General features: G+C 42.0%; 42 protein-coding genes, 1 tRNA gene and 3 pseudogenes (2 of these 46 cut by a window edge). 21 read left to right on the forward strand and 25 right to left on the reverse strand.

Annotated elements, in window-relative coordinates; genetic code table 11:
- The 5 genes from MKI79_RS07020 to MKI79_RS07040 form a co-directional block, all read left to right on the forward strand.
- On the forward strand, window positions 1–479 hold the 3' end of the coding sequence (locus MKI79_RS07020) for a preprotein translocase subunit SecA (RefSeq protein WP_241571378.1). It extends 580 nt beyond the left edge of the window; only the last 479 of its 1,059 coding nucleotides appear in the window; its start codon lies off the left edge, out of view; the stop codon is at window positions 477–479.
- A 186-nt stretch (window positions 480–665) separates the two neighbouring features.
- A complete protein-coding gene (minC, locus tag MKI79_RS07025) occupies window positions 666–1,400 on the forward strand; it encodes a septum site-determining protein MinC (protein WP_241571379.1) in 735 nt (244 codons plus the stop codon).
- 66 nt (window positions 1,401–1,466) lie between these two features.
- Complete coding sequence (minD, locus tag MKI79_RS07030; protein WP_241571380.1) at window positions 1,467–2,279, forward strand: septum site-determining protein MinD; 813 nt, start codon at window positions 1,467–1,469, stop codon at window positions 2,277–2,279.
- A gap of 2 nt (window positions 2,280–2,281) precedes the next feature.
- Window positions 2,282–2,554: a cell division topological specificity factor MinE gene (gene minE / locus MKI79_RS07035; RefSeq protein ID WP_241571382.1), complete on the forward strand. Its 273-nt coding sequence runs from the start codon at window positions 2,282–2,284 to the stop codon at window positions 2,552–2,554.
- A 113-nt stretch (window positions 2,555–2,667) separates the two neighbouring features.
- Window positions 2,668–2,955 carry a PA4642 family protein gene (locus tag MKI79_RS07040; protein ID WP_241571385.1) on the forward strand — a complete coding sequence of 96 codons (288 nt, stop codon included), beginning with the start codon at window positions 2,668–2,670 and terminating at the stop codon, window positions 2,953–2,955.
- A gap of 73 nt (window positions 2,956–3,028) precedes the next feature.
- Here MKI79_RS07040 and ypfJ read toward each other — a convergent pair whose 3' ends face one another.
- From ypfJ to MKI79_RS07055, 3 genes are all read right to left on the reverse strand, one after another.
- Complete coding sequence (gene ypfJ, locus MKI79_RS07045) at window positions 3,029–3,931, reverse strand: KPN_02809 family neutral zinc metallopeptidase (protein ID WP_241571387.1); 903 nt, start codon at window positions 3,929–3,931, stop codon at window positions 3,029–3,031.
- Between the two features lie 99 nt (window positions 3,932–4,030).
- Window positions 4,031–4,966, reverse strand: a complete 936-nt coding sequence (locus MKI79_RS07050; protein WP_241571388.1) for a DUF808 domain-containing protein — start codon at window positions 4,964–4,966, stop codon at window positions 4,031–4,033.
- Between the two features lie 168 nt (window positions 4,967–5,134).
- A complete protein-coding gene (locus MKI79_RS07055) occupies window positions 5,135–5,770 on the reverse strand; it encodes a hypothetical protein (RefSeq protein ID WP_241571390.1) in 636 nt (211 codons plus the stop codon).
- 262 nt (window positions 5,771–6,032) lie between these two features.
- On the opposite strand from MKI79_RS07055, the gene trpS reads away from it, so the two are divergent.
- The 6 genes and pseudogenes from trpS to nth all read left to right on the forward strand — a co-directional run bounded on the left by trpS (window position 6,033) and on the right by nth (window position 11,431).
- The gene (gene trpS, locus MKI79_RS07060) at window positions 6,033–7,046 is read left to right on the forward strand and encodes a tryptophan--tRNA ligase (RefSeq protein ID WP_241571392.1); all 1,014 of its coding nucleotides are present in this window, start codon (window positions 6,033–6,035) and stop codon (window positions 7,044–7,046) included.
- Between the two features lie 369 nt (window positions 7,047–7,415).
- Window positions 7,416–8,396, forward strand: a complete 981-nt coding sequence (tal, locus tag MKI79_RS07065) for a transaldolase (RefSeq protein WP_241571394.1) — start codon at window positions 7,416–7,418, stop codon at window positions 8,394–8,396.
- Between the two features lie 172 nt (window positions 8,397–8,568).
- Window positions 8,569–9,555, forward strand: coding sequence for a biotin synthase BioB (gene bioB, locus MKI79_RS07070; protein WP_241571396.1), 987 nt, complete (start codon window positions 8,569–8,571; stop codon window positions 9,553–9,555).
- A 281-nt stretch (window positions 9,556–9,836) separates the two neighbouring features.
- A pseudogene (locus MKI79_RS07075) lies at window positions 9,837–10,374 on the forward strand (RnfABCDGE type electron transport complex subunit B); the annotation flags it as partial.
- A 134-nt stretch (window positions 10,375–10,508) separates the two neighbouring features.
- A pseudogene (locus tag MKI79_RS11750) lies at window positions 10,509–10,652 on the forward strand (RnfABCDGE type electron transport complex subunit B); the annotation flags it as partial.
- Window positions 10,653–10,768: 116 nt separating this feature from the next.
- Window positions 10,769–11,431 (forward strand): endonuclease III, encoded by a 663-nt coding sequence (gene nth / locus MKI79_RS07080; protein WP_241571478.1) that lies wholly within the window; start codon window positions 10,769–10,771, stop codon window positions 11,429–11,431.
- Between the two features lie 34 nt (window positions 11,432–11,465).
- Here the strand turns inward: nth and greB are convergent, their stop codons facing one another.
- Complete coding sequence (gene greB / locus MKI79_RS07085; RefSeq protein WP_241571399.1) at window positions 11,466–11,951, reverse strand: transcription elongation factor GreB; 486 nt, start codon at window positions 11,949–11,951, stop codon at window positions 11,466–11,468.
- Between the two features lie 476 nt (window positions 11,952–12,427).
- On the opposite strand from greB, the gene MKI79_RS07090 reads away from it, so the two are divergent.
- A complete protein-coding gene (locus MKI79_RS07090; protein WP_322111814.1) occupies window positions 12,428–13,540 on the forward strand; it encodes a transglycosylase SLT domain-containing protein in 1,113 nt (370 codons plus the stop codon).
- 76 nt (window positions 13,541–13,616) lie between these two features.
- Here MKI79_RS07090 and MKI79_RS07095 read toward each other — a convergent pair whose 3' ends face one another.
- The 3 genes from MKI79_RS07095 to sdsA form a co-directional block, all read right to left on the reverse strand.
- A complete protein-coding gene (locus MKI79_RS07095; protein ID WP_241571402.1) occupies window positions 13,617–14,918 on the reverse strand; it encodes a serine hydrolase domain-containing protein in 1,302 nt (433 codons plus the stop codon).
- A gap of 198 nt (window positions 14,919–15,116) precedes the next feature.
- Window positions 15,117–17,159 (reverse strand): site-specific recombinase, encoded by a 2,043-nt coding sequence (locus MKI79_RS07100; RefSeq protein WP_241571404.1) that lies wholly within the window; start codon window positions 17,157–17,159, stop codon window positions 15,117–15,119.
- Window positions 17,160–17,193: 34 nt separating this feature from the next.
- Window positions 17,194–18,177 carry an All-trans-nonaprenyl-diphosphate synthase gene (sdsA, locus tag MKI79_RS07105; protein WP_241571406.1) on the reverse strand — a complete coding sequence of 328 codons (984 nt, stop codon included), beginning with the start codon at window positions 18,175–18,177 and terminating at the stop codon, window positions 17,194–17,196.
- A gap of 850 nt (window positions 18,178–19,027) precedes the next feature.
- Between sdsA and rplU the strand changes: the two genes are divergently transcribed.
- Both rplU and rpmA read left to right on the forward strand, forming a co-directional pair.
- Window positions 19,028–19,339 (forward strand): 50S ribosomal protein L21, encoded by a 312-nt coding sequence (rplU, locus tag MKI79_RS07110; protein WP_241571408.1) that lies wholly within the window; start codon window positions 19,028–19,030, stop codon window positions 19,337–19,339.
- An 18-nt stretch (window positions 19,340–19,357) separates the two neighbouring features.
- Entirely contained in the window at window positions 19,358–19,615 is a 258-nt protein-coding gene (gene rpmA / locus MKI79_RS07115) for a 50S ribosomal protein L27 (RefSeq protein ID WP_092615635.1), read from the forward strand.
- A gap of 77 nt (window positions 19,616–19,692) precedes the next feature.
- Here rpmA and MKI79_RS07120 read toward each other — a convergent pair whose 3' ends face one another.
- A complete protein-coding gene (locus MKI79_RS07120; RefSeq protein WP_241571411.1) occupies window positions 19,693–20,601 on the reverse strand; it encodes a pirin family protein in 909 nt (302 codons plus the stop codon).
- A gap of 315 nt (window positions 20,602–20,916) precedes the next feature.
- Between MKI79_RS07120 and lolA the strand changes: the two genes are divergently transcribed.
- Complete coding sequence (gene lolA / locus MKI79_RS07125; RefSeq protein WP_241571412.1) at window positions 20,917–21,609, forward strand: outer membrane lipoprotein chaperone LolA; 693 nt, start codon at window positions 20,917–20,919, stop codon at window positions 21,607–21,609.
- 107 nt (window positions 21,610–21,716) lie between these two features.
- Here the strand turns inward: lolA and MKI79_RS07130 are convergent, their stop codons facing one another.
- On the reverse strand, window positions 21,717–22,601 hold the full coding sequence (locus MKI79_RS07130; RefSeq protein WP_241571414.1) for an ATP-binding protein: 885 nt from the start codon (window positions 22,599–22,601) through the stop codon (window positions 21,717–21,719).
- Window positions 22,602–22,753: 152 nt separating this feature from the next.
- On the opposite strand from MKI79_RS07130, the gene MKI79_RS07135 reads away from it, so the two are divergent.
- Window positions 22,754–22,843 (forward strand) — tRNA-Ser (locus MKI79_RS07135).
- A gap of 152 nt (window positions 22,844–22,995) precedes the next feature.
- On the forward strand, window positions 22,996–23,820 hold the full coding sequence (thiM, locus tag MKI79_RS07140; protein WP_241571416.1) for a hydroxyethylthiazole kinase: 825 nt from the start codon (window positions 22,996–22,998) through the stop codon (window positions 23,818–23,820).
- Between the two features lie 83 nt (window positions 23,821–23,903).
- Here the strand turns inward: thiM and pstB are convergent.
- From pstB to sohB, 8 genes and pseudogenes are all read right to left on the reverse strand, one after another.
- Window positions 23,904–24,659, reverse strand: a pseudogene (gene pstB / locus MKI79_RS07145) (phosphate ABC transporter ATP-binding protein PstB); the annotation flags it as partial.
- 172 nt (window positions 24,660–24,831) lie between these two features.
- Complete coding sequence (gene pstA, locus MKI79_RS07150) at window positions 24,832–26,229, reverse strand: phosphate ABC transporter permease PstA (protein ID WP_241571418.1); 1,398 nt, start codon at window positions 26,227–26,229, stop codon at window positions 24,832–24,834.
- The gene (gene pstC / locus MKI79_RS07155) at window positions 26,226–27,605 is read right to left on the reverse strand and encodes a phosphate ABC transporter permease subunit PstC (protein WP_241571419.1); all 1,380 of its coding nucleotides are present in this window, start codon (window positions 27,603–27,605) and stop codon (window positions 26,226–26,228) included. Before pstC ends, pstA begins: the two co-directional genes overlap by 4 nt.
- A 124-nt stretch (window positions 27,606–27,729) precedes the next feature.
- Window positions 27,730–28,752, reverse strand: coding sequence for a substrate-binding domain-containing protein (locus tag MKI79_RS07160; RefSeq protein WP_241571421.1), 1,023 nt, complete (start codon window positions 28,750–28,752; stop codon window positions 27,730–27,732).
- 283 nt (window positions 28,753–29,035) lie between these two features.
- A complete protein-coding gene (locus tag MKI79_RS07165; RefSeq protein ID WP_241571423.1) occupies window positions 29,036–35,563 on the reverse strand; it encodes an SdrD B-like domain-containing protein in 6,528 nt (2,175 codons plus the stop codon).
- Window positions 35,564–35,663: 100 nt separating this feature from the next.
- Window positions 35,664–38,270 (reverse strand): hypothetical protein, encoded by a 2,607-nt coding sequence (locus MKI79_RS07170; protein WP_241571424.1) that lies wholly within the window; start codon window positions 38,268–38,270, stop codon window positions 35,664–35,666.
- A 100-nt stretch (window positions 38,271–38,370) separates the two neighbouring features.
- The gene (locus MKI79_RS07175) at window positions 38,371–41,043 is read right to left on the reverse strand and encodes a DUF11 domain-containing protein (protein WP_241571425.1); all 2,673 of its coding nucleotides are present in this window, start codon (window positions 41,041–41,043) and stop codon (window positions 38,371–38,373) included.
- A gap of 267 nt (window positions 41,044–41,310) precedes the next feature.
- Window positions 41,311–42,273 (reverse strand): protease SohB, encoded by a 963-nt coding sequence (gene sohB / locus MKI79_RS07180; protein ID WP_241571426.1) that lies wholly within the window; start codon window positions 42,271–42,273, stop codon window positions 41,311–41,313.
- A 213-nt stretch (window positions 42,274–42,486) separates the two neighbouring features.
- Here sohB and MKI79_RS07185 point away from each other — a divergent pair, with 213 nt between their 5' ends.
- The 3 genes from MKI79_RS07185 (at window position 42,487) to MKI79_RS07195 (ending at window position 45,623) form a co-directional block, all read left to right on the forward strand.
- A complete protein-coding gene (locus tag MKI79_RS07185; protein ID WP_407651590.1) occupies window positions 42,487–43,035 on the forward strand; it encodes a DUF2946 domain-containing protein in 549 nt (182 codons plus the stop codon).
- 117 nt (window positions 43,036–43,152) lie between these two features.
- Window positions 43,153–45,279, forward strand: coding sequence for a TonB-dependent copper receptor (locus tag MKI79_RS07190; RefSeq protein ID WP_241571427.1), 2,127 nt, complete (start codon window positions 43,153–43,155; stop codon window positions 45,277–45,279).
- A 41-nt stretch (window positions 45,280–45,320) separates the two neighbouring features.
- Complete coding sequence (locus tag MKI79_RS07195) at window positions 45,321–45,623, forward strand: hypothetical protein (protein ID WP_241571429.1); 303 nt, start codon at window positions 45,321–45,323, stop codon at window positions 45,621–45,623.
- A gap of 160 nt (window positions 45,624–45,783) precedes the next feature.
- On the opposite strand, the gene MKI79_RS07200 is transcribed toward MKI79_RS07195, so the two are convergent.
- From MKI79_RS07200 to MKI79_RS07215, 4 genes are all read right to left on the reverse strand, one after another.
- On the reverse strand, window positions 45,784–47,100 hold the full coding sequence (locus MKI79_RS07200) for an adenylosuccinate synthase (RefSeq protein WP_241571431.1): 1,317 nt from the start codon (window positions 47,098–47,100) through the stop codon (window positions 45,784–45,786).
- Window positions 47,101–47,253: 153 nt separating this feature from the next.
- Window positions 47,254–48,420, reverse strand: coding sequence for an ATP phosphoribosyltransferase regulatory subunit (locus MKI79_RS07205; RefSeq protein ID WP_241571433.1), 1,167 nt, complete (start codon window positions 48,418–48,420; stop codon window positions 47,254–47,256).
- Window positions 48,421–48,596: 176 nt separating this feature from the next.
- Window positions 48,597–48,977: a GFA family protein gene (locus MKI79_RS07210; protein ID WP_241571435.1), complete on the reverse strand. Its 381-nt coding sequence runs from the start codon at window positions 48,975–48,977 to the stop codon at window positions 48,597–48,599.
- Between the two features lie 54 nt (window positions 48,978–49,031).
- Entirely contained in the window at window positions 49,032–50,717 is a 1,686-nt protein-coding gene (locus MKI79_RS07215; RefSeq protein WP_241571437.1) for a M48 family metalloprotease, read from the reverse strand.
- Window positions 50,718–51,007: 290 nt separating this feature from the next.
- On the opposite strand from MKI79_RS07215, the gene MKI79_RS07220 reads away from it, so the two are divergent.
- Window positions 51,008–52,195 (forward strand): S1C family serine protease, encoded by a 1,188-nt coding sequence (locus MKI79_RS07220; RefSeq protein ID WP_241571438.1) that lies wholly within the window; start codon window positions 51,008–51,010, stop codon window positions 52,193–52,195.
- A gap of 114 nt (window positions 52,196–52,309) precedes the next feature.
- Here the strand turns inward: MKI79_RS07220 and MKI79_RS07225 are convergent, their stop codons facing one another.
- The 4 genes from MKI79_RS07225 to MKI79_RS07240 form a co-directional block, all read right to left on the reverse strand.
- Window positions 52,310–54,028 (reverse strand): bifunctional protein-serine/threonine kinase/phosphatase, encoded by a 1,719-nt coding sequence (locus MKI79_RS07225; protein WP_241571440.1) that lies wholly within the window; start codon window positions 54,026–54,028, stop codon window positions 52,310–52,312.
- Between the two features lie 160 nt (window positions 54,029–54,188).
- On the reverse strand, window positions 54,189–54,998 hold the full coding sequence (locus tag MKI79_RS07230) for a formate/nitrite transporter family protein (protein ID WP_241571441.1): 810 nt from the start codon (window positions 54,996–54,998) through the stop codon (window positions 54,189–54,191).
- A 248-nt stretch (window positions 54,999–55,246) separates the two neighbouring features.
- Window positions 55,247–56,953: an AAA family ATPase gene (locus tag MKI79_RS07235; protein WP_241571442.1), complete on the reverse strand. Its 1,707-nt coding sequence runs from the start codon at window positions 56,951–56,953 to the stop codon at window positions 55,247–55,249.
- Between the two features lie 394 nt (window positions 56,954–57,347).
- Window positions 57,348–57,671 carry the 3' end of a helix-turn-helix domain-containing protein gene (locus MKI79_RS07240; protein ID WP_241571443.1) on the reverse strand. Its footprint extends 852 nt past the window's final position, so 324 of the gene's 1,176 nt are visible here — the last part of the coding sequence; its start codon lies off the right edge, out of view — the gene reads right to left on this strand; the stop codon is at window positions 57,348–57,350.

Genomic DNA, 57,671 nt, shown 5'->3' on the forward strand with positions numbered 1-57,671 from the left:
ATCATAATCATCGCATTCATCAGTTGATTGATCGCCATCGAGATCAATTCGCCAATGTGCTCGCCATGATCTTACAAAAATCACTTGCGACGGCATTGAGCCAACACCAGCAAAACATCAGTCAAAATATTGGTCAAATCGTGCACCAAGCCATTGATGATACACCCGAATTAGTTCAGCTTTTAAAATTAATGCCGATCGTCGGCTCACGTATCGAAAGCCTGATTCAAACCATTGGGCAACGACTGGGCGAAAATATTACCCAAGGCATCATTGCCGAATTGTCTGCTGTTCAGTCGCCAAATCAACGCGCCAACCCGCTATTGACCGAAGTTGCCCATGAGATCAGCCAAGTACAATTGAATTATCAACAAGTCGATGATCTTGTGGATTCGGTTGTAAAAGGCAGTTTGGAATTGATTCGTGAACAAGTCAAAGTGAAACAGTGGCAGCAGATCATTGATGAAACTCAGCAGTAAACTTGGCATTTTCGGTATTTTGCCAAATCAGCTGATGGAAAAAATATTCAACGAATCATTAAATCGTTAAATATTACGCAAATGCGACTAGATCAATTCACTATTTTGCTCTAGCATGTTGCCTCATATGTAATGAAATCTGTATTAGCGAATGAATGCTAATATGACAATAGCAAAGGACAACACATGACAGACATACGCATCACTGGGCGCATGGTCAATTTTTCTCGTCTTACCTTTAGTAATAATGATTTAGATCAAATTCGTCAGCAACTCAAAGCACTGACTGAAGAGCAAAATTATAATGGCACATTAATCATTATTGACAGCACAGTGAAACAAGAGCTGATTGAACTGATTCAACTACTGATTGAGTTTGGGCTGCAGCCGATGGCTGTGGTTGATGGTTTACTTGGTGACGATGCACGCTCCATTCAGTTCCCTGTCCTTCCAAAAGATCAGCCAGTACAGCGCATCACTGCAAGCTCACAAACCAATACTTCACCAGAGGCAGAAGTAAGCACACCTGTTGCCAATGAGCCTGTTGTTGAATCTGCACCAGTAGTACCAACACCTCAAGCAAGTCCCGCAACGGTATATCACGACGAAATCTTGCGCACAGGTCAAAGCCTTGTTGAAGATCATGGCAATATCGTCCTGACAGCAAGTATGAATAATGGCTCGGAGCTAATAGCTGCCGGCAATATATTCATCTATGGTACTGGGCGTGGGCGCATCATTGCAGGTGCGAGTGGTGATCCAAACGCACGTATTTTCTGTCAGAGCTTAGAAGCACAGCTGATCTCAATCGCAGGGACATTCTGCGTCTATGATGACATCCCTGCGCATTACTTGAATAAATCGGTACAAATTTACCTAAATAACAATCAAGAACTTGAATTTGAACTGCTATCCATTTAAGGTTAGTGAGGAAAATTTGAAAGCCCTCTAAACATAGAGGATATAAGACAAACAGGAGTATTTTCGGTGGCCAAAATTGTTGTCGTAACATCCGGAAAAGGCGGCGTCGGTAAAACAACCACGAGCGCATCATTTGCAACCGGTCTGGCAAAACGTGGTTATAAAACTGTCGTCATCGATTTTGATGTAGGTTTACGTAATTTAGATTTGATTATGGGCTGTGAACGTCGTGTCGTTTATGACTTCGTGAATGTCATCAATAATGAAGCACGCTTACAACAAGCTTTGATTCGTGATAAAGAATTAGAAAATTTATATATCCTACCTGCATCACAAACACGTGATAAAGATGCCCTCACAGACGAAGGCGTAGAACGTGTTATGGATGAATTGGCTGAAGAATTTGACTACATCATCTGCGACTCTCCTGCGGGGATTGAGCGTGGTGCTATGCTTGCAATGTATTATGCAGATGAAGCCATCATTGTGACGAACCCTGAAATTTCATCAGTTCGTGACTCAGATCGTATTATTGGTATGCTCGACAGCAAAACCAAAAAAGTAGAACAAAAAGAAGGACGTATTCGCAAGCATTTGTGCATTACTCGTTTCAATCCAGAACGTGCTGCACGTGAAGAAATGCTGAGCATTGAAGATATTTCTCAAGATATTCTACGTGTTCCAACTCTGGGGGTAATTCCTGAATGTCCAACGGTACTTCAAGCATCGAACGAAGGTAAGCCTGTGATTCTGTATGAAGACACCAAAGCTGGTCACGCTTACGATGACTTGGTGGCACGCTTCCTCGGCGAAGAGCGTCCTTTCCGATACATCACCGCTCAACCTAAAGGCTGGTTGGCTCGACTATTTGGAGGTTGATCATGGCAGGATTTTGGAATAAATTATTCGGTAATGATGAAAAGCCGACCAGTGCACAAACAGCAAAGGATCGCTTAAAAGTCATCGTAGCATCTGAGCAAGGTCTAGGTCGTCGCTTAAGCCAAGACAAGATCAATCAAATGAAAAAAGAAATCTTGCAAGTGGTAAGTCGTTACGTACGTGGTGTGGATGAAGAGCACATTCAAATGAATGTACGTTCTGAAGCCAATATCGAAATGTTAGAAATGAATATCAATTTACCTGATGACCATTAAAGTCAGAATTGACTAGTCAAGTCAGGTAAATCAAGGCAAAATAACGCCAGTTATTTTGCTTTTTTAATGCCTATTTATATACAGGCATTTTTTGATATTTTAAGGAATTTAGCATGGCGTTATCCCAACCAGCGACGTTTAATGAAGAATGGTCTGACGAACGTGTATTTGCTTATCTGAACCAATTACCTCCGCAAGATGTGAGTGCGGATTACCATGTGCTGTATCATGCGTTCAAACATATGCGCCCTTTTGACTATGAACGTCTTTTGACTCAATTTGTCGCTGATGGCCGTGATGTCAATGCAACGAATCCTGAAGGTGAGCGTATTCACGACGTCATTGCAAAATATCCACGTCAAAAAGATGAGTTCCTTGCCGTACTTGCAAAATTCGCTTAAGTGATTTGAATGATTTAATAAAAATGGCATCCAATTGGATGCCATTTTTATGGATATACTAAAAAACTGAAAGTTACAAACTATTAGTATTGAAGGTATCACACTGATTAATATCACCACTGGTGAAACCACGATCAAACCAACGCTGACGTTGTTCACTGGTACCATGTGTAAAGCTATCTGGTACAACACTACCACGAGATTTGCGTTGTAAATAATCATCACCAATCTTCTCAGCCGCATCCATTGCTTCAGCAATATCGCCTTGATCTAAGAATTGATGGCGTTGATTGGTCTGCTTCGCCCAAAGCCCTGCCAAGCAGTCTGCTTGCAATTCTTGACGTACAGAGAGTTGATTACCTTCCGCTTGACCAACTTGTTGGCGTGCCTTATTCACTTGCTGAGAAATGCCCAATAAGGTCTGCACATGATGTCCGACCTCATGCGCAATCACATAAGCTTGCGCAAAATCACCTGCTTGATCCTGACGACTAAGCTCAGACTGATTCTGCTCACCTGAGATGTCCATCTGTGTACGCATTTCTTTGAAGAATGTGGTATCAATGTAGACCGTCTGATCAGCAGGACAATAAAAAGGCCCCATCGCAGATTGCCCTGTACCACAAGCCGTCGAGGTGGCACCGCTATACATCACCAAAGTTGGCTCTTGGTAGTCACGACCGATCTGCTGAAAAATCGGTACCCACGTATCTTCTGTATCCGCCAAAACGGTCGAAACAAAAAGCCTTGCTTCTTGCTGTTCTGCAGTTTCATTCTCAGGTGCAGATTGTTGTGCACTACTCGATTGGGTCACTTGACTGGACATCTGATAGGCTTGCATCGGATTGACTCCGAAAAACTTCCAAGCGACAAAAGCAATAATCACTCCAATAATACTAATTCCACCAGTCTTTACCGCACCGCCACCACGGCGGTCTTGCACATTACTACTTGTACGACGACCTTTCCAGCGCATGGTCTTACTCCTCGATGATTCCAAAAATCCTTTTTGCAACTATGCCATTTTCATACTAGGTTTTTCGAACTTAGCTCTTTTAAACTTAGCGCTTTTAAATTAGGCTTTTTTCGAAAATAGCTTTTTCCCTAATGTCACGACTAAAACGACGATAATCCCTGCAATTGCACCAATGACAAAATTAATCAAAGTCGGTGTCAACGCACCAAAAATGCTACCAAACGCAGGAAGATGATTCGTTACTTCGGTCGCATCTTCGGTAAAGTGATGCAGGAATGGTAATGCGTGATTGATAATCCCACCACCAACTAAGAACATTGCAGCCGTACCAACGATAGATAATATTTTCATTAAAATCGGTGAAAAACTAAGTAAACCTTGTCCAAAACTTGCCGCCATACCGTCTTTATTTTCAACCAAGTATAGCCCCATATCATCAAGCTTGACGATCAATGCCACCAAGCCATACACACCAACTGTCATGGCAATTGCGATAAACGATAAAACACTCACTTTGGTAATAAATGGCGTAGCCAATGAAATCGTCCCTAATGTAATGACGACAATTTCAGCAGATAAAATAAAATCGGTACGAATCGCACCTTTCACCTTGTCATCTTCAAAGGCTTTCATATCCGAAACATCTTTTTCTAATTGTGCTTTGGCGGCATTAACATCATCCTCTGCATGCGGATTTCTTTTATGTTGAATGGTATGCCAGACTTTTTCCACACCTTCATAACATAAAAATAAACCACCAATCACCAATAATGGATTGATCAACGCAGGTGCAAGCCAACTGATCAATAACGCCAATGGCACAAGGATCAATTTATTAACAAATGAACCCTTTGCAACACGCCATACGATTGGCAATTCACGTTCGGTACGCACACCGCTGACTTGCTGTGCATTCAATGCCAAATCATCGCCCAATACACCCGCAGTTTTTTTGGCTGCCACCTTACTCATTACCGCAACATCGTCCATTATTGTCGCAATATCATCTAAAAGGAGTAATAAACTACTGGCCATGCGTTCTTTCCTAAATTTTGTTTGACTCTAAATTTTATAAAATAACTTTATAAAAACATTAATTCAGTCACAATAATTAAACTCTTGCGCTTGTGCAACATAATTCATGCTAAAAACTGTAGCACCAAACATTTTCTCTTACTTTGCTTTTCACGCTTCTTACTTTTTTTAATTGCCTTGATATTTGCCTTGTTGTATCACTTTGCCATAAGTCCGTTTGTTTTTATCTGAGTTGCCATAAGGATAGCCATAGTTCGGTGTATGGTTATGCGGATAAGTGTATTGTGGATAGACTGGATACTGCCCTGTTGATTCTGTGGTTTTTCGATAAGTGCCACCATAAGGCAGATAAACTTCTTCGGTACTTTGGTAATGGGTCTGTGTTTCAGGTTGCACCTGTATCTGAACATGCGGTGTGCCGATATAGACCTGTGTGCCATGATTTGCATGATCATTTGGAAAGTCATGTGGATAGCCATTTGGGTAATGAGGATAATGGTTTGGGTAATAGTCTGGATAATTCGGATAACGGTTATAAGGATTATTTCGAGGCTGTGCGTATGGATCAGGACGAGTTTGACCCAGTACACGATCTCGGATTTGAGCCTGTTTATTTTGATAGGTGCTATTCCCACGTGTAAAGCTTTCACCAGTGTAGACTGATTTATACACGCTCTTTGTTGCAGAATACGTCGCACTACTCAATACAAAGATCGTACTCGCAAACAATGCCTTCACGGCAACAGCATGAATACTCAATTTTTTTTGCTGATTTAAAACCGCTTGACCGTTTGACCTTCTCATTAAAACCATCAAAGGCTCCTTATCTTTATATCTTTCAATTTGCTTAATGAATATATTTTAACCGATTTTAAATCATATCTTTTTTATATTTGTATCCATACTTTCTGACTCAATGTCTGTTCTGTACAAATTTAGACGCTTAAAAACCAAGCACTTAAAAGCAACCATTTAAAGCTAGGAAATTAGGGCGAGCTTCTTTACAATACAGCCTTTCAAGATCACTTCAATATATCGTCACTAAAAGACCGACATGGGAAAAATTATGACTGAATCAGCAGAGCGTCCAATTATTCTGACAGGCGACCGCCCTACTGGACAATTACACTTAGGACACTTTGCAGGCTCATTGCGTACTCGTGTTGGCTTACAAGATTCGCATCAGCAGTACCTTTTACTCGCTGATACCCAAGCACTAACAGACAATGCCGATAATGTTGAAAAAGTTCAGCGTAATATCATCGAAGTGGCGTTAGATTATTTAGCGGTAGGTATTGATCCAACCAAGACGACGATTTGTATTCAATCTTGCTTACCTGCGTTATTTGAGCTGACTAGCTATTACATGAATTTCGTCACCGTCGCTCGTTTGGAGCGCAACCCAACGATCAAAACAGAAATCCAAATGCGTGGTTTTGAGCGTGATATTCCTGCAGGATTCTTATGCTATCCAGTGTCACAGGCTGCGGATATTACCGCATTTAAAGCGACCCTCGTTCCAGTCGGTGAAGATCAAATCCCAATGATCGAACAAACCAACGAAGTCGTTCGCCGTGTCAACCGTCAGATTGGCAATGACATACTTCCTGAATGTAAAGCATTGCTTTCCAATGTCGGACGTTTACCCGGATTTGATGGTAAGGCGAAAATGTCAAAATCTTTGGGCAATACCATCGTACTTGACGCATCGGACAAAGACATTAAAAAAGCCGTCAATGCCATGTACACCGATCCAAATCATTTGCGTATTGAAGACCCAGGTCAGGTCGAAGGCAATGTTGTATTCACTTACCTCGATGCTTTTGATCCGAACAAAGCAGAAGTTGAAGAACTCAAAGCACACTATCGTCGTGGTGGACTCGGCGATGGTACTGTGAAAAAACGCCTTGAAGGTGTGCTGAAAGAGTTGATTGGTCCAATCCGTGAACGTCGTCAAGAGCTCGCTAAAGATCCAACCTATGTCATGGACATTCTACGTGATGGTACAGATAAATGCCGCTTAATCACGCAAGATACATTGGACGAAGTCAAAGCAGGTTTAGGTTTATTCCGCTTTTAAGTTTTGAGAATGTAAGCACTTTCAAGTAATTAGTGACACTATTTACGCACGCTTACATTCTTTAACGGCTTTGCTAAAGTCATTACTTTGCCGATTAGAGATAATAGGTGCATAAGTGATGAGGCGATGAACCTTTATCGCAGTGATTGAAGTATTCAGCGCAATGATTCCCCCAGATCATTGCGTTTTTTTTGAGTTATTCTTTATCAATACTTTTTATAGAGTCTATTGACCTTAACAGCAGACTTTTTTGAAATAATTTCTTGATAATTTTTTTATCACATCATGCCGAATTTATAAGCAACAGTGCTTTGATGCCCTTTCAAAGCATGCTAAGTTAAATGATCACTTTTAAAAAATGCCCTAATCATGACTGCACTCGAACAATTAAAGCAATTCACCACCATCGTTGTGGACAGTAGCGACTTAGAAGCCGTTGAAAAATTTCGCCCAATTGATGCCACCACCAATCCCTCACTGATTACGGCTGCTGCAAGTATTCCTGAAAATCGTGCTTTGATCGAAGATGCCATCGCCATGGCAAAATCAGAAAACTATGAAGACGATGAACTGGTTGAACGAGCCATTGATATTTTAACGGTCAAGTTTGGCGTTGAAATTTTAAAATATATTGATGGTCGTGTATCGACTGAAGTGGATGCAAGCTTGTCATATGACACCGAAGCGACCATTCAAAAAGCCTATGATCTGATTAACCTGTATAAGCACTTTGGCATTGATACCAATCGTGTGTTGATCAAAATCGCATCGACATGGCAAGGCATCCAAGCAGCAAAGCATTTGGAGCAAAATGGCATTCATTGCAACCTGACTTTATTATTTGGTTTGCACCAAGCGCAAGCATGTGCTGATGCTAAGGTCACGCTGATCTCGCCTTTTGTCGGTCGTATTTTGGATTGGTACAAAAAAGCGGAAAATAAAGACAGCTACCCGATTGAGCAAGATCCAGGTGTCAATTCGGTGAAGACGATTTACACCTACTACAAACAAAATGGCATACAAACGCAAGTGATGGGCGCGAGCTTCCGTAGCACTACTCAAGTCTTGGCATTGGCTGGTTCTGACCTACTCACCATTGCACCGAATTTACTCGATCAACTCAGTCAAGATGAGCAAAACGTCACCGCCCAATTAACTGTTGAGCAAGCACAGCAGGCTGACAAAATCGACCGTGGCAACTTAGATCAAGCCACGTTCCAAAATGAATTAGAGCATGATTTGATGGCGTTCCAACTACTGCAAGGTGGTATTGACGGCTTTATCAAAGCACGTGATCAATTGCATCAAGTGCTTCGTGAGAGTTATGGTTTGGCAAATATTCACGCTTAAAACTCGTTAGCTAATGTAATTACTAAGAAAACGATCTCTGTGCGCATGGATCGTTTTTTTTTATCAACCCTCAATTTTATAAAAAAAATGAAATATTCAGCCCATAACAGCTTAGCCTTTTTAAGTTATAGTATGTCCAAGCATTGATGAATACATTGGAAGAAACGAGCATATGTTGCGCAACGACTGGACACGAGAAGAAATTCACACTCTCTATCAATTGCCATTGATGGATTTATTGTTTCAGGCGCAAAGCATTCATCGCCAGCATTTTGAAAAAAATACCATTCAAGTCAGCACTTTACTCTCGATCAAAACAGGAAAATGTCCTGAAGATTGTAAATATTGCTCGCAATCTGCGCATTATGATGCTGACCTCGAAGCGGAGAAACGCATTGCTGTAGATAAAGTCATCCGTGAAGCGCAAGCTGCCAAAGCATCAGGTTCTTCTCGATTTTGTATGGGTGCAGCATGGCGTAATCCGCATGAGCGTGATATGCCCTATGTTTTGGAAATGGTCAAAGAAGTCAAAGCGCTTGGGCTAGAAACCTGCATGACATTGGGTATGCTCAATAGCTCACAAGCAACTCGATTAAAAGATGCAGGACTGGATTATTACAATCACAATCTCGATACCTCACGTGAATATTATGCCAATATCATCAGTACCCGCACTTTTGATGATCGTCTAAATACGTTGGATCATGTGCGTGATGCAGGGCTAAAAGTCTGTAGTGGTGGGATTGTTGGACTCGGTGAGTCTGAACAAGATCGCATCGGTTTATTGCATGAATTATCAACGTTGCTAATCCACCCTGAATCTGTACCAATCAATATGTTGGTGCCCATCGCAGGCACACCGCTTGCTGATGTGGAGAAGTTAGATGTGATTGAGTGGATTCGCACCATTGCGACTGCTCGGATTCTCATGCCGAAAAGTTATATTCGCCTATCTGCAGGTCGTGAATCCTTAAGTGATAGCGATCAAGCTTTGGCATTTATGGCTGGGGCAAATTCGATCTTCTCGGGTGAAAAACTACTGACTACACCAAATGCAGGACAAGGACGTGATCAGCAATTGTTCGCCAAACTGGGCTTAGTTGCGGAAAAACCTCAAGTGAGTGTCCGTGAAAGTGCTGTCGATGCGATGGAGTTTTAGTCAGTTAATTTCTTAGACTCAAACAATTCGTAATTGAGTCCACCTTTTGAAATAGTAGCTAGATGGCTAGGGGAACTTTGAAAAAACCTAACGAGTAGCCTAAATTTCAAGGCGCACCTCGCACAGCAACCGCAGTGTACAAGTCGTACATGAGGATTGCGAGCAAGGAGCAACGCAGAAATTTGCCTACGCAGATGGTTTTTCAAAGTTTCCTCAAGAGATTTTAGGCACATGCTTTGCTATACTTGCACACTCTATTCTTATTCCCTTTTGCATAGCTTATGTCCTCGCCACTGCAAACGCCCAAACATCAGATTTTAGTACAGCAAATTGACCAACTCCTACCACAAACCCAATGTGGACTGTGTGGTCATGTTGCTGGCTGTTTGCCCTACGCACAGTCGATTTTCGAAGGTGAGGACGCCAATAAATGTATCCCTGGTGGACAACCTGTCGCCGACGCAATTGCCAATCTATTAGACCGACCAAAACTCGACGCCGAACCAAGCGTTTGGGCAGTCCAAGCCGATGGACGACCGCAACGCATCAAAGCCGTGATTCGTGAAGATGAATGTATCGGCTGTACCAAATGTATTGCCGCCTGCCCTGTGGATGCGATCATCGGCAGTGGCAAAGTCATGCACAGCATCATGCCCGACCTGTGTACTGGCTGTGAGCTTTGTCTTGCACCATGTCCAGTAGATTGCATTGATTTGGTCGAAGATCTGTCGCCATTGCCAACACCGAGTGAGCGCATTCAAGAACAGAATGATTTACGCAATCGTTATAAAGCACATCTACTACGTGAGCAAACTCGTCAAGCGCAAAAACAATCTGCTCGTCCTGTGACCAAAGCCTCTGCTTCAAAATCACAGCTCGAAGCCATTCTTGGGCAATCCTTGCCTGAGCAAGCCGTATCAACACAAAATGATACTCAACCACTTAAAGTACAAGATGCACAAACTACCATTGAATTGGCAAAGCTGCGCACGCAAATTAAGAAATTACAGAAACAACTCAGTGTACGCCCTGATGCAGGTAAAACTGAACAAATGCATGCACTTGAGCAACAACTTGCCCAGTTGATGGAGTCTTGATTATGGAAAAAACTATAAAAACCAGAACAGTAACAACGAAAAAGGTCAAAGCTAAAACTGGAAAAAAATCAACTGAGAAAAAAGGCGTCGAGAAAAAGCCTTCTAACAGCAAAGCCATGACTAAGGCGCAAATTCAAACTTTTTTCGAGCGCCTACGTGAACAACGCCCAAATCCTGAAACCGAACTGAACTATGGCTCACCTTTTCAATTGTTAATCGCTGTTTTGCTCTCTGCGCAAGCCACCGATGTCAGCGTGAATAAAGCTACTGATCAACTTTTCCAAGATGCGCCAGATGCACACAGCATGTATGCGCTTGGCGTGGAAAAGCTCAAAAGTTATATCAAAACCATTGGCTTATTTAATTCCAAAGCTGAGAATGTCATTAAAACCTGTCATATTCTGATTGAACAATATGGCGGTGAAATCCCACAGCAACGTGAACAGCTCGAAGCCCTGCCTGGTGTTGGTCGTAAAACTGCTAATGTCGTATTAAATACCGCCTTTGGTCAGCCGACGATGGCGGTGGATACCCATATTTTTCGGCTAGGCAACCGCACTGGTTTGGCTAAAGGCAAAGATGTATTAGAGATTGAACAACAACTGCTCAAACGTATTCCGTCCGAGTTCATCATTGATGCGCATCATTGGTTGATTTTGCATGGTCGTTATTGCTGTATCGCCCGTAAACCGAAATGTGGCGAATGTATTGTGTCTGATGTGTGCAACTGGAAAGAACGCTTTGACTACGGTGCCGAGATTCCAGAGTTAAAGTCCTAAGTTAAAACTATAAATGAGTACAAATAATTATCGGCTAATTTTCAGCATCTTGAATATATTTGATTTTGAGCACGTACCACGTCTTTTTGCCATTGGGTGTATGCACGACCACCTCATCATCCACCGCTTTGCCTAGACAGGCTTTTGCCACCGGTGCTTGCAATGAAATGTAATCCTGATTGCCATAGATTTCTTCATCACCAACGATGCGAAACTTCACCTGTTGCCCTTCATCATTTTCAAGCTCAACCCATGCGCCAAAATAGACTTTCCCTGCTTGGTCTGGGTGATATTCAACTTTTTGAGCGACTTCAAATAACTTGGTGAGGAATCTAATCCGTCGATCAATTTCACGTAGGCGACGTTTGTTATAGGTGTAATCTGCATTTTCCGACCGATCGCCAAGACTAGCCGCCCAAGATACGATTTTGGTTATCTCTGGACGTTCTGTGCGAAGCAGATGATTTAATTCATTGTGTAAGCGTGTATAGCCTTCAGCGGTAAGCAGTTTTTTTTGCATAAAAAGTCAGTATTTCTTGAATAATTTGAAAGTTTGCCATGCAAATTTTATTTTATCCACCGATGATTGGTCAGTTTTCATACACTCTATTTTCGTCGAAACGCTCCTATTGTTGAATTTTTATTCTTCACAATTTCAACACATTAGTTATCATTGTGTGATTGAAATCTCAGTTATTTGACTACGATCGTTTATTTGGATAAAATGCGCCACCACGTTAGGTTTTTGCAATATATCTGTACGATATTTATTCTTTTTTGTTATTTCGCTGCACAAACCTATTTTTATATGCAATGCCAAGCTTTTCATTTAATGCTTCGGCTCGTTTAGCTAGATCATTCAGCTAACCAATTTAGTTAATTACCAAACGTTCAAATACGTTTGTCGCAAACAGCCTTTTATAATCTCATTTGATTGCCCATTCTATTATGAATCTAGGTGTTTGCCACAGTGAATAGCATTACTGCGGAGATATCATGAAGCAAAATCGTCAGCTTTCTCGATCGAGGCTCTGCCTCAAATATCTTAACTCTCGACCATATCTTAAAGCGACTATCTTGTTCGCTGCCATCGCACCTTTAAGCCTAAATGTTTCTCAAGGTCATCAGGTCAAACAAGATCTCAAACCAAGCAATACCCTTACTGTTGTTGCCGTTCAAGGTCCAACGACTGTATTCCAACAAGATGGTTTCACGCACGGCTTTGGCTATGATCTTGCGCGTAGTTATGCAAAAAGCATGGATTTGCGTCTTGATTTAAAAACTGTAAAAGACAATGCCACTGCACTACGTTGGGTTAAACAAGGCAAAGCCGAATTTGCACTCAGCACCGCCAGTATTGCTGCAATTGAAAATGCAAAGTTAACAGCAGTCGAAGGAAGCTGTGGTGCACAGCCTATCCTTGAAAAATACGGCTTAGATACCAACTTTTCTTGGGTGTTTAAATCTGCTGAAGATCCATTGGCTTTGACTGCAACAGGTCATCTGTGCCAAAACAAAAATACAGGTACAATTCAACAGCTTGCATCATTTTATGATCGCAACTATGTCAAAGAAAGCGACATGGTCAAGGTTGATAAAGACTTACAAAAACGTCTTCCAATATATCAAGCGTCATTCAAACAGTCTGCAAAAAAGCACGATTTAGATTGGCACTTCCTTGCAGCGATTGGCTATCAAGAGTCTTACTTACGTCCTGATTCGGTGTCACCGACAGGTGTTCGTGGCGTAATGATGCTGACCAGTAGCACAGCTCGAGCAATGGGTGTTAAGGATCGCACAGATGCGACCCAGAGCATCCAAGGTGGTGCAAAATATATGCAACTGATGCTGGATGAATATGATCACATCCCGTATCCAGATCGTAACTGGTATGCTTTGGTTGCCTACAATATGGGGCCTGGTACAGTTCGCTCGATTCGTAAACGTCTTGAACGTCAAGGTAAGAACCCTGATCAATGGGTCAATGTTTACAACTATCTTGAGCGTAATCAACGTGCCAATGGTCGTTACCGCCAAGCAGTACAATATGTGAAGCGCATCCGTGTTTATATGGAACATATTAAAAGTAATGAGTTGGCTCAGCTCTAGTCGTTTTAAACTACTTTAAATAATCCCATCGCTAGAAATAACGGTGGGATTTTTAGTTTTGTCTTGCTTATTTTGATTAAATCTTTTCAGATTTTTCTTGATCTGAACCAAACAGCGAACGACGTTGATCACGCTCCACTCTTGGACATTGTTTTGAGATTTGGTACAAGACTTTGGCGAGACTTGGAATATGCGTTCCCACTACAGATTTACCTGTCGTGAGTAGTGAAACACTAATATCACGCTTTGGATCAGCCCAACATAGAATATTTGAAAAACCAATATGACCAAAAGCCTGCCCTGTCATTGGTCCAAAGATTCCCACTGGATCACCACCAAGCATCGGTCCAAGTGCATAACGCATCGGAATCAAAAGCGATTGATCCATCACATAGCCCGAGGTTGGTAATGTTGCACGGAAGACTGTTTCAGGTGTCAAAATCTGCTTGTCTTGATAACGACCGCCATCGAGTAGCATTTCAAAGAATCGACCGATTTCCTCAGCACTGGTATAAATATTTGCCGCAGGACTAATCGTATCCATAAAGCGTGAATCATTGGTAATATTGACCGTCGTGTCCAAATCTGCACCTAAGACATGATGCAAATATTGATCTGTACCCATTTTGGCAAAGAAGCCTGTGGCATAGTTCTTCGCCACTTCACCACGAAACTCAGGTGCAAGTCCGTAGTTAAAACAGCGCATCCCCATCGGGTCACTGATACGCTCCTGCAACAACTGCGTTAATGGTTTCTGCGTCACTCGTTCTAACACTTCACCCAATATATAGCCTGCTGTCACCGCATGATAGGCGAGTTTTGACCCTGATACCGACATCGGCTTGGCGTCATAAAGTAGCTGTAAAATCTGTTGTTTATCAAATAAGGTTTCAGGTTCGATTTTGCCTTCTACACGTGGGATTCCGCCACGATGTGACAGTAAATGGAAAATCGTCGTATGTCGTTTGCCATGCTTTGCATATTCAGGAATATAGTAACTAATCGGATCCAGTAGATTGATCACACCTTCTTCATCGAGCATATGCACAAGCATTGCCGTGACTAGTTTTGATGCGGAAAATAAACAGACAGGTGTGTTGGTTTTCGCCAAACGCTTTTCTGCAAAAGGCTGATCTTCAGGACCATTACCATCTGCAAAGCCAATACTTCGATTAAATACGATCTGCCCTTTGCGGCGTAGGCAGAGCGAGACTTGTGGATGATTGCCTGTCTGATACAGTGCTTCAACCGCACGCCATATGTTTTGTTTCTGCTTTTCTGTCATTCCTGCCAGTTCAATATTTGCTTCATCAGCAATATCGGTCACTGAGGCTAAATCGTCGGTCACTTGACTGGTATTGGTTGACCAAAATTTCATAGCTTATCCTTAATACTACAACTGTATTTGTTTTTCTGATGTATGCACTACATCTCACATCATTGTGCAAAATAAGTCAGCGAAAATCTATGCTCACTTGAATAAAAGTCGTGATCATTTTTGCAATAAAGCGTTTGTAATAAAACATATTCAATAAAATAGCGCAGGAATGAACAACACATTCACATTAGAAAAAAATCAGCTTCTTGCCTCTTTGGCTTCTTCTTCATCAATCTGTAATGGCTGTTTTGGTGGCCAAAAAAACTCACTCGGACGCGTCACAAAATGCGTGGCAATCAGCTTAAATAGTGGACGCCACTCTTGTACACGGACACTGCGTGCACGTAATGCCACAAAGATCGTTAAGCTAAAACTGACAAATAAGTTGGTTAGACCAATCAGTAATACACCTAAAAATGACACCACGATCAATCCAATATCAGGTGAGCCATTGATATTCATTAGCCCTTGAATAAAGTTCGCCGATGCAAAAGCAATATGTCGAATATCCAGTGGCAATCCGAGAATAAAACCAATCGTCCCCATACTGCCTAGCATCACACCGAATAAAAAATTACCCATTATTGCGCCAAGATTTTGCTCAACATAGTTGGCAATTCGTTCAAGGCGATTTTTTGAAAATAGTTTTTTTAGTTTTGGATGGGCTTTGATACGTGGACCAATCTGACGATAAATCGCCATATTGTCATAGTAGCCTGCGATTAATCCTGAGAAAAATAAACACACACCTGCAATCGCCGCATGCGGAATCGCAAGCGAAGTAAATGGATTGAGATCATGCAAGACATGACTTGCCTTGGCATGATTCATGAGCTCTTCACCGAATACGATGTCCCAGCTAAATGCAATCATCGCTGCCACAGGTATCGCAATCGAAATATTGCCAAGTATCGCTATGAATTGGGTACGAATAATATTAATAATCAGCGCAGCAAGCTCTGCCATATGCGCATTTTTCGTACCTTTTTTCTGCTGAATCGTCGCTGCCAAAGCGGCTGCCGTCATCGCAGGTTGTTTGGTCGCAACAGTAAAGTGCATGATATGGATAAAAACAAAGCCCAACCCATAGTTCAAACTATAAACAATGGCTTGCATCAGTGGTGCTAAAGTCAATCGTGCAGAAAGTATCTTTAGCGTCGCCATAATGGCAATGATCGCCCCTGCACCTGCCGCAGAAAAATACATTTCGAAGTAACCTTTTTTATCGGTACTTACATAATGTTCACCAGTACGACTGGCATTTTCGGTGACTTGTAGCGCAATCAATTCGGTATTGGTGGTGAGTAATGAGCGTACACTTTGGTCGCTATAATGCGCATAAGTGATATTACGGAGCATCTCCATAATCGCAGCTTGTTGTGCCTTATCTTCATCAGTCACAACGTGCAATAAAATCTCAATACGATGTAAACATTGCTCAAGCAGTGCTATTAAATAAGTAAGATTTAAACTTACACCAATACGCTTGGTCGCACGACGTACACGCTGCATGATGTCACGACATTGATCAAGCATCACCAAAGCCTGATCTGGGTCAGGTACAGGCATCACCGATGCTGTATCGTATTGTGCTTCGTACTTTTTATAGGTTTCGATAAACTCGACGATTTCTCTGTTTTGATTGAGAAATGGTGATTCAAATTCATCAATCTCGGGATAAGCATGAGTAAACTCGGAATGCAAACCGATCGCACTGATACGATAAGATAAAATCATGATCGCATTGATCATTTGCATACGAATGCGATGCTTATTGCCTTGATTGGAATTGGACTGGCTGAGTAAGCGAAAAACCTGTTGCCAATCTTCTGTTTGAATATTATCGAGCCAGTGACGGTCGCTTTTTTTATAAAAAACTTTTCCAACAAGGTCTTTTAGCTCAGACTCATCTTTCACTAAAGGAAGGAAATGTGCACCGATACGCTGTGATAACTGCGTATTAAACCCTTCTGACCCTAAAATGCCACTTTCGACATATAGGCTGACTTGTTTATATTGATTAAGTAGTCGCAACACATAACGCTGTACGATATCAGGTGCAGTCGGTGTCATGATCAACGCACGAATAAATGCTTTGATTCTTTTATTAATTTCGCTCTGATCTTCGGCATCACTTGGACGTAGACGATCAACAAGACGCACTAACAGCTGAAGGTCTAAGCGATCTTCATCAATCTGCGCCTGCATCTCGATCAATAAGTCTTGCAATTGAATATGCATCAATCGTCCTCAGTTCAGTCTTTACCAAAATTAATCATTGAATGCGGTCTAAAGCCAACTTGGCTAAATTCGCCAAGGCATCACGATAAACAGATTGTGGCAAGGCTTGTAAAGATTGTAGTGCTGCATCAGTTTCTTGCTTGGCACGTTGCATGCAATAGTCCAAAGCACCTGATGTTTTGACAATCTCAATCACTTGCTCAAGCTGATCCGTCCCGCCTGTGGCAATACTTTTATGTACAATTTTGTACGCATCTGAACCTTGCTCAGTCATCTTCATCGCAGCGATGAGTGGCAAAGTGGGTTTGCCCTCCATCAGGTCATCACCGATATTTTTACCTAACGTTTCTGCATCAGAAATATAATCAAGCACATCATCGACGATCTGAAAGGCATTGCCAAAATGCCCTGCATAATCACGCAGTGGCTGACGATATTGCTCAGTACCCGCTAGAATCGCTGCGCCTTCAGTCGCAAGTTCGAACAATCGTGATGTTTTACCGTGAATAATTTTTAAATAAGTGTCTTCAGTGGTATCAGGTTGGTGTTGCGATTGTAATTGCAAAACTTCACCTTCTGCGATCTCACAGGTTCCTGATGAAAAGTCTTTGAGCAGATCAAAATTCTTTAAATTCACCAACAAATCAAAAGCCCGGGCAATCAAAAAATCGCCGACCAATACCGCCGTTTGATTGTCCCAAGTCGCATTTGCCGTTGGGCGACCACGACGTAATCCTGACTCATCCACCACATCATCGTGGACGAGTGTTGCGGTGTGAAGCATCTCAATCACTGCTGCAAGATGGCGTGAATGTATCATTTCTTTTTGACCGCAGGCATGTGCAGCAAGCAGACACATGATCGGACGCATGCGCTTACCACCCGCCTCAACGACATGCTTGCTCACCGCCATGACTAAGCCGACTTTTGAAGTAATACCTTCATTGATAAATTGATCCATCGCAGCAAAATCTTCGGCCACTGGCGCAAGAACATCCTGTTTAAAATCAATACTCATCCAGACAAAACCTCTAAATATTTATACAGCAAAATGACAGGTGAAAACTTCAATTTTGATTTTCCCGAATCTCATTTTTTGATTTTCAATCAGCCTTAAAATTGAAAGGCTTCAATTAAAATTTCAGAATTAAGAACGTAAAATTAAAAGCCTAGAATTATTGAAAATGTGGAAGATGAATCAACTACAATACCCAAACTAAAATTCAATAACCAAACAAACAACAAAATTAAATAGTTTCAACAATACATCGTACGAGCACATACAATTTCTGCTATTTTCATGAAAGTTCAATGAACTTGCAAGTAGCTACCAACAAATATGCAACCAAATCAAATACAAACAACAAGTCGTACTCAGCAAACTAATACAGAAATTTAAGTAAAGTACGCTAATCTCAATTTTTTTATGATCTAGATACTACAAATTTACCTTTATCCATATGATATTTAGATATAAATTACATTCATATTTTGTAAAAACAATCCTAACCTTGCCTCACTGCCTTCGGCAGTTCGGCAAGGGGGGCTTTTGGGGCGAAGCCCCAAAGCCCATACGCAATTTTGGTTGGCGTAGCCAACCAAAATTGCCAAAATATAAATTAATTCAATACTTAGTGTAATATTCATACTTTTCTAAAAGTTGAGATTGGCGTATGGATTGTACCAAAGCGCTAAAACTCCCCTTTTTTCTACAAATATTTCAATTTTTACTAGAAATCCAAGGCTTAAAACTTGTTGTTTGAAGAGAAATTGCGTAAAATTGTGCGCCTTATACCCCAGTGGCGTTCGTTATAAGTTCGATATATCCCTTTATTGGCACGACGACACGGGCTAGTGTGGAGTACGTTATGTACGCAGTAATCCAAAGCGGTGGTAAACAGCACCGTGTAGTTGAGGGTGAAACCCTTAAAGTCGAATTGTTGAAAGCTGAAACAGGCGCAAGCATCACTTTTGATGATGTTTTGATGGTTGTAAATGGTGACAACATTCAAATCGGTGCTCCAGTTGTATCTGGCGCAAAAGTCACTGCAGAAGTGGTTGGTCATGGTCGTCATGACAAAGTACGCATCGTTAAAATGCGTCGTCGTAAGCACTACCGTAAACAGCAAGGTCACCGTCAATGGTTTACCGAGTTGAAAATTACTGGTATCGCAGGCTAATCACGAGGAGTAAAAGAAATGGCTCACAAGAAAGCTGGTGGTTCGACACGAAATGGTCGTGATTCTAACCCTAAAATGCTTGGTGTTAAAATGTACGGTGGTCAAGCTGTGACTGCTGGTAACATTATCGTTCGTCAACGTGGTACAGAATTCCACGCTGGTGCAAACGTAGGTATGGGTCGTGACCATACTTTGTTCGCTACTGCTGACGGCGTTATCAAATTCGAAGTGAAAGGTCAATTTGGCCGTCGCTACGTGACTGTTGAAACTGCATAAGTTTCTATAGTTCAGAAAAAACCCGCATAAAGCGGGTTTTTTCTTGCCTTGATTATTTCGCCAAACTAAACATCAATCTAACGAATAAAGTTTCCATGCTCTAAGTCATGATACGCCTCAAGAATTTCTTCATAATTATTCATCACAAAGAAACCATGTCCCTGAATCGGTTCGAGAATAGGCTGTCCTCTGAGCAATAAAAATCGAGAAGACTGTAATGCTTTGATCACCACATCATCGCCATGACTTGATAGCACCGCCATCTTATTTTCTTCTAAAACACCACTACCTTCAAAACCACTTTTAACATCATCTTCAAACTGCAATCGACCTGATAGCAAATAAATCAACGTGGTCTCACCATGCTTTGCAGGAAGTAAGAGTTTTTCACCTGAAACATTTAAAGCCACATCAAGTACCGTCATCGGCGTATATGTCGTCGCAATACCTTTTACCGTCTGTCCTGCTTCATCAATATATTGCCCTGCGATCACACGAACAAAGCCTTTTTGATCGGCTAAATCGACTTTGGGAATCTCAGCATTTTTTAAACTTTGATAATGTGGTGCAGTCATCTTGTCTTTGGCAGGCAAATTGACCCAAAGCTGTACCATTTCAAAACGACCACCTGACTCCCGAAAGGCATCACTATACTGCTCGACATGCCGAATCCCAGAACCTGCAGTCATCCACTGTACGTCCCCACTTATCAGCTTTCCACCTGCTCCAGTGCTATCTCGATGCTCAAGCTCTCCTGCATACATGATTGTCACCGTTTCAAAGCCACGATGTGGATGCTGATGCACACCCCGCTTATTTGATTTGGGAACGAGCTGTGCAGGACCTAAGTGGTCTAAGAGTAGAAATGGCGAGGTCGTGCCTCCCAACTCATGATAAGAAAATACCGTCTGTACAGGATAAAAGTCGCCCACAGCAAATTTGGTGTCATTATGATGAGTGAAAGCAACTGTCTTACGAGGATTCATAGCGAATGCACCTGTGATCAAAGCAATTGATCGTAAATATCTGCATAGCTATTGAGATTAAAGGAAATTTTTACACTAAAACAGACTAAATAATTAACACAGCGTCGCATTCATCGACTGATTTAAATTACAAAACATTCAATATTTTCGCTAAATAGTGCAATCATTTAACTTCATTTTGCATAAAGTATGCTTTTACATACTAAAATGCACCATTCGCCACAGGAATTACACAAAACTTAGAATTTTCTCCATTTTATTCGTTTTGAAAAACAGTAAGATGTGCTCACAAACCTTAAAACAGGAAAAGTAAAAATGTCTTTATTTCAAAAAACAGCATATGCTTTAACCATTACGACAATGGTCGCTTCTCCTATCATGGCAACGCAGACTTATGCTGCGGCGGCATCCACTCAAGTCGCAACCAATAACTTGGTTAAACAGTTGAGTGCGATTCAAAACCTAACAGCTGATTTTGAACAAAGCACCAAACTGACCAATCCAAAAACCAACCAAAAGAAAAACCAACCCATGCCACAGCACATGAACCAAAACTTCACAGGTCAAATGAAAGTGGCACGTCCTGGTAAGTTTTACTGGAAAACCGTGAAACCTGCGGAGCAAACCATTGTCACCACGGGTCAATCAGTATGGATTTATGATCCTGATTTGGAGCAAGCGGTAAAACAGCAATTAGATGATCAAGTTGCAAATACCCCTGCACTGCTATTATCAGGGAATGCTGAGCAAATCATGCAAGCTTATGAAGTCAGCCAACCTGATGCAAAAAAGACTTACTACAGTCTAACCCCGAAGAATGATGAAGGTGCGTTTGAGCGTCTATTGATCAGCTTTGGTAAAAACAAAGCGCCAAGTCTAATGATCCTGCAAGATGCGATGGGTCAGACCACGACGATTAAGTTTAAGAATACCAAACTGAATGCCAACATTGATCAAAGCGTATTTAACTTTACGCCACCTAAAGGCACAGACATCATTGAGCAATAATTCACATCAGTGAAACTGCTCAATTGAAATTAAAATTCTCAATTTTAAAAACCTCGTTTGTTCGCAAGCGGGGTTTTTTCTTAAAAGAATCAAGCATTCGTTTAAACTTACTTTTTAATATTTTGATTTTCTAACTGCTTCAATCCAATCCAATGCTTAGCAAACTGGTACGCTGCACGACCAGAACGCTGTCCACGCATCTGACTCCAACGCAGTGCCTCAGCACGTGTTTCATCGTTCAATGTTAAATCTGCCTTGCTGAGCCAATGTGTCACCACTTCTAAATACAACTGCTGACCCATCGGATAAAAGGACAACCACAGCCCAAAACGATCCGATAAAGAAATCTTCTCTTCGACCGCTTCTTGTGGATGTAGCTCGTCATATTGCGGGACATCGACTTTCCGCACTGGCGTGTTTTCATGCATAAATTCAGGGAGTAAATGACGACGATTTGAAGTCGCATAAATTAGAATATTTTCCGCACCTGATTGTAAGGAACCATCTAGCGCACTTTTTAGACTCCGATAATTTTCATCTTCTGCATTAAACGCCATGTCATCGCAGTAGACGATGTACTTTTCCTGACGATCTTTGATCAGCTCACGAATGATCGGTAAATCTTTCAGATCATCTCGTTCAATCTCAATAATGCGCAAACCTTGCGATTGGAAATCAGTCAATAACGCACGAACTAAAGATGACTTCCCTGTGCCTCTTGCCCCTGTCAAAAGTACATCGTTAGCAGGAAAACCGTGCAGAAATTGCTGTGTATTTTGCACCAACTTTTCTTTTTGACGGTCAATACCTTTGAGATCATCAAGGTGTATGGCTTTTGGCGCATGGATTGCCAGTAATTGCTGATCTTTCCATATATACGCAGGCGCACTAAAATCCACCTCTTGCTTGAGCGCAGGGAGTTGCTGTTGCACTTGTTTGGCAATCTGTTGTAATAATTCAATAAAATGATCGGGAAGCTCAAGCTGCGCCATATTTACCGCCAAAAAAGAAACGATGGAAAGCGTTATTGTAAATCGAATCCGATCTTCGCAGATGAGAAATTGTATTGAATTTAGCCAATTAAGCAGTTTTCTATGGAAAAAATTTGCCAAGACTAGAAAAAATTTATAATATATCGCCCACAGGAAGCGTGGCAGAGCGGTTTAATGCACCGGTCTTGAAAACCGACGAGGGTGTGAGTCCTCCGTGAGTTCGAATCTCACCGCTTCCGCCAAATTTTAAAAAAGCCTTTGTAGTTGATACAAAGGCTTTTTTGTTAATGGTCTGATAATTCTTAATATTTATTCACTAATATGGTATTACACAAATAATAGAATTGTAATTATATGATCCTCAACTACGTTTGACATATCGAGATAATTCCAAATGATAATTCAATCCATCCAAACACTTTGGCAAAAACTACAAGACACACAACCTTTGGTACATTGCATTACCAATAGTGTGGCAAATAACTTCGTCGCCAATGTCTGCCTCGCTGTTGGTGCATCTCCTGCGATGATTGATAATAAGCAAGAAGCAGGAAATTTTGCTCGGATTGCCAGTGCATTAAGCATCAATACAGGCACACCAACACCTGAACAAGCATTAGCAATGCAATATGCAGCGCAAAGTGCCAATGCCGAGCATACGTCGTGGGTACTTGATCCTGTCGGTTATAGCGAAATCTTGGCGTGGCGCAGTCAGATCGTCGATGATTTATTGCAATATCACCCAACGATTATTCGTGGCAATGCTTCAGAGATTGCAAGTTTAGCAGGCGCTCAAAGTTCCAGCAAAGGCGTGGATAGCACCCTTGATTCTAATCAAGTGATTGATCAAGCACAGCAACTCTTAGGAACTTGTGATTGTGTCGCAATCTCAGGAATGACTGATTATATTCTGTCTAAAGCACTTGGCATCTTTGCCATTACAGGTGGCTCAAACCTACAACCCAAAGTAACTGCAATGGGTTGTGCGCTTGGCGCAGTATGCGCAGCCTATCTTGGTGTAGTGGAAGAAGATCAATCACCTGCTTTGGCGGCGATTGCAGCGCATGTGCATTTCGCTATAGCCGCACAAATTGCTGAGGAAAAAATGATTGCACAAAACGTAGGTATTGGGTCATTTCAAATATTATTTTTAGATGCTTTATTTCAGATTGCGGCAGATGATTTTGAAAAAGTTGAAATCAATCAGATTGCCAAATAAGCCTTAAGTCATCACGCTTTAAAAACTCAAAAAAAAAGGACTATCGAAATAGCCCTGATTTTGGATTCATTAAACAATCGTTTTTAGCCGAAGCGACCTGTAATGTAGGCTTCAGTCAACTGATGATCAGGTTGCGTAAAGACTTTCTCAGTCGAGTTCACTTCGATCAAATCACCCAAGTGGAAATACGCTGTACGATTCGATACACGTGCTGCTTGTTGCATTGAGTGAGTCACAATCGCAATAGTGTACTGCGTAGAAAGTTCAGAGATTAACTCTTCAACTTTTGCAGTTGCAATCGGATCAAGCGCAGAACATGGCTCATCCATCAAGATCACTTCAGGACTCACAGCAATGGTACGTGCAATGCATAAACGTTGTTGCTGACCACCTGAAAGACCTGTACCTGGTTGGTTCAAACGATCTTTGACCTCTTCCCAAAGACCTGCTTTACGCAAGCTATTCTCAACGATTTCTTCAAGATCATATTTGCTCTTTGCCAAACCGTGAAGCTTTGGACCATAGGCAACATTGTCAAAAATCGATTTTGGGAATGGGTTTGGTTTTTGGAACACCATGCCGACTTGCGCACGAAGTAAGACCACATCAAGGTTTTGATCATAAATATCACGACCATCCATGTTAACTTGACCTGTTACTCGGCAGATATCTATGGTGTCATTCATACGGTTTAAGGTACGAAGGAAAGTTGATTTACCACAGCCAGATGGTCCGATAAATGAAATCACTTCATTTTGGTAAATATCTAGATCAATTCCTTTGATTGCCTCAGTTTCACCATAATAAACATGGACATCTTTGGTGCTGATTTTCACTTCAGCATTTTGACGTTGTTGTTCATCTTTATTTTTTACATCAAACTTTGCATTTTCACGTGGGTGTTGTGCTGGGGTTTGATCGTCATGAGTCTGTGAGGTGCTTGGATTGTTCACTTTGATATCCTGTGTATCCACATTTTTAACTTCAGTTGTTAGCATCATTTTTCTCCAATTACCAACGAACTTCAAACTTTTTACGTAACCAAATGGCTAGGCTGTTTAGACCGATCATCAATGCAAGTAGTACGATGATCGCCGCAGCGGTACGCCCTTCAAAGAAGTTACGCATTTCATTGCCTTGCCATAGATAAATCTGAACTGGTAAGGCAGTCGCTTGATCCATTGGTGTAGAAGGAATACTGGCAACGAATGCACTCATTCCGATCAATAGTAATGGTGCCGTCTCACCGAGGGCTTGCGCGACACCAATAATTGCACCTGTCAAAATACCTGGTAGTGCCAATGGCAAAACGTGATGAAAGACGCTTTGCACTTTTGAAGCACCCAATCCCAGTGCCGCTTGGCGAATTGAAGGTGGAACAGCTTTTAATGATGCGCGCGTGGTGATAATCACCGTCGGCAAGGTCATCAAGCTTAACACTAAACCACCGACTAATGGTGCAGATAATGGCAAATGGAACCAGTTAATAAAAATCGCCGCACCAAGCAAACCAAATACAATCGAAGGCACTGCTGCAAGGTTGTTAATATTGACTTCAATGATGTCCGTAAGCCAGTTTTGTTTTGCGAACTCTTCAAGGTAGATCGCACTCGCTACACCGATTGGTATCGAGATAAAAATCACGATCAGCATCATGAACAATGAACCCATGAATGCACCTGCCAAACCACTTAACTCTGGTGCACTTCGTGAATCTGGATTACTAAAGAGATTGGTATTAAAACCATTATAGATAATGCCTTCATTTTTCAGCTGATCTGCAAGCTGACGAACTTCAGGGCTGAGCTGTTGTTGCTCATCAGGTAGACTACGGTCAATCTTGCCTGTTACCCAGACATCGACATTCGCAGAAGTCAAGAATTTCAACTCTTGGCGTTGACCAATCAAACTCTGATCTGCAAGTACCATATCACGAAGTCGATAGCCTTCTGAGCTACTGAAAATAGCGACTAAATCATCACGGCGACTTTCAAGCTCAGGATTTTTAGCGATCACGCTATTGACCAATAAGCTATCCCAATCGACCATGGCAAACTCGCCTTGCCAGTTCATGAATCGTTCTTCAAATGCCGCAGGTGTTTCACCTGATTGAGGTACTGGTTTCGGACTAACATTGATCACAGTTGGATCAAAGAAGATTTCAGTTTGCATCGTTGACTGCCAAAAAGCAGGCAAACCACGGCTTAAAATACTACCGAATAACAGCACAACGAAGAACAAACCAATCAACACAGCCGTAAAGCCCATTGATTTAAATGCTTTTTCTTTACGATGGCGTTTCGCCAACGAGCCTTCAATGCGCTTACGACGCTCTGCTTGCTCTAAGGCAGCTTTTTGCGGATCAAACTCTGGGTACTGATCCACTGGCGGATTATTTGATGTACTCATTCGTATTGCTCACGATATTTGCGCACGATATACAGTGCAATAATATTTAGACCAAGAGTGATCACGAAAAGGGTTAGACCCAATGCAAACGCCACCAAAGATTGCGGACTTGCAAAGTCTGTATCACCAGTCAACTGATTGACAATAGTCACCGTGACTGTCGAAACCGCTTGGAGTGGATTACCATGTAAGATCGGACTATTACCTGCTGCAAGTACAACGATCATGGTTTCACCAATCGCACGTGATGCGGCAAGCAAGAATGCACCCACAACACCTGGTAAAGCTGCTGGCATCACCACTTTCAAAATCGTTTCTGATTTGGTTGCACCAAGCCCTAACGAACCATCACGGAGCGAACGTGGTACTTGCGTGATAATGTCATCTGAGAGTGAGGAAACAAAAGGAATAATCATAATTCCCATCACAAATCCTGCGGTCAATGCACTGGTCGCATTGATATTTAAACCAAAAGTGCTACCCACACTTTGGAAAAATGGACCAATGACCATCAACGCAAATACACCATACACAATGGTCGGAATCCCCGCCAAAATCTCAACTATCGGTTTTACGATCGCACGAAAACGAGGCTTGGCATATTCAGCCAAATAAATCGCTGTCATCAGACCCACTGGTACAGCTACAAGCAAAGCAATGATACTGACCATGATCGTTCCCCAAAGTAGCGGCAACAAACCATAACTACCTTCGGCAGAACCAGTGGTACTAAATCCTGGATTCCACTCTGTACCCAAGAAGAAATCAACTGGACTGACATAGTCAAAGAAATTCAATGCTTCTGACAACATCGACATGACAATTCCGACAGTAGTCAAAATCGCAATACCTGAACACAATGCCAAAGCGATAGAAATGGTTTTTTCAACTTGGTTACGTGCACGGTATTGTTGGGAGATACGTTGGCGAGCATACGCCAAACCAAATAAAGCAACAGAAATCACAACAGCAAACTTAGCGATCAACCCAACTGTTTGATAGTTTCTTAATTTTTCCGCAGCGGCAACTTCATAAGCTTGTGCTGTATCTGTGACGCCAAAGCCCGATGCAATCGACTGAATACGACGCATAATCACATCTAACTCTGTGCCAGACAGACTGCTTAATACTTGCGGCGGAATCTCCCCCATTGCGACATGGCGCAAAATAGAAGGTTCAGCAAAATTCCAAACAAACAACAATAACGCTGCAGGGATACCACACCACAATGCGACGAGTGTCCCATAGTAGCCCGGACGAGAGTGCAACATTGCTGAGTTGTTCCCCTTACCAGCAATCGATCGACTACGTGTCAAACCGATCTGATAGGCAACTGCGATAATCGCTAGCAAAATGCCAACCAGTAATAAATTCATGGAGACTCCAAGTATGCTGTTTTATGGGTTAAACCCACAATTCATAATACAAATTCATTTACTTTTTAATAGACAAAAAAGCCGATGACAGAGTGTTCCATCATCAGCTTCCTTGCTGAAAGACTTATTTTACTGTTTTACCAGCTTTGAAGTCTGCCAAGATTTTGCTACGCTCAGAAGAGCTTAGTGGAATCAAACCAGCATTTACGAGCTTAGAATTTGGACCAGATACTTTCGGGCTCACGAAGAACTCAACGTATTGAGGCAAACCTTTGATTGCTTGAAGGTGCTCACCTTTTACATAGAAGTAAAGTGGGCGAGATACAGGATATTTACCACTGATTACAGTTGCTTCAGAAGGCGTAACGCCATTTACAGTTGCAACACGTAGACGGTCACGGTTTTGATCATAGAAGCTCAAACCAAATACACCCACCGCACTTGGAGAAGTTTTCAAACGAGCAAGCGTTTCTGTGTAGTCACCAGCGATTTCAACAACACGACCGTCTTTACGGAATGTTGAACACGCTTTCTCACGTGCATCTTTGTCCAAAGCTTTGAAGTAGTCATATGCTTCACAGCCTGCTGTAACCATTTTTTCTTGGAAAACTTCACGCGTGCCGTGGTTAGACGCAGGAATTACCAATGTGATTGGTTCATTAGGTAATGCTTTGTCAATTTGATTCCAACGTGTATATGGGTTTGCAATCAGCTTGCCTTTAGATGGCATTTTTTCAGACAATGCTGCAAATACATGATATGGCTTCAATTTGAATGCTTTTTTACTTGAGTTAGAAGCAAATACAATACCGTCATAACCAATTTTAATTTCTTGGATTTTAGTTACGCCTGCTTTGTTACAGCTTTCGATTTCGCTATCTTTGATTTTACGAGAAGAGTTTGCGATGTCGATCGTGTTGTCACCAACACCTTGACAGAATTGACGCAAACCGCCTGAACTACCACCTGAACCAACAACAGGAGTTTTGTATTGTGGGAATGTATTACCAAACTCTTCTGCAACGATACTTGCAAACGGCAATACAGTAGAAGAACCAGCGATTTGGATAGTGTCACGTGCAGCATTAGCAACTGTCATTGTCGATGCTACAGCGATTGCTAAACCGATTTGTTGAGTTAAGCGCATTCTTATCTCTCTTTATACGTTGAAGATTAAAAAAGCTATTGAAGGAGTCAGCTTCTTGTGTAGCGTTATTGTGAAATTTAAATATGACAGTAAAGTGACAGATACATGACTATTTTGTTAATCACTTTATTTCTAATGAATTATTTCTGCTTATTCTTTCATCATTTTTAAATTTTGAAAAAGAAGAGAACCTATTGTAGGCTCTCTTCTTTTCATCTTGATGTCATCAAATCTTGCTAAGCAATTTATTTAATGACAGCAATTACGGATGGCTTTCTATTACTTACTGAGGCGTGACACAGAATCTCACCGTGCCACTGCTCGCAGGGCTTAAGTTCCCTGTGAGTTGCCACAGTAATGCCTCTCCTGTACGTGTTGCATCACAGCTATTGCCACTTGGTGTTGATTGACAAGAGATACTTCCAAAGGTCGTACCAGTCGGTACTGCATCTTTGATTTTGACATTCTGAAGATTCTTCACACTATTGTTCTTATAGGTGATTTCATATTCCAGTTTGTCTAAAGTCGTTGCTTCATTCACTGTGCTAAATACATCTGTATCCGCAGCAGTCGATGGGCAAGATGAAACCTTACGCACTTTTTTACTCAACTCAAGTCCTGCACTTCCTGTCAAGGTCGTATCTTGAACTGTATTCGAGTCACCTGTGAGCGTGTCCGCAGGATTACTCAACGTCACGCTATAGCTCGCTTCGAGCTGTGCATTATGTTGCGCTCCCGCATAGACATTGGTTGGCACGTGAACACGTTGTACCAAGCAGATACCCGCTGATGGCAGTAGGCTCACTGGAGCAGATGTCGTTGGATTAAATAATGCTTCTCCAGCATCTACTGTGCCATTACAGTTGCTATCACGATAGATCAGCGCTTGCCAATCTTGATCAGATGCACTGCTTGGCTGTTGATTTAATGTTTGCGTTATACCAGTCACTTGCACTGTCGCATCCGTTTGCAAGCGATGTGGATAGTCTGTCACTGCTCCTGCAACAACCGTATGTTGACCGTTTTCAGTCAAGATAAGGTTAAGCTTCACATCACCAAAGTTCAGATCAGTGTAGTTTCCTGAAGTTGCCTTAGGTACTGTAATGGTATCTGTACCACGTGTATAGCCAGTCGAACCACTCACCGAGGTATAACCTTCAACATTGGTCTGTACAACACAGAAGTTCGGACTAGGTAATGTCGCTTGTCTCACGGCAAACTGATATTGACCCATTGCATCCGTTTCTGTTGTCGCAAGGACAGTGCCCGAACAGTTTGTCAATTGTACTGCGCTATTTGCTATGCCTACTTCGCCAGTGTTTTGCACTGCATTGTACGCATTCGATGCAATACCAGTCGTACCACTATTGTCTTCAAAAACCTTACCTTGAATAACAATAGGAGTTAGCACAGAATCCGTATCTGTCGCTGAGTTGTTTGTACTCACTGGATCAGTCGTACCACTTGGTGCTGTGATTGTGGCAACATTCGATACATTGCCACTGGTCGCTGTGACATTGGCTTTAATTGTAAATGTCACCACACCACCATTTGGCAAGGTTGGAATAGCTAAGCCATTGGTAGACTCAATATTCGAAATGGTTAAATCAGTTGCTAATGGACAAGATGCACTATTTGTAGCTGAACACGTTACAGAAGTTTTTGTCAATCCTGTTGCTACAGCATCTCTAAACAATGCGCCATTCGCCGCACGTGGACCATTATTTGTGACAACCACAGTATAGGTAACTTCATCACCTGTATAAGTTGCAGTCACACCATCTGTTTTAGTAATACTCAAATCTGCAGGAGGCAATGACACTGAGTCTGTATCCGTTGCAGAGTTATTGGTACTCACTGGATCAGTCGTACCACTTGGTGCTGTGATTGTGGCAACATTCGATACATTGCCACTGGTCGCTGTGACATTGGCTTTAATTGTAAATGTCACCACACCACCATTTGGCAAGGTTGGAATAGCTAAGCCATTGGTAGACTCAATATTCGAAATGGTTAAATCAGTTGCTAATGGACAAGATGCACTATTTGTAGCTGAACACGTTACAGAAGTTTTTGTCAATCCTGTTGCTACAGCATCTCTAAACAATGCGCCATTCGCCGCACGTGGACCATTATTTGTGACAACCACAGTATAGGTAACTTCATCACCTGTATGAGTTGCAGTCACACCATCTGTTTTAGTGATGCTCAAATCTGCAGGCGGTAATGACACTGAGTCTGTATCCGTTGCTGAGTTATTGGTAGTTACTGGATCAGTAGTACCACTTGGTGCGGTGATTGTTGCCACGTTCGATACATTGCCACTGGTCGCAGTCACATTCGCTTTCACCGTAAATGTAACCACACCACCATTTGGCAAAGTCGGAATAGCCAAGCCATTGGTAGACTCAATATTTGCAATGTTTAAATCTGGTGCTAGTGGACATGATGCACCGTTACTTGCGGCACATGTCAAAGAGGTTTTGCTCAAACCAGTCACAGCTGCATCTTTGAACAATGCACCATTCGCCGCACTTGGTCCTTTATTCGTCACGGCAATCGTATAGGTAACTTCATCACCTGTATAAGTTGACGTCAAGCTATCAGATTTTGTGATTTCCAAATCAGCTGCTGGAACAATCGTTAGATTTACAGCACTTGAGTTATTACTCGTCACCGTATCGGACAGACCTGTCGAGGAAACTGTTGCGGTATTGGTAATGCTACCCACTGTGGTTGCAGTACCTTGAACAATATAAGTACACGATGCGCCAGATGCTCCACTAAATGCGCCACTCACAGTTTGACCATTGATCGTTGGTGCAGGACAAGCTGTTGTACCAGCAGTTAACAATGTCAAATTGGTGATATTGGTTGGTACTGTATCAGTAAAAGATGCTGTTCCAGTCAATAATCCACCAATGCCTGTTGGGCCGTTATTCGTGACTTTGATTTGGTAGAAAACATTACTCCCCTGATTCACAGTTAAATCTGTCACTGCAAATGAACCATTGGTCAAGCTTTGCAACTTCTCTATCGCCATATCTGCCGCAGGAGCAATCGCTGTTTCTACACTACTTGAGTTATTGGTCGTATCTGGGTCATGTATTGTATTAGGACGATTTACAGTAGCAGTATTCGTATAAGTTCCTGTAGCCGCTAACAAAGGTGCTGTTGCACGGATGACAACCCTACACGTTGCACCGCTTGGACCACTAAAAGTCCCTGTGACAGTATTACCACTATTAGTCGCTGTACATGCTGTTGCACCATTTCCGCTTGTAGGTGTCGATTCTTGAAATGAATTAAAAACAAATGGAGATGGGATAATATCAGCGAAGGTCGCACCTGTGACAGTCGCAGGACCATTATTGGTCATCACCAACTGGTACTCTACAACACTACCAAGCACGCCCAACGGCACAATACTCACTGGATCACGCGTAAATGTGCCTGATGTACCCGCACGCTGAGTTTTTACAACACCTAAGTCGGCACGTGGCGTCACACTGTTTGTATCTGTTGCAGAGTTGTTCGTTGTATCGGTATCCGTACCACCTGCTGGCATTGCAATATTTGCCACGTTTGAAACATTACCACTTTCTGCAGTCACAGACGCTGTAATTGTAAATCTCAAGCTACTATTGACAGGCAGTGATGGAATCACAATCCCTGTTGCGGCTTCTACATTTGCAATCGTCAGATCAGCTGCTGCAGGACATACCGCACTACCCGATACGCTCGCACAGGTAATCGCAGTTTTGGTCAAGCCAGTGACGGCAGGATCTGTGAAAATCGCATTACTGACTGGACTCGTACTCGCACTACTATTCGATACGACAATATCATACGTTGTTGTACCACCCGCATTCATTGCGGTTTGAGAATCCGTTTTAGTAATACCTAAGTTTGCTCTAGGATAAACCGAGTCGGTATCTGTTGCGGAGTTATTCGCTGTGTCTTCTTCATAGATACCTACTGGCACAGCAATTGTTGCTGTATTTGATACCGTTCCATTTAACGCTGTAACATTGGCAGAAATCGTAAAAGTAAGAGTGCCTCCACTTGGCAATGTCGGTATCACAATCCCAGATGCGGACTCGATTAATGCAACTGTTCGATTCGCAGCTGTTGGACAGACTGCACCTGCTGTAGCAGTACAGTTAATCGTAGTTCCTGTTTTTGTAAGTCCAGTCACAGCAGGATCTTTTAAAATTGCATTATCTGCAGAGTTAGGTCCCAAATTTTCAACTAAAATGCTATATGATGTTGTACCTTGAACAACTAGATTATCTACATTATTTGTTTTGCTTATTGCAAGGTTTGCAGATTGCTGTTGATTCTCATCAGTAGCAGTATTGTTATCCGTATCAGTATCTACAAATCCACTTGGAGCAGCTACTGTAGCTGTATTAATAAGCTCTCCAGTAAAACTACTCGGTACAGTAACTGTCACCTGATAAGTAACGGTACCACCAACAGGAACAGAAACTGTATCACTCAACGCACCTGTATGCGTTCCCGATGCTTTACTTGTCGTCGCACCATTTGCTGCGGTTGCTGTATACGTCATGGTAGTAATACCTGTAGGCAAAGGATCACTAACCGTCGCACCACTGACACCAAATAGACCATTGTTCGACACCACAATCGTATAAGTCACCGTAGTACCTGCACGATAAGTTGATGAGTTATCTGTTTTTGTAATCACTAAATCTACAGGCAAATTGGTAATTGGCTGTGTTACACAATGCGCACCATCATTGTTCCCTGAACTCAATGAGTTAGACAGTAATATTCGAGCACCAGTATTTTTATCGAACTTGTAGAATCCTCCACTATTTTCACTACCATAAATATCACCATTTACACTGCCAAACATTGAGCCAAATGTAGTAGGCGAAGGGTATCGAGTAGAGTTTACTGGAATAACAGCACCTCCCGCTTTAGGTATCTTGTATAGAATACCTGTTGAAGAACCTACACCATATAAATACCCATCTCCCCCATCTGCAATATCATTCACAGTGATACCATTTAAACCACTAATATTACGCATTACAGCTGTAGATGAATTTGCTGTATCGCCAATTGTGATCACACCCAGCCTATTAGTGCTACTTGTACTGCTATTCTCTAAAACATAGTAAGTGCCACTACTATCTATATCTCCTGCATTGTACCCTGTGAGCTTTAAACCTGAAACGTCTCCCCAATTCACTGGCACAGCTCTATTTGGACTCACATCTCCAATTTTATAGAGTTGTATAGAACCAGTACCTTGAACCTCCTTAATACCGTATACATAACCATCTTTAGGGCTTACTGCTGTACTATTATATGGTGCTTGGGCACTACCAATATCAGAGTACGAGAATGGATTCATTGCGGTATTAATGCTTTTAAGTGTCACATTTCCAAAAGCCGCTGTTCCTGCTGACATATACATATCTGGTGTACAATACCCCCCATTCCCACTGAGAGTACCGACTAAAATATTCACCGTACTGGTATTATTAGATTGGATATTATCTGTTGCACTTTCAAATATTGTCGCCGTGTTGCTAAATTGCCCTGTATTCTGTGCTCTTACTCTAATTGTGACTGTACACTTGGATGACATAGGGCCTGAGAATGTACCTGAGATCGTTGCCCCAGCTTTACTTGCTGTACATTGTGTCGCCCCACCACTCGCAGTATTTGACAGAATGGTTATATCTGTACTCGAATTATTGATTAAACCGCTCGGTATAGTATCGCTATAGGTTGCCCCTAATACAGGGTTGATAGTATTGTTTATAATTTCTAACTGATACTCAACATCTTGACCAGCTATGACATTCAGCTGAGTTTGAGCAAATGTATTGGTATTACCTGCTGTTGCCAAGCGCTGGCTCTTTGTTATTGAAATATCATTATCTTCATCTAAGCTCGACACACCAAAAAAGAATAGATCCCCACCAACTATACCCGCACTAGAGCTCCACGATGTACCATTGCCATCACCACGTACATATACATCGAATGTTAATGATGTAATTCGTCGACCTTGCAAATAAACACTACCACTCGCACCACCACTACCAGTAGTTGCACTAATATCGAGATTACTATTTGCAATACGTGTCGATGTGACAGAAAAGCCTGAGCTACCAGAGAGCCTTGACATTGTAACACCTGTAGCAGAGGCACTATTTACCAAGTCAAACTCTGCTGTAAATCCTTGATTACCAACAGATCCACCCAAGCCAGCAAGATGAAGTACAGGGTTCGTTACAGCACGATTAAAAGTTGCTGTAATTGTACCTACTCGATGGCGCCCATTTAGAGTTCGACTATTTGCTGCCAACCCACTGGTTGAAGTAAATAATGCCATTCCATAGTTGCTTGAAGTATTAATACCACCTGTAGTTCCTGACGAACAGCTATTACTACTCCCTGCACAGCCTGTAGGTGCATTCTGTATCGACGCTGAAAAATTCCCATTAATTGGATCACCAATAGTATTCAGGGGTGAGAAAGTTCCTCTACTTGTGATAAAGTCCCCCGAGTTATTAATTGAACCGCCCATTGTAAAGTCAGGATTGGTACTTGAGCCCCTACTTGAATATTTAGAGTAGTTGTAAACCGAGCTAATATTGTACGTCACCGTCGTCGTTGGGGTATAAGTAGTATAGTTATTATCAGTAGGGTTATTTGCATTTAAACGAAATGTATGTGTCTGTGCACTTGAAGTTGGTCCCGTGGTTGCTCCAGATGTTCTAGAGTCTGAAAATATTTCCAAAGTTCTTGGTAGCGCTGAAGCTGTCATACTAATGCATATTGTCATCAGTATTACCATGCTCATCAATATCGCTTTTTTGTACGAAGTCATTGCTCTATTCAACGTAATCATACTTATGCACCTAAAATTATTCTGCAACATAGCGCACCCCAAAACTAAACTCATAAGACTGACCACTTGCCACACTGCTTAAAGTACCACTCACATTCCCTGCGCTACCTACAGCTGTTGTACTAGAGATCGAGCTACAACTAGCACAACTAGGCGCATGAGATAACACCGTATACGCTGGTGTCTGATCACGGAAAGTAAAGGCGCTATTTAAAGGTGTTGCACTCTGATTCGTTAAAGTCACACGATACTGTACACACTGCTCTGAGCCATTCGTATTTTTACCGATTGGCAAAGTGTTGCTTGTATATGCACCTTCCACCGTACCATCACAATTTGCATCCAAACCTTGTAGCTTGGTTAAAATCAGTTGTTGATTATTCACAGTCGTTAAATCAACCACTTGATCAATCACCACATTAGAAGCATCAACCAAATTCACGGTGGTGGTATTGGTCTGTGCAAGATTATTTGCAGCAGTATTTTCCACTCTGACAAAAAGACGAACTTCCGAATTCGCTGCTAAGACGCCACCTGGCAAATCTGCAATACTATCTATATATGTATCCGCACTATCAAACTGACCATTACCATTACTATCCAAATACAAGTCTGCTTTAAAATCAGGATTTGAATTATTAATCACAAAGTCATGCGTAGAATCTAACGCTGTATCGGAATGATTGACCAAAAGATGGCTATAAATGATCGTCCCTTGTGGTGCGACTTGACCACTGAGATCAGGCATAAACTCGACTTCTGCCACTGATGCCACACTGGTAATTGCAATTTGGTTCAAGATCGTATCGAAGCCCGGATTCGTCGTTCCATCTATACTTGTTACACTGGTAGAACTCGCACGGAAATACACAGGCACTGTGCTTGTTTCTGCATTTGGACTAATTTCCACAACAGCACAGACCGTTTGCGTTTCACCATCATTCAGATAACGTGTCTTGCCAATCTCTGCACCTAATGTTGTACAGCTTGCATCAGCACTTTGATAAAAACGTACCGAATCTACACCCTCAGGCAAATTGCTTTGTGCAAAGTTTTGATCTGCATCTGCACTCAGTAAATACTCTGTCGGAGTTCCTGTATGTTTTACTGTTAATGGGAATACAACCGTTGAACCCGCATCTGTGCCACTAGTATTTGTTGTCAATGTCTTCCAAGCAGATCCTGCATTGGCAACATTGCCATTACCCGTGCCATTTGCTGTTGTTTCAGGACTGTTATATAGGTCTACAAGTTGCGTAGATGTAATCGCATTTAAGCTACTACGATCTTCAACCGTATCGACGACTGCACTTTCATTAATGGATTGCGCTTGAGGTGTAATGCTGTATGTTTCAGATGTCGATACAGCATAATCACTTGGCAGACGAACTTTAACTACAATCGCAAGGTTTTGATTTGGTGCAATACTACCTGTATCAGGAATACCATCACCATTACTATCAAGTAGTGGCGTTACACCATCAGCACGATAAAACTCAACAATACTACCCGCAGGGAACGTATTATTTGCAATAGTCAGGTTATAGCGATCGGTCGTGTTACCTGTATTCCACACATAGTTATTGAAATTAATAACACCACCCTGACTCACACCAGCAGCAGTCAATACGTTATCTACTGCACTTGCACTCGCAGAGCTAGAGCTCGCATTAATTTCTACATCATAGATTGGCTCTACACGTAGTGAAGCAATATTCGTTTGATCTGTAGTATTTGCAGTCGATGTCGAGTTGTCGTGATCCAATGAGATGTTTACGACATTGGTAATATTACCTGCCGTAGCACGTACTACTGTTGCGCGGAATTCAATAAAACCTGAGGTATTTGCAGGAACACTGGTAATAACTGCAGTCACTATATCATTGGTGACGCTATAGTTAATACCTACTGGATCATTTGAACCTGTTGCAGGATTAACCGCTGTTCCATTCCAATTTTCACTTCCTGCCAAATAATCTAAGTCGGTACTTAAAGTATCCGCGAGCGTCACATTACCCGTAACCGTGCCGTAATTATGATAATCAATACGAATGGTTACTGCGCTTCCCGTTGTTGTTTCAGTTACTGAGAATTTTTTACGTACAACCAATGCAGATTGATTCGTCACGGTGACTGCATCAGTATTTGCAGCAGATTGCCCTCCATTAGTCGAATTGGAAGTAATCAATGCACGCGCTACTTGCCCTGCAGTGGCTGTACTTGGAACAACACCACCTAGCACCAAACCAACAGATTGACCTGCTTCTAAAGCATAAGATGTAATCGGTGTTGAGGAATCAGGCAAACCATCACGATTGGCATCCAAATATATTGCCAATCCTGTTAAATTAAAATTATCACCAACTAAACTCGAACTCGACAAATTGAATTGATCAGCAAAATTACCATTATTGGTTAAAGTATGCGGTAAATAAACAGTCTGACCTGCCACTACATTTTTATTGTTATCTGCTGTCAACTGGAAAGAATACACAGGTAAAATCGTCGTTTGCACCAAATTCGAACGACTCACTTGTACAACAGTAGAACCTTCTTCCGTATATTCACCAATCGCCATATTACTAATAATAGTTTGATTGGCAGCAAATACATTTGTGCTCAACAGAACACCAAAAACCATGATAGCAAAGTAAATACTTTGCTTGAAATGGTGGCGGGTTTGGCCGAAATTCGACATTTTATCCATGATATTCATCCGCTCTTTATGGTGTCACACGTATTGAGAAGTAAAGTATTGCCTGCTCAAGAGGTTCTAATGTACCTATTGCCCCCACAATGTTCGTACCTGTTACAGTCACACTACCTTGACTTACTGACGGTGGCAATAACGGCCTTAAAAAGGTATAACTCGGAACAACATCATTAATCTGCACATTAGTGGCCGCAGTAAAACCATCGTTCCGAATAGTAATACGATAGTTTAAACACTGGTTTGGTTTAATCTCTTGAGGCGTTACGGTGTAGGTAGCAGTTGGTACAATAGCCGCAGTCCATGCACATCCCTCATCTTTGGCTTGTTCTTTTAATAAACGTAACTGTGAAACACCTACTGTTGTTTGATCCGTATTTTTAATTGGCTGTAACGTTAGGCCTTGTATTGTATCTGTGGCAGTCACGATCAATTCCGCAACACTCAACACCCCATTAGTGGTATTACTAGGCGCTTCAACTTTTAATAATAACTGAATAGACTCATTTGGCTGCAAGCCCATAGGCATGATCGCATTTAAATCACTTGCTAATGGATCACTGCTATCCAAAACTCCATTAGCATTTGCATCAAAATATAGTGTATAGATAAACTGATCATTCACATCCATAGGCGCTACAGAAAATACTACGTCGCCTACCACGTCACCCTCTACATATGTACCATTGTTACGCAAAGTATGTAGATAGGTAATCGTACCACCAATAGCCACCTGACCTTGCTGATCATTCACCAAGCTCAAATTACGAAGCTGTTGAATCACAATCTGATCTTTTACACTATCTGCTTGACCATTCAGCGGAGATTTCATCGCAAACCAAATTGGTAGTGCATCAAGCGAAGTCCCTTGTGGAATGGTCACTACTGCACAAAATTGTTTAGCAGTTCCTGCAGGAATACTTCCTGAGTTTGTGATCTCAGCACCCAAAGCTGTACACGTTGGATCACCTTCAAAGAACTTGACCTCCCAATCTGCAGGCATCGTTGTCGTGATATTTGTGACATCTATCGCTACGCTTGAGGCAAAAAGCTCGTAGTTATTCGGCAAACTGCCACTATTCAGAATTTCCAATGGGAATACAACAGTTCCACCTCGACTACCATTCTTGGTAAGCCACGCTTCACCATTATTATCAACATTACCTACAGTTTCACCTGAATTATCTTCTGCGTTATACAAGTCACTCGAACCAGTAAATACCACATTAACGATCTGATCACGCGTGCTATTAGTAATTGCAGTATTGGTTACTGAAGTCGCTTTGATATCAAAGTTCATCGTACCAGTCAGTACGCAACCTGATGGGAAATAAACGCCCAATTTGATTTGCTTATTTGTTGAAGAAGCCATCGCTCCTGTATCGATGACTCCATCTGCGTTTGTATCGGTTAATAAAGTACGACCATCGCTATGATACATACGTACTACAGCACAACTTGGAACATTAGTTTTAGCAATCGTCAGATTATAAGTATCTGTCGCTTGACCGACATTCCATACATAGTTTTCAAAGATGACTTCCGCACCACCAGCCTGTGAATTCGTCACACTAATCAAGTTATCAGGTGCATTCGTTGCATCGCCATTATCATCAGGTGCAGATGACTTATTATTCATCACAACTGCCAATCCATGTTGAACTGTAAAAATCACTGTATTGGTTGGTGTTGTTTTCTGCGTTGTATTTGTTGAATCGAAGACTTGATAGTTTGCTGTATTGGCAATTTTTGCTTTTGCATCATCATTCACCATAACATCAAAGCTTATCGTGCCTCGTGTTAAAGCAGGAACAGACACAAACTCAAACTCAACCACGCCAGCATTAAATTGATAAGCTACAGCAACATTACCACCTGTTTCTGTATCATCATTATCAGTCAAACTACCTGTACCATTACTCCACTTACCAGTACCTGTTTGATAAGTTAAATCTACAGGCAAAGTATCCGTGAGCAATAAACGCCCTGCTGCTGTACCCGTGTTTTCATAATTAAAGGTATAAGTAATGACTGTGCCAGTTTTGCCATAACTCACACTTTGTGATTTGGTGACATGGATTGCAGCATCATCGATTACTTTGGTTGTATCTGTAACAGAGGCATTGATTGCTGTATTAAATTGACTTGTTGCTGTGAGATTAAAGTTTGCAATATTTCCAGTCGTTTGATTCGCAGGTATTGTACCTACCACAACAAGCATTGCAGACTCTTCTGCTTCTAAACGAATCGTTGCGCCATTTGCCAGTAAGTTATTATTATCATCAGGAACACCATTTTGATCACGGTCGATATAGACTGCTACACCACTTAAATCAAACTGATCACTGCCCGACTGAACCAAACTCAATTGATAATCGTCAGCAATATTACCTGTATTGGTTAATACATGAGGAAAATCAAGTTGACTTCCAATTGTACCGATATTCGATTGGTTGCTTTGCAGTGTTAATGCGTAGATCGGCTGTACAGAAAGTACAACGGGATTGGAATTGATAACTTGAAGATTGCCTTGTGCATCGTAGAAGTCACCACTTGCAATATTGGTGATCGTTGTACCTGCTTTTGGCTGAGCGTAGACAGCACTATTTGCAATCAATAAAATTAAACCAATGATTGGAATGAAAAAAAATTTTTGGAATATTCCAATATTGCATCGGTCGTCCATGCTGGCCTCGCTCACAACAGATGATCTCAAAAGTTTTGCAGGATTGTACAATTACCACAAAAAAATTTATTTTTACGTGACTGAATATACATTATTTACACAAAAATACAAACAAAATCCGTGTAATTGAGGCAAAAGAATTGTGACTAAAATGATTAACAAAAAACCAAAATATAAAAAATATTGTATAAAACTAAACCACTTATAATAAAAATTATTAAAAAAACCACACGAATGTGGCTTTTGATTACAAAAATGTTTGAAGGTTTATAAGTTTGGATCTCTGAAAGCAACTGTTTTTTGTGAAAGTTTCATCAAGCTCTCTTTTGCAGACTCAACCAGAGTCGGCATCATCGCTGTAGCAATACTTGCAGCTTGCAATCCAAGCTTTTCACCCAAAGTTGGCTTTTTGCGAGTATTAAGCACATAGACGTCATGTTGCTGTAAATGTTCTAACAGATAAGCATCCGAGGTTTGGATTTTATCAATCAATTTTAACTTCAGCGCATCTTCACCATACCAATGCTCACCTGTTGCGACTTCGGTGACATTCAACTGCGCACGGTAGTTTTCGACAAAATGCTTAAATAAAGCATGAGTTTGCTCAAGCTCTTGTTCAAATTTGGCACGACCTTGCTCTGAGTTTTCACCAAATAAGGTCACAGTGCGCTTATATTCACCAGCGGTAAACACCTCATAGTCAATATGATGTTCTTTTAACAGTTTATTAAAGTTTGGCAACTGTGCTACCACACCAATCGAACCTAAGATCGCAAACGGTGCCGCAATGATTTCATTGGCAATACACGCCATCATATAACCACCACTGGCAGCGACTTTATCCACACAGATGGTCAGATGAAAACCCGCATCACGTAGACGCACCAATTGTGCCGCCGCAAGACCATAGCCGTGCACCACACCACCAGGACTTTCTAGGCGCAGTACCACACGATCTTTGCCGGCTTTTGCAGTGGCGAGAATTAATGTAATTTCTTCACGTAACTGTTCAACTGCGCTAGCGTTCATGTCACCTTTGAAATCTAAAACAAAAATTTTCTGATTATTTTTCTTACGGGCTAAGGCTTCACGCTTGAGCTGTGCGGTGAGTTGTAGTAGCTCTAGTTTACCTAATGTGGTTTGTGCAATACGACGACGTTGTTGTTCGATACGTTGGTTGAGATGGACGACTCGAAGCTCTGAAGGCAACTTTGGCAGATGAAATAACATAGATAGTCCAGTACATAAATGAAAATGAATATTGTCTACACATTTATAAGGTCTATCCGTAGAAAATCAAGCCTATTTTTTAAGGAACTAAAAATTCATGGCTGATAAAACGATATGTGATAATATGCAACACGATTTAAATCTTTGAATTATTGAGTAACGCCGTTGTTATTTCATCAACGCATGTCGCATAACGATTTCAATCAAAAGCTCTTGAGTCAGCCTTGCTCTAATCAGAGCACGCTGTTTTATAGTGGCTTGTTATTGAGTTGTTTTGCGGTATGTTTACAGATTGCGGTTTTTCTGCAACCACTCCTCCCAGCGCAATATCAGATTTCACCTGTGTGTGAAACGATTAGTCGTGCGCTACTTTTGCATGACCATTATGCCAATTCAAATGCTCCAAAGCATTTAGATCATCATTCTAATTCGCATCAAGTGCATACAATAGATCAGAACAAAAATAGCACACACGATGCACACTCAATGTCATTACATGACGATCAACATCGCATGCAAATGGCTGATACGACTCAAGCTACTTCACAACTCAGTAATCATCAGCATGATGCAGGTCATCAATGCCAATACTGTACCGTTTATGCCAACTTAGTCTTACCGTCTGAGTTTGGTATTCAAGAAGTGTTTGAGCGTGTGCAAGTGCGTCTACTGTTTTTACAGCGCCAGTTTGCGCCGATTTATTTTTATTTACAGCGTTTATTTCTGATTCCTCAAGGGCGTGCCCCGCCACTATTCGCATAACTTTAAAAAACTTCACTGCAAAACGATGCACATCACTTTGACTGGTTAATACACGCCAGTGCAAAAGTACGTGCCATGTTTTGCGATCGACTTTAAAAATTGTTTTGTGAATAATTTATGAAAAATTTTAAAACTCAACCTTTATTGGTTGCCATGACTTTGGTCTGTCTATCTGCTGTTCAGATCAGTCATGCAGACGCTTCAGACACTGAAACGACTCAAACGCATGACCATCAGCACGCTGATGCGCCGACTAAAAATTCTCCTGTTATGCTTTCTCCGATCCAACTCTCTCCAATTGTGGTGACAGCGCAACAAGGCAATCAAGCCAATGGTTTAATCGTAGAGACAGATGCCAAACAAACCGTTCAGCCGATGCCTGCCTCTGATGGTGCTGCCTATTTGAATAGCATCATGGGCTTTAATAGCGTGAAAAATGGCGGAACCAATGGTGATGTGACCTTTCGTGGCATGTACGGCTCACGGATTAAAATGCTTACCGATGGCACGGAAAATCTCGGTGCCTGCCCAAATCGCATGGACGCACCAACCGCTTATATTTCCCCAGAAAGTTTCGACAAAATCACGGTAATCAAAGGTCCGCAAACTGTGCAATATGCGACACCAGGTTCTGCAGCGACGGTGCTGTTTGAGCGTGAAGCCCCTACTTTTGACAAGGACAAACCGTATCTAGGCGAAGCTAGCATTATGCTCGGCTCTTTTGGGCGCATTGATCACAATGTCGAGGTGGCTGTGGGCAATGATACTGTTTATGCACGGCTCAATGCCAACCGCTCCAAATCAGATGATTATCAAGATGGCGATGGAACCACTATACATTCCAATTGGGAACGCTGGAGCAGTGATCTTGCGCTTGGTTGGACTCTTGATGCGGATACATGGTTCGAACTTAAAGCGGGTGTGGGCGATGGTGAATCTGCTTATGCGGGACGTACTATGGATGGCTCACAATTCCAACGAGAAAGTCTGGGCTTACATGCTGAGAAACGCAACTTTAGCGATGTAATTTCAAAGCTCGAAGCGCAAATTGATTATAGTTTTAATGATCATGTTATGGACAACTACAGCCTGCGCGATGCACCGATGACCACCATGATGGGGATGAGTGTGCCCAATGAAATGTCGATGCGGGTTACTCGTCGTACCTTGAATAGCCGCATTGCCATGACCAGCGATTGGGATCAATTCAGCTTGATCACAGGGCTAGATTCACAGCGCAACAAACACGCTGGTGATATGAAAAGCTCTGCCATGCCGTCGATGAATATGCCACTCGAAGAAGATTTACGTTTTCAGAGTTATGGTGCGTTTGGTGAGCTGAATTATCAAGTCAATCCACAAAATAAAGTGGTAACAGGTCTACGCTTTGATCAAGTCAAAGTTGATAGCGCCGAAAATGATCAAGTACGCAAAGATACCCTACCAAGCGCATTTATCCGACTAGAAAACAATCAAGACAATGGTTTGAATAGTTACATCGGCGTGGGTCATGTCGAGCGCAGTCCAGATTATTGGGAGCTGTATAGCACCTCAACCAGTTATGGCAATGGCACAACCGATAGGATGGACAATAGCAGTTATCTGATGGTGGATAATCTCAATAATCTAGAGACTGAAAAAACCACGCAACTCGATCTAGGTTTTGAACATCAGTTAGGAAAATATCATTCTTGGGCATCGGCTTATGCAGGTGTGATTAATGACTTTATTCTGGTTCGTTATAATGGCAATACTCGACCGCTTGCTGAAAATGTCGATGCAACCATTGCAGGTGGTGAACTTGGTGTTGGCTATAACTTTACCGATCGTCTGCAAACCGACCTCAGTGCCATGTACGCATGGGGTGAAAATACTACGGATAATACGCCATTACCACAGATCGCACCGCTTGAGGGTCGCTTGAACCTACGCTATGTCACAGATCAATATAGTCTTGGACTGTTGTGGCGAGTGGTTGCCAAGCAAGATCGAATTAGCGTGGGTGAAGGCAATATCGTCGGTTATGATCTACAAGAAAGTGAAGCCTTTAACACACTATCACTGAATGCCAATTATCAAGTTAATCCTGCGATCGGACTGGCGTTTGGTATAGATAATGTCTTGGATGAGACCTATACTGAACATCTCAATAAAGCAGGCGCATCGGTATTTGGCTATGCCAGCAATGAACAGTTTAATCAAACGGGACGCAATTATTGGGCTCGTGTCAGCATGAAGTTTTAAGTGATTTTAATTTTTTTGAATGTTAAAGAAAGGAGCTCAACATGAGTGACGAATACACAAAATCAGACAAGTCCATCTTTGGTTGGAAAGGTGTGATTATTGCAATTGTTTTTGCTGTGCTATTTTTAGGTTTCTTGTTCTTATCCATCTCACAAGAACCTGACTACATGCCAAGCCAAAAGCGCAAACAAGCCGCTGAAGCTGCCGCACAACAAACGGCAACTGATGCCAAAATGGCGAATGCGACCACGCTTGAATCAAACACTGAAATGGCAATGCCTGAGGGAAATAGCACAGATGGTACAACCACAGAGATGAATCATACTGAGCAACATGCCCATTAATTGACTTTATCTACACCAATAAAAATGCCAGTGTAAAACTGGCATTTTTGCATTTTATAGCATTCAAGTTAAGCACTTGGAATGCTCGATAACCTAACGAGTAGATTGAATTTCAAGGCGCAACGCAGAAATTCATCTACGCAGATGGTTTATCGACATTTCAATTAAATGGATGACGTAAAACAATGGTTTCCGCACGATCAGGCCCTGTCGATACAATATCAATCGGACACTCAATCAATTGCTCAATACGTTTCACATATGCCAACGCATTTGCAGGCAATTGATCAATATTGGTGAGTCCAACAGTCGACTCTGTCCAACCCGGCATAGTTTCATAGATTGGCTTTAAGCATTCGAATGAGATCGCATCCGAAGAACCTGCACAACCCGAATCCGCAGGCTCATAGCCCACACAGATTTTAATTTCTTCTAAGCCATCAAGTACGTCAAGTTTAGTCAAACAAATCCCTGACAATGAGTTCACTTCAACCGAACGACGTAGAATCTCAGCATCAAACCAACCACAACGACGCTGACGACCAGTCGATGCACCGAATTCATGACCCACAGTACCCAAATGACGACCGATCGCATCACCTGTATCTGTCGCTGCATCATAATGTAGCTCAGTCGGGAAAGGCCCTGCACCAACACGTGTGGTATAGGCTTTGGTAATCCCCAAAACATAATCAAGATGAAGTGGTCCCATACCTGAACCTGAACTCACACCGCCTGCCGTCGTATTTGAACTGGTCACATACGGATACGTACCATGATCTACATCGAGTAACGAACCTTGTGCGCCTTCAAACATGATCGCCTTGCCAGCTTTGCGGTATTGATGCAAAGTTTCAGTCACATCTACCACAAGCGGTGCAAGCACTTCACGCCATACGTTGCAAAGCGCCAACACATCTTCAAGTGTCACCGCTTCAACGCCATAATATTGCGTTAATTGGAAGTTATGAAATTCTAATAATTCTGACAATTGTTGCTCAAGCGCAGCACCGCCACGAATCAAATCTGCTACACGCACCGCACGACGAGCGACTTTATCTTCATACGCAGGACCGATACCACGACCTGTTGTACCGATTTTGGCATTGCCACGCTTTTTCTCACGAGCTTGATCGAGTGCAATGTGATTCGGCAAAATTAATGGACAGTTTGGAGAAATACGTAGGCGTTCTTTAACTGGAACACCTTCTTCTTCCAAGATCGCCATTTCTTTAATCAAGGCTTCAGGTGAAAGCACCACGCCATTGCCAATAAAGCACAATACATTGTCACGCAAAATGCCTGATGGAATGAGGTGAAGTACGGTTTTCTTACCACCGACCACTAATGTGTGCCCTGCATTGTGACCGCCCTGATAGCGCACTACAGCAGCTGCTTGATCTGTGAGCAGGTCAACGATTTTACCTTTACCTTCGTCGCCCCATTGGGTACCGAGTACCACAACATTCTTGCCCATAATAGCCTCATTACATCATTAAAAATTGTCTTAAAATACACACTGCTCAGCACATTTTGCTTTTCAAATATGTTGCTTGAACAATGGCGCATCGCCCGAATTACTAAAACTTTAAAACCATCAATCTTTTACAGGACTTTTACATTAACCCGATTAAATCGCTTGAACCTGCCAGCCCGCATCAGTTTTTACTAACTTGTGCGAAGCCTGTGGCACAGAATCAAACTGATCTTGACCCAGTAATTGCAGCACTTGCTGACCTTTCGCACGCACCGATTCAATCGCTTGCAGTAAGTCTGCATCACGTCCTGCAGGCGCAACCACGATCTCAATCGTTTGGAATTGATCTGCAACCAAACGGTATAAATCACAGCTAAAACCTGTCGCCGCACGTGCTCGACCAAAGTGCTCACCAATACCGTCATAACGACCACCTTGCGCTAGTGGTGTGGCATTATTCGGCGCATACACAGCGAACATTAGCCCAGTATGATAGTGATAGCTACGTAGCTCGACCACATCGACACCAACACTGACCTGTGACCAACGACTTTGGATTTGTTCAACGGTAGACTTTAAAGTATCAAAAGCATGGCTAAAATCTGCATCAGCACGCACTTCAGACGATAGGTTGTCCACCAATTGATCCAAATCACCTGACAAACGACCTAAGGCTTCAAAGTCTGCACCATTTTGAATGGTTGCAGTATAGGCTTTGAGCTCTGGCAATGCTTTACGTTGATAAAGCTCAGATAAATGATTTTCTTGATCTTGGGTTAAGCCAGCAATTTTCACCAAGCTTCTAAAGATACCGACATGTCCGAGATCAAGGTGCAACTTTTCAGTGATGCCGACGCTATTTAATACGCCAAGCATGGTGTCAATCATCTCAAGATCGGCATCAACACCGTCATGTCCGAAGAGCTCTGCACCGAGCTGTAAAGGCGCACGAGAAGCCGCTAAACCTTGAGGCTTGGTATGTAAGGTCGTTCCTGCATAGCAATAACGTGCCACACCCGCAATCGGGCGCACATGCGCATCAATACGTGCAACTTGCGGTGTCATATCGGCACGCACACCAAGCAAACGCCCTGAGATTTGATCGATCAATTTAAAGGTGACCAAATCCAAATCTTGGTTGAGCGCACTTAAGGAAGATAATGATTCTAAATATTCAATAAATGGCGTGTATACGAGCTGATAGCCTCGCCCTGCTAAGAAATCTAAGGCTTGACGGCGCATGTTTTCGATCACTTGCGCTTGTTCTGGCAAAACATCTGCTACACCATCAGGCAGCAACCATGTCTCTGAAATGGGCATGTACGAAGACCTAAATGTAATTTTTTCGACTACATCGACAAATTTGTCGCATAAAAAAATCGGGCAATACCCGAATTGCAAGCTATCTTATCACGATCTAAAAATCGTTGCACCCACACATTTCATTTCTAAGGATAAAAATTTATCTATGAAATATGTGGTATAGCCTAGATAAATTATTCACTAGACATTGTATTGATTTCAACAAATGGCAACTTACTTTCTAAATGAATTTCTTTGACAGGTGCTGGAATATGCCCTTCGGTAACAATGCCTAAGCGTAAGCGAATCACATCAGGTAAATCAGTTCGATAAGAATATAGCGGTGTACCGCAATGCTGACAAAATACTCGTCCCTTATTTGGCGATGAGAAGAACTCTTTGAGCGCATCTTTACCATGTTCAAGAGTGACCAGTCGCTCATCTATCGGGCTGTTAAATGCAAAGGCTGAGCCTTGTGCAATCTGACAATCCTTACAATGACAAACGATTGTTTCCGTCAGTTCTGCCTCATAGCGAAACTTCACTGCGCCACACTGGCATTGTCCTTTGATCATTTGAATGCTCCTTCCTTTTATTGATGGTTTTATTGCACATCTTTAATTCAATCGTTAAATCCTCAGCTCTCTTGCATCTTGCATATATTTAAGTCGAGATTCGATTTTGGCTTTGAGTGACACATTTTTCTTTTCCTTGATCAGCCGCTCTGCATGAAGCAAACTTTTAATCGCATTCTCTTCTTCACCCGACCAAAACTGCGCTTCAGCTCGATAGCGTAAACTGTTAATCGTTTGAAACGCTTGATTAATTGCTGTTTTACTCCGCACATTCTCCGCACGTTGTAAGGCTTGCCAAACTGCTACGTCACGTGGATTGCTTTGACTCAAGCGATTTAAAATCTGATGGGCTTGATCACCATTGCCTTGCAAAATATAAATTTCCGCCACTTGCATGGCTAAGGCGCGATGTTCAGGCATCACCCGATACAATGTCAATACTGCGTCCAAAGCTTGTTGATATTGCACATTTGCTTTGTACCAATCCGACCACGTCAGTTGATATAAAGTCTTTTCCACAGCGTTTGGCGTGAAGCTTTCTAACAGTTTTTTCGCATCATCAAATTGAGATTGTTCAATATAGTAATGCGCCAATGCCAATGCCGCACCGTGATTCCGTGATGCCATACTTTTCAGTTGAGTTAGATTTACATAGCCTGACAGTACTGCAACCCGCCAACGCATGAGCTCAAATAGCACTTGCTGAGTGTTTTTATGATTGAGCGTATAGTTGGTCGATTTGTAATCGTATTGCCGTGCTCGCAGTCGAGCCTCACTCATACGATCAGCAGTCAGTGGATGAGTCAACCAAAAGTCAGGCAAAAAGCTCAGCTGTGCGGTTTTTCGATGCATCGTTTCAAAGAAATCTGCCATACTTTCAGGGTTATAGCCTGCAATCGCCATGTATTGCATCCCTACACGATCGGCTTCACGCTCTTGATCACGACTATAGGAAAGCTGTCGATCCAACATCGCCGCTTGTGAGCCGAGCATCACCGCCGCACCTGCATCAGGTGACTGGCTTGCCACCGCAATCCCTGCCAATATTCCTGCTAAAGTCAATAAGCCCTGACCTTTAAAATTTTCCTTTGAACGACTGTAATGACGTTGTGTGACATGTGCCACTTCATGCGCCATGACACCTGCTACCTCGTCCATATTTTTTGCAGAAGAAATTAAACCTGCATTGATGGCAAACAGTCCCCCCGGTACAGCAAACGCATTGATCTGCTCATCTCTTACCACGACTAATGCAATCGGCGCACCTAATCCACTCTGACCATACACGCCACTAAAAATATAGTTCAGCTCATCTTCAAGCCAAGCATCTTGTAGCACAGGAAGTTTCGCACGGACTTCACGCAGGACTTTTTCACCAATACGTTGTTCTTCATTGCGACTAATTAGACCGACACCACTGCCAATTTCGGGAATATCGAGATACTGGTGCTTTTGTTTTAGATTACTTTCTGATGGAGTTACACCCCAGTTGTAACCTGAATCTGCACTTCGCATTGGGTTTGGATAACGATTTAATTCAATGATTCGATCATTGGGCAATTGCGTTGAATTTGAACCGTCGGAACTTAAAGAACTTACTGTCGATACTTGCGCAGAAGCTGATGTATAAACACTAGAAATACTCAGACAGAGTATGCTGAGTGGCACAATACATTTATTCTGAAAATATTTTTTGGAAAATATTTTAAAATCAACCGTTATCACCTTAGCCACAGACATCAATATTCATTATGAGAATAATATTGTTTTAGCACTCGCTATCATGTAACTCAATAGAAATTTGTAAAACTGAAATTTGAATTTTCACCTATAAACAACTGATCAAAATGTGATTCAATTTACTAAAGCATTACAATTCCGATCTTGCTAACGATGTGATCATTTTTATATTTGTTCTAAAATAATCAAAGTTTTAAGCGTTCATTTTGATCTTGAAATGCTTTGAATAAAATTACAAACTATTTATCAATGCTGATCAAACCCTACTAAGAAGGATTGAGGAACACATCGTGCGCCGTTTATTTGTCGTTTTGCCGTGGCTATTATTGGTTATCGTGATCGTTGGATTTATTGCATGGCAAAAGATGCAGGTGCCAAAACCACCTGTGGCGGCTGATGGCGTCAAGATGCCTGCTGAAAATGTCGAACCGTTAATAGATACTAGCCGTACTGGTGGCGTAGTGTCGTATAGTGGTGCAGTCGAAGTGGCAGCCCCTGCTGTGGTCAACATCTTTACCCTGCAAAAAGTCACACAACAACAAAGCTTACCGATTAATGAGCAATTTTTACGTGAGTTTTTTGGTGATCAAATCCCTGAGCAACTGCAACCTGAAGATCAAAATAGTTTAGGTTCAGGTGTGATTGTCCGCCCTGATGGATATATCTTGACGAATAATCATGTGATCGCTCAGGCGGATGAGATCGTTGTAGGTTTGCACGATGGACGCAAAGCGAAAGCAACGGTGATTGGTACTGATCCAGAAACTGACCTTGCGGTGATTAAGATTGAGCTAGAAGACTTGCCTGTCTTACCATTTAAGCTCAGTGGCAATGCCGTGGGTGATGTTGTCCTTGCGATTGGTAACCCGTTTGGAGTAGGTCAAACCGTAACGCAAGGGATTATCTCGGCGACTGGTCGTACTGGTTTGGGTATCAATACTTATGAAGATTTTATTCAAACCGATGCAGCGATTAACCCAGGGAACTCTGGCGGTGCGTTGATTGATGTTGCAGGGAATTTGATTGGCGTAAATACTGCGATCTTCTCACGTACAGGTGGTTCGCTTGGGATTGGTTTTGCTATTCCTGCGCAAATCTGCCAACAAGTGCTAGATTCGATTTTACAAGAAGGGCGTGTGGTTCGTGGCTGGCTTGGTATCGAAGTGCGTGGTCTAAGTCAAAACAATCCACTAAACACTGAAAGCAATGCAGGTGTGCAAGTGATGGGGGTCTTGAAAAATGGTCCTGCCGATCAAGCAGGCATTCAAAAAGGCGATATTATCCTATCAATCAATGATCAAGCGTTTGAAAACTCAAATCAGCTGATCTCGTATGTCGGTCGTCAAAAGCCAAATAGCGAAGTCCCTGCGGTGATTCTACGTGCAGATAAAAAACTCAATATCACCATTAAAATTGCCGAGCGTCCTGAGAGTAAGACAGGTCAATTCTTACCTGTACCACAGCAACAGCCTCGATAAGGCACATTAAACTTAAAATATTTCAGAGATATAAAAATGGCTCAAATCATTGAGCCATTTTTTATGCACTATTCATTTCTTAGATTCTTAAATGAAGTTAAATGTTATTCGGCTTTAAATAGGTCGCCACAGCAATGATAAAACCAGTAATAAAAATAAAATCCCACTCAAAGCTTGCCAAAACTTTACAGGATGACGCTCAATCAAACTCGGCTTTTTTGCACCTAAATATTGCGGATTTGGATGCTTAAGATCATAGATAAATTCAGAAATTTCTTGATAGCGTTGCTGAGGCTGTACGCTTAATGCTTTTTCTAAAGTGGTATCAAGCCATAACGGAATCTCTTCGACATAACAAATCGCAGGGATATATTTCAGATTTTTCAGATCCTTTTTAGACTTGGCTTGCACCACAGCTGTGCCATATGGCAATTGTCCTGTTAGCATATAATAAGTCATCACTGCCAAAGCATATTGATCAGCTTGTGTACCAATCAAGCCACCAACGAGATATTCAGGTGCAAGATATGCCATTGCGCCAAATGGTAATTCGTCTTGTGCAGGTGCAGATTCTTTGAGCCCAGCGACTTGCGATGCACCAAAATCAATGATTTTAATATTCGAAAATTCATCAATCATGATATTTTCTGGACGTATATCTTGATGCAAGATTTCTAGGCGATGCATGGATTGTAGCCCTTTGGCGACTTGCTCGATGATGCCTCTGACTTTGCCAAGTGGTAATGGCAGGCCTTGATCAATCAACCATTGCTTTAAGGTTTGACCTTGCACGTATTCCAAACATTGATAACGATAATGTCGTGGTCGTGTCAGAGTGTACGCAGAAAGCACATAAGGACTTTGTATGCGTTTTGCCACCCATTCCTCAAGCATGAATTGCTCAATTAAGCGTTGATCTTGCTGAACCTCTACCGCAGGGACTTTCAGTACGCACTGCGCATGATTGGCTGTATCGGTTGCTAGATATAACCGACTACGATGGTTTTGGTGCAGTTCACGGACGATTTCAAACCCATCAAATTGCATTTTTGCTTTCAGTTCAGGTACATCAGCGAGTTGTTGTGTCGCTTGGTGACTTTCAAAATCTTCTTGTGCTGCAAGCTGTTTGATTTTGATGACTTGAATACTGAGATTATCATCACTGCCCTGTTCAAAGGCATGTTCGACGATGAGCTGTGCGATCTGATCTAAGTCTGCATCTAAAGCTAAAAATGCTTTGAGCTTTTCGGCTTCAATAAACTCATAGACACCATCGGTGATGAGTAGAAAGATATCATCGACATAGATTTGATGATTTTGATAATCCACATCGACTTTTGCACTGACACCGAGCGCACGACTGAGATAATTTTCCTGTTGCGAAAGCCAGACCCGATGATCTGTGGTGAGTTGTTCGAGTTGTCCTGCTTGCAAGCGGTAAATCCGACTATCACCGATATGAAATAGATGCGCAAATTGACCTTTTAAAACCAATGCGCTCAGCGTACAGACATAGCCACGATCTTTATCATAACGATATTGGCTTTGCCGAGTTTGTGCATAGAGCCACGTATTGGTTGCGTCTATGACACGTAAAGCAGAGGTTTTTACCGTCCATGTTTCAGGTGTGGAGAAATAATCATTGAGAAAGCTACTGACGGCAGTTTTACTAGCAATATGACTGACATTGCTACTGCTAATCCCATCAGCCAGTGCAACGGCAATGCCTTTAAGCTTTCTTAAATAGTTTTGCGGTATGGATGCAGCGTGAAAGTCCTGATTTTCAGCTTTACGACCTTGATGTGAATATTGCCCAATCTCAATCTCTAACACGTCGCACCTTTATTGTTAATTTTTAAAATGAATATTGCACTGCTCATACATACTGGCAGCGCACCTAATTAGTGCACCGCCAGTAGAACCAAATCACTCAACCTTAAAATTTTCAAAGTTCAATATTCTAAGATCAATATTCTCAGATCAAAAGAATTGCTTAAAGTTGACGATTCGGTGCAGTACGGACATGCGTGCTATATAGCGTCAATCCTGTGAATGCCAAGCCACCGACCAAGTTCCCCAGTACTACAGGGATTTCATTCCACAACAAATAATCCATGATTGAGAAATTGCCTCCCATAATTAATCCTGTAGGGAATAAGAACATATTGACCACTGAATGCTCAAAGCCCATGAAAAAGAACAGCATGATCGGCATCCACATCGCAATCACTTTACCACTGACTGAAGTCGAGACCATCGCACCGACTACGCCAAGCGACACCATCCAGTTACACAACATGCCACGAATAAAGATCGTCAACCAACCAGCTGCACCATATTCCTTATAGCCAAGCGTACGATCTTCACCAATATGTGATAGTGCTATACCCACCTTGTTCGGCTCAACGGAAAAACCATAAGTAAAAGTAATCGCCATCAATACAGCAACCGTCAATGCACCTGCAAAGTTACCGACAAAGACCACACCCCAATGCTTTAAAATCCGTGGAATCGTCACCCCAGGTCGTTTATCTAGCCATGCCAAAGGTGTGAGTACGAAAACCCCTGTGAGCAAATCAAATCCCATCAGATACAACATACAAAAGCCCACTGGGAATAGTAATGCACCCAATAATGGCATTCCTGTCGTGACTGAGATCGTCACAGCAAATACCGCTGCCAATGCCAAAATAGCACCTGCCATATAAGCTCGAATTAAGGCATCTCGTGTCGCCATATAAAGTTTTGATTCACCTGAATCAACCATTTTTCCTGCAAATTCGGATGGAAGAAGATACGACATGCTTTGCCCCTTATACCAATGACTTGATATGAATCTAAGATCAAAAATCAGAAAAAAAGCACCTTAAGCATTTTTCAGCCTAAGGCGCCTTTGCCTAATTTTGATGTTGTTGTGAAGTTAGTTTTGAGCGCCATTGCTCACCACCCCATAACAAGCAAACTTTATGCCATCATTAAATATATCTCCTCAAAACTCATTCATCTCAAACCATTTAAAAAGACCAAACGACACAAATCACACCACAAAAATCAAGCAACAAAGATCAGTGCCACACGCACCTGTTCATAGCCTAAACCTGTTTCACTGACCAATGGACGTAGCTTGACACTACCATCATCGTTCAGATCATCGGCTTGATTGCGCTTTTGAATTTTCTTATAGGCTTTGCGTACTTTTTCTAATTCATCTTCTTCAGGGCGAATCCGCTCAACGTCGATACTGCCTGCTTTGGCGAGTTTGGATAAATGATTAATCACTGTGGATTTGGTCAATTGACGCTCTGAAGCAATGTCTTCGATATCATAATCCGCCTCATACAAGGCTTGAGTTTCTGCCAAAGTATCACTGCTATAGCTTCGCTTTTGCCCCTGTAGCTTCTTCTCTAGTCGTGCAATTTCATTCGGATTGGTAATGCCACCAGTACGACGAATAAACGCTTCATGCTGTTTACTCAAATCAAGCTCGGCAAAATGTTGCTCTGCTTCATCAGACAGCTCTTTAAAACGAGCATCTGCTTTCACCGCCAAACGATCTAGCACCAAAGCCAGCGGATTAAAATCCAGTAATTTTAAACCTTCAATCGACTTGAGCCTTGACAATGCCACATAGCCCTGACCATTCTCAAAAGTCCGTGCAAGATCAATTTCAGCACTTTCAAGCGTCATGCCCTGACTTTTATGAATGGTGATCGCCCACGCAAGGCGCAGTGGAATTTGTGTCAAACTTGCGAGGACTTTACCCTCATCATTTTCGATCGACCATTTTTCTGCTTCCACCGCAATCGAAGAGCCATCATTGAGCCGAACCTGTGGCATCATGCCCAGCTCTTCGTCTTCGATAAAGCCAATCACCTCGCCGATACTGCCGTTGACATAGCCAAGATCGAAGTTGTTTTTGACAAACATCACCTTTGCGCCTTTTTTCAGGATCAACTGCTCTGGACAACGTACCGAAGATTTTAAGGTTTCTAATAGTTTTTCATTGCCCTCAAGCACTGCATCAAAACGATGCATCTTTTGGCTAATGGTGTCGAGCTGTTGTTCGTTGATGCGATCGACATCGAGATTATGCGTATACAGCCGAGTGACGATCTCTGTGTCGTGCTCTTGATGCTTGGTATTGATCAGGGTTTGAATCTGTTCATCACTCACCTCTTGGCGACGGATCGCATTGAGAATTTGATCTAAGACACTATCCGACTGACGATGTTGTTCGCTGAGATAACACACTCGAAACTGAGCTTGCACCCAAGCCTCAGACATAAACGCAAATTTATCTCGATTCAATTCATCATTTTTCCCCACAGGAGGTAGTTGAAAAAAATCACCCGATGCAACCACTTGAATCCCACCAAACGCCTCTGCTGAACCTTTGAAATACTGTAATACTTGATTGACTAGATTGAATTGTTTGGCATGCAACATTGAAATTTCATCAATGATTAAGACTTGTACTTTTTCCAAATGCTCACGCAAATATTTGCGCTCTTTCATGCGCTTGAGATCATTTTCAGTAAGCTGATCTTTAATGCCAATCCCTGCCCAAGTATGAATGGTCATCCCGTTCATATGCGTGGCGGCGATGCCAGTTGATGCGGTGATCGCTACTGGGATTTTGCGTGCTTTAAGATACTGAATATATTGATTTAAGGTATAGGTCTTCCCTGCGCCTGCGGAGCCTGTGAGGAATACATTTTCTCCAGCTTTGAGTAGTTTTAATGCGGTATCTTGTTTCATCGTTAAGTCTTAAATCAAAAATATAAAATGGCTTAAAATCGAATTCATGCTTAGTGTAGCCGATCTCAACAGCGATGTGGTGATAGATGTACGATAGATCAATTTCACGAGCACATAAGTCCATTCATTTTAAGAAGTTTTGAAAAGTAGGTGAAAGGTAGGTAGATGAATTTCCATTGACTACATAAAATGAGCTCAAGTATCGATGCTGAGATTTGATACTTACTCCCTTTTTTTGGAAATATTAGCACCCCTGATATTTCCTTTTTTTTGCCCCAAATTTTTAATGCAAGTTTGTGATTTAAAGTTTATTGATTATAAATCGTTCTTTTTAAAAATTTAGATATTATCATTTTTAGAATCACCATTTTTAGAATCATCACTTTTAAAATAATTACTGATCCTGCATACGTAGCAAGCTTTGTTGCATCGGATGATCTTCAGGTAAAAGTTCCATCAATCGCTCAACAGCATCAATCGCATCAGGAAAATGGGACAAATGTTTGAGTAGCAAATCTTTATCATCAATTTTAAAAATCACCTCACTCATTCTCGATTCGATACAATCACGCCAAGCCGTCAGGAAGGGACTCTCCGTTCGTGGTAAAAATATCCCCAGATACAGCTGTAATGCACTGTGTGAAGCGCCTTGATCCAAGGCTTCTTCCAACTCGATAAAGTCTGCATCGACATCGAGGAGTAGACGATAAGGACGTGA

Source organism: Acinetobacter sedimenti, from assembly GCF_022601685.1.
Lineage (GTDB): Bacteria > Pseudomonadota > Gammaproteobacteria > Pseudomonadales > Moraxellaceae > Acinetobacter > Acinetobacter sedimenti.

Excerpts from the sequence above, each read along its gene's own strand:
- rplU (WP_241571408.1), top strand. The coding sequence starts at position 19,028 with ATGTACGCAGTAATCCAAAGCGGTGGTAAACAGCACCGTGTAGTTGAG.
- minE (WP_241571382.1), top strand. The coding sequence starts at position 2,282 with ATGGCAGGATTTTGGAATAAATTATTCGGTAATGATGAAAAGCCGACC.
- MKI79_RS07055 (WP_241571390.1), bottom strand. The coding sequence starts at position 5,770 with ATGAGAAGGTCAAACGGTCAAGCGGTTTTAAATCAGCAAAAAAAATTG.
- MKI79_RS07160 (WP_241571421.1), bottom strand. The coding sequence starts at position 28,752 with ATGCGCTTAACTCAACAAATCGGTTTAGCAATCGCTGTAGCATCGACA.
- MKI79_RS07100 (WP_241571404.1), bottom strand. The coding sequence starts at position 17,159 with ATGCATATTCAATTGCAAGACTTATTGATCGAGATGCAGGCGCAGATT.
- MKI79_RS07090 (WP_322111814.1), top strand. The coding sequence starts at position 12,428 with ATGAAGCAAAATCGTCAGCTTTCTCGATCGAGGCTCTGCCTCAAATAT.
- pstC (WP_241571419.1), bottom strand. The coding sequence starts at position 27,605 with ATGAATTTATTACTGGTTGGCATTTTGCTAGCGATTATCGCAGTTGCC.
- MKI79_RS07195 (WP_241571429.1), top strand. The coding sequence starts at position 45,321 with ATGAGTGACGAATACACAAAATCAGACAAGTCCATCTTTGGTTGGAAA.
- tal (WP_241571394.1), top strand. The coding sequence starts at position 7,416 with ATGACTGCACTCGAACAATTAAAGCAATTCACCACCATCGTTGTGGAC.
- sdsA (WP_241571406.1), bottom strand. The coding sequence starts at position 18,177 with ATGAGTATTGATTTTAAACAGGATGTTCTTGCGCCAGTGGCCGAAGAT.
- MKI79_RS07165 (WP_241571423.1), bottom strand. The coding sequence starts at position 35,563 with ATGACAGCTTCAGCGCTACCAAGAACTTTGGAAATATTTTCAGACTCT.
- rpmA (WP_092615635.1), top strand. The coding sequence starts at position 19,358 with ATGGCTCACAAGAAAGCTGGTGGTTCGACACGAAATGGTCGTGATTCT.
- MKI79_RS07095 (WP_241571402.1), bottom strand. The coding sequence starts at position 14,918 with ATGAAATTTTGGTCAACCAATACCAGTCAAGTGACCGACGATTTAGCC.
- sohB (WP_241571426.1), bottom strand. The coding sequence starts at position 42,273 with ATGTTATTTCATCTGCCAAAGTTGCCTTCAGAGCTTCGAGTCGTCCAT.
- pstA (WP_241571418.1), bottom strand. The coding sequence starts at position 26,229 with ATGAGTACATCAAATAATCCGCCAGTGGATCAGTACCCAGAGTTTGAT.
- MKI79_RS07120 (WP_241571411.1), bottom strand. The coding sequence starts at position 20,601 with ATGAATCCTCGTAAGACAGTTGCTTTCACTCATCATAATGACACCAAA.
- MKI79_RS07230 (WP_241571441.1), bottom strand. The coding sequence starts at position 54,998 with ATGTCGTATCTTCTTCCATCCGAATTTGCAGGAAAAATGGTTGATTCA.
- MKI79_RS07040 (WP_241571385.1), top strand. The coding sequence starts at position 2,668 with ATGGCGTTATCCCAACCAGCGACGTTTAATGAAGAATGGTCTGACGAA.
- thiM (WP_241571416.1), top strand. The coding sequence starts at position 22,996 with ATGATAATTCAATCCATCCAAACACTTTGGCAAAAACTACAAGACACA.
- greB (WP_241571399.1), bottom strand. The coding sequence starts at position 11,951 with ATGCAAAAAAAACTGCTTACCGCTGAAGGCTATACACGCTTACACAAT.
- trpS (WP_241571392.1), top strand. The coding sequence starts at position 6,033 with ATGACTGAATCAGCAGAGCGTCCAATTATTCTGACAGGCGACCGCCCT.
- MKI79_RS07175 (WP_241571425.1), bottom strand. The coding sequence starts at position 41,043 with ATGGACGACCGATGCAATATTGGAATATTCCAAAAATTTTTTTTCATT.
- MKI79_RS07235 (WP_241571442.1), bottom strand. The coding sequence starts at position 56,953 with ATGAAACAAGATACCGCATTAAAACTACTCAAAGCTGGAGAAAATGTA.
- bioB (WP_241571396.1), top strand. The coding sequence starts at position 8,569 with ATGTTGCGCAACGACTGGACACGAGAAGAAATTCACACTCTCTATCAA.
- MKI79_RS07215 (WP_241571437.1), bottom strand. The coding sequence starts at position 50,717 with ATGTCTGTGGCTAAGGTGATAACGGTTGATTTTAAAATATTTTCCAAA.
- nth (WP_241571478.1), top strand. The coding sequence starts at position 10,769 with ATGACTAAGGCGCAAATTCAAACTTTTTTCGAGCGCCTACGTGAACAA.
- MKI79_RS07050 (WP_241571388.1), bottom strand. The coding sequence starts at position 4,966 with ATGGCCAGTAGTTTATTACTCCTTTTAGATGATATTGCGACAATAATG.
- MKI79_RS07130 (WP_241571414.1), bottom strand. The coding sequence starts at position 22,601 with ATGGCGCAGCTTGAGCTTCCCGATCATTTTATTGAATTATTACAACAG.
- ypfJ (WP_241571387.1), bottom strand. The coding sequence starts at position 3,931 with ATGCGCTGGAAAGGTCGTCGTACAAGTAGTAATGTGCAAGACCGCCGT.
- minC (WP_241571379.1), top strand. The coding sequence starts at position 666 with ATGACAGACATACGCATCACTGGGCGCATGGTCAATTTTTCTCGTCTT.
- lolA (WP_241571412.1), top strand. The coding sequence starts at position 20,917 with ATGTCTTTATTTCAAAAAACAGCATATGCTTTAACCATTACGACAATG.
- MKI79_RS07190 (WP_241571427.1), top strand. The coding sequence starts at position 43,153 with ATGAAAAATTTTAAAACTCAACCTTTATTGGTTGCCATGACTTTGGTC.
- MKI79_RS07210 (WP_241571435.1), bottom strand. The coding sequence starts at position 48,977 with ATGATCAAAGGACAATGCCAGTGTGGCGCAGTGAAGTTTCGCTATGAG.
- MKI79_RS07205 (WP_241571433.1), bottom strand. The coding sequence starts at position 48,420 with ATGCCCATTTCAGAGACATGGTTGCTGCCTGATGGTGTAGCAGATGTT.
- MKI79_RS07200 (WP_241571431.1), bottom strand. The coding sequence starts at position 47,100 with ATGGGCAAGAATGTTGTGGTACTCGGTACCCAATGGGGCGACGAAGGT.